Origin of the sequence: Bacillus cereus group sp. BfR-BA-01379 (genome assembly GCF_022663605.1) — a bacterium.
Taxonomy (GTDB): domain Bacteria; phylum Bacillota; class Bacilli; order Bacillales; family Bacillaceae_G; genus Bacillus_A; species Bacillus_A mobilis.
The window spans coordinates 1-57,671 of sequence record NZ_JAKUFT010000012.1 but is presented as its reverse complement, the minus strand read 5'-3'; the positions used below and the strand labels follow the sequence as shown (position 1 = coordinate 57,671).

Sequence of the window (57,671 nt, the reverse complement as noted above, 5' to 3'; positions counted from 1 at the left end):
CGTAAGTAGAGTGAGGAAAAATGAAAGAGAAAGGAATAAAAAAGATGGCGATACAACATATCATTAATAAACGTTTAACAATCATTTATACGCCTCCCTATTATATCGTTAACTAATATGATATCCGAGTTGAGGTTGTTCTTACAATTGAGAAAAATACATATTGAAACATTAATTTAATAGGAAAAATATTTTTAGTGAAATTTACTTTCATCATAACTAAATTCTTTCACTTCTTCATATGCTTGTTAGTAAAGTGAAACTTCCTTTCATTCGAAGGGGCTAATTTATAAGTATAGGAGGATTAATAAATGAAGGTTTTATTCGTTTGTTCTGGAGGAATGTCCAGTGCAATTGTTGTAAACGCTTTAAAAAAAGAAGCGGAGAAAAAAGGGGTAAACATGGAAGTGCATGCGATTGGAACAAATGAGGTGGAAGAAGAAGTGAAGAATGGCTGGGATGTTGTAATGGTTGCACCTCAAGTAAGACATCGATTCGATTCAGTTAAAAAATTTGCAGAAGAGGAATCTATTCCGTGTGGTATCATTCCGCCACAAGCATATACACCGCTTGGTGGACCGGCTTTGTTAAAAACTGTAAATGAATTAATTAGTTAGGGGGAAGCGTTATGAATAAGTTTGTCACGTTTCTTGATAAAAACTTATCTGGACCGATGGCAAGGCTTTCTGAACAGAGGCATTTACAAGCAATCCGTGATGGAGTTATTTCAGCGTTACCATTTATTATAGTAGGAAGTTTCTTTTTAATCGTAGCATTTCCACCATTACCGAAAGATAGTTTCATATCCGTTTGGGCATTAAAAAATCAAACAAGTATATTAATACCATATCGTTTAACGATGTTTATTATGTCGTTATATATAGCATTTGGAATAGGATATAATTTAGCGAAAAGTTATAAGCTAGATGCTTTATCAGGAGCACAGCTTGCAGTATGTTCCTTGCTATTAACGTTAACACCTGAATTAATTGATAAAAAAGGGTTTATGCTTCCGATGACAAATCTCGGAGGTCATGGATTATTCGTGACGATGATTGTTTCTATTTTATCAGTTGAGATTTTAAGATTTTGTAAGAAGAAAAACGTAACGATCAAAATGCCAGAACAAGTACCACCGTCAGTAGCGCGTTCGTTTGAAGCACTTATACCTGCGGCTTTCGTTATTATTATTATGAGCATTATTACTGTCGTTTTTAAAGTAGATGTACATTACGTTGTGGATAAATTAGCAGCACCATTAGTTAAAGCTGGTGATAGTTACTTTGGCGTTATTATACCAGTATTTTTAATTACATTTTTCTGGTCTTTCGGGATACACGGTGTATCCGTTGTAGGCACTGTTGCGAGACCACTTTGGGATGTGTATTTAGGGAAGAACGGTGAAGCTGTAGCAAGTGGCGCGAGCCATTTTCCATTCATTGCACCAGAGCCGTTTTATCAATGGTTTATTTGGATTGGTGGTTCGGGCGCAACGCTAGGACTTGTATTAGCCATGATAGTTTTTGGTAGATCAAAATATTCGAAAGCATTATCGAGAAGTTGTATTGTGCCTGGAATTTTTAACATTAATGAACCAGTTATATTTGGTTTACCAATTGTCCTAAATCCAATCTTAATTATTCCTTTCGTTATTACACCACTAGTAACAGCTACTATAGCATATTCTGCAACTGCAATGGGATTTGTAACACCAACACACATTATGCCACCGTGGACACTACCAGCTCCAATTGGTGCATATTTAGCTACAGGAGGTGATTGGCGTGCAGTTGTATTAGTTTTAATAAATATAGCAATATCATTCCTTATTTATCTACCATTCTTTAAAATGTACGACAAAAATATGCTTGAAATTGAAAAGAGTGGAGACGGAGAATCTGTTAATCCGTGATTTTTAAACTGTCTTTATGAGTGATAGGTATTCTGCCTATCACTTCTTTCACATGTAGTCCAGAGAGGGTGAAATGGAATGAATATAAAATTTAGTTATAAAGGTGTATTTTTATTACTATTTGGAGTGATATGTGCGAATTTACTATTTGTACCTTTATTAAGAATGCTGAATTTATCACAAATGCATAGTATATGGCTTGTTACAAGCATTGCGGCAAGTATTTTGCTTACAGTAGTTGTTTCTTTTATTGATGGATCATTTGCATCAAAGCCTCAGTTGTTTTTTAGATTTATAATATTTTCAATTGGTTGTACGTTTGTAACTTACATGATTGTTTTTTAGTAAGGGGAGGTTATGCATGTTATGTATATTGCAGGGGTAATGTCCGGTACTTCGTTAGACGGAATAGATGTAGCACTCGTTCATATAGAAGGAAGAGGTGTAGGTTCTAAAGTTGAACTAATACATTTTACTACTGTGCCGTTTTGTAATGATATGAAAAATGAGATCCAGCAGGCATTATCAATAGAAAATTCAAATGTACAACTTATATGCAGTTTAAATTTCAAACTTGGTTTATGCTTCGCAGGTGCTGTAAAGGAAGTTTGTAAAGAGGCCAATTTTCCTTTGGGACAATTAGATGTAATTGGTTCTCACGGACAAACGATTTATCATCAGCCAAAGCAAGATGGTACTATGATTCCTTCCACATTACAAATTGGAGAACCAGCAGTAATTGCGTATGAAACGAAAACGACAGTTATTTCTAATTTTCGAACGATGGATATGGCAGCAGGGGGACAAGGTGCACCACTTGTACCATATTCAGAGATTATTTTGTATCGTCACCAAACTAAAAATAGACTACTACAAAATATTGGCGGGATCAGTAATGTTACCGTAATACCAAGTCAACTAAGTGAGAAGAGCGTAATAGCATTTGATACAGGTCCAGGTAATATGGTAATGGATGAAGTATGTCAAAGGTTATTTCAGTTGCCATATGATCAAAATGGTAAGGTTGCAAAACAAGGAGTAGTTGTGGAAGAAATTTTGACATATTGTATGAGTCATCCATTTTTGAAAATGAATCCACCGAAATCAACTGGTAGAGAACAGTTTGGAGAAGAATTTGTAAGTGAATTATTGAAGCGGTTTGAAAAGCATAGTAAAGAAAATATATTGACGACTCTCACGATGTTTACTGCAAGTTCAATTGTTTATCATTATAAGGAGTTTATTTTGCCGTATTATGAAATTGATGAGGTAATTCTAGGTGGTGGCGGAAGTTATAATGATACACTTGTAGAAATGATACGGCATGGATTGAAAGAAGAAAAATGTACATTATTCCTTCAGGAGGATATAGGCTATTCTTCAGAAGCGAAAGAAGCAATCGCATTTGCTATTTTAGCAAATGAAACATATCATCGTAATCCGAGTAATGTGCCGAGCGCAACAGGTGCAACGCAATCTGTAGTTTTAGGGAATATAACATTCCCTCCAATAAGATGATGAAAATGAGGCGAACATATGAAGTACATGATTGGAATAGACGGCGGGGGAACGAAGACAGAAGCGATTGCATTTGATAAAGACGGAAATGAACTTGTAAGAGCTACAAGTGGTTTTGGGAATATATTAATAGATTTTGAAGAAGCTTTTGTGCATATTACGGAAGTGATTGATCAATGCCAGAAAGGATTATTAAATGGGCATTGCGTTTGTATTTGTTTAGGGTTAGCGGGGATAAGTGGAATAAATACGGATGAATTAACAGTACGTTTAAAAAAGAAGTACGGAACAAAAATTGAAGTTTTAAATGATGCAATGATTGCACATGCAGCTGCTTTAAAAGGGAAGGATGGAATTTTAACGATTGGCGGTACAGGTGCAATTTGTATTGGAAAGAAAGGAGAAGTGTACGAGTATAGTGGTGGATGGGGACATATTTTAGGAGATGAAGGAAGCGGATATTGGATTGCGTTACAAGGTTTAAAGAGAATGGCAAATCAATTTGATCAAGGAGTTACACTTTGTCCATTAAGCTTAAGGATTCAAGACGAGTTTCAACTATTAACATCGTCTCATATAAAACAACTAGTATATAGTTTTTCAAAAGATAAAGTTGCAGCAATTGCACCGCTAATTATTGAGGAAGCGAGAAATGGGAATGATGATGCACATAAAATTATTCTACAAGCGGCTAAGGAATTAACAAGAATGACGGTGAATATTTACAATAAGATGCAGTTTAATTTATCCGCTTCAATTGCAGTAAGTGGCAGCATACTGCGTTTCGTTCCTGAAATATATGCTGAGTTTAAGAAATGCTGTGAGAAAAGTATAGGAGATGTTACGTTTGTATCACAATCAGAACCAGCAGTGAAAGGAAGCTATTATTTAATGAAGAATATATATTTTAAAAAATAGCTTCATGAGAATTTTTGTATGATTTGTAAATATATGATGTTAAAATGTATAAAGGGATGTGGATAAAAAAGTACAATATACATAGTTCTTGAATATTGTATATGTATTCCCATGTAGAAAGTGAATGATTATATGATTAATAGTATGCAATTTTTGTATTTGGTGGTTTCTTATTTATTTGGAAACATATTGACCGCTTATATAGTAACGAAATGGAGACATAACGTCGATATACGGGATGAAGGAAGCGGTAATCCTGGTGCAAGAAATATGGGGCGTGTATATGGAAAAGGATATTTCATCGCTACATTTTTAGGTGATGCAATCAAAGGGGCAATCGTAGTTTCTATTGCAAAATACCTTTTTGGAGATTCAACATTTGTAATGGTAGCTTTAATGGCTGTTTTACTTGGACATATTTATCCAATTGTATTTAAAGGCAAGGGCGGAAAAGGCATATCAACATTTATCGGAGGATTAATCGCATTTGATTATTTGATAGCGCTTACTCTTGTTGCTGTTTTCATTATATTTTATTTAATCTTTAAAGGATTTACTAAGCCAGGGTTAATTACAATCGCTTGTTTACCAGTTTGCATGATTTTATATTCTTACTCAATTGTTACGACTATTTTAAGTGCTCTTATCATTGTACTTATTTTATATGTAAATCGAGAATGAAACGAACTTTTCATAAGTGGAGTAAATCTCCACTTATAATTTTTATTCAATACATAAAGGAGAGAAGGCATGGGGTTAATATATAAAGTTGCTGATCAAGCTTGGGAATTTGAATGTATACATAAATTGAATTATAAAACATTTGTAGAAGAAATTCCGCAACACGAAGAAACGAAAGAGCGTGTTCGTATTGATCGTTTTCATGATGAAAATACATATTTAATTTGTTTAGATGACGATAAGTTAGTAGGTATGGTTGCATTGCGAGGAAAACGACCATTCTCATTAGACTATAAAATTACAAATTTAGATTTGTATTTGCAAGAACATGGAGAACATGTATATGAAATTCGTTTACTTTCAGTAGAACGTGAATACCGAAATGGAAGAGCATTATTAGGTTTAATTCGCTTTTTACATCGTTATTTGCTTCTAAATGGATATGAATTAGCACTCATTTCTGCTACAACACGTGAACTACCTTTATACGAACAAATGGGATTCAAATCTTTCCATACGTTAGTTGGAACAGAAGAAGCAGCCTTTCAGCCAATGTATGTTACCCCTGCTATGTTTGAAGAGTCGAGTGTAGGAGGAATAATGACGAAAGAATACACATTTTTACCAGGTCCAGTAGATATTGAAGAAAATGTTCGAAAGGCATTTTCTACTAAGTCTATTTCGCATCGTTCTAAGTCATTTCAAGTGACAATGGAAAATGTGAAAAAACGTTTACTGCAAATGACAAAAGCACAAAGTGTGCAAATATTGTTAGGAACAGGGACGTTAGCAAATGATGCCATTGCTTTACAGTTACGTTCTTTAAAAGGGAAAGGACTAGTATTAACAAATGGGGAATTCGGTAATAGATTAGTTGGACATGCAGAACGCGCGCAATTACATTTTGATACGTATAAAATAGAAATGGGAGAACCATTTATTTATACCGAATTAGAAAAAATAATGGAAACTGGCAATTATGAATGGCTTTGGTTTGTTCACCATGAAACATCAACTGGAATGTTAAATGATTTAGACGAACTAAATATTTTATGTGAAAAGTATAAAGTGAAACTATGTGTAGATTGCATTAGCTCAATTGGAGCAATACCGATAGATTTGAAAGATGTATATTTTGCAAGCGGTGTTAGTGGAAAGGCAATTAAATCGTTTACTGGATTATCTTTCGTTTTTTATAATCACAATGTGAAAGTAAATGAGGCATTACCGGCCTATATGGACATTGGTATGTACGAAGAAAATGACAGTATTCCATATTCTCATTCATGGAATTTAATGTATGCATTGCAAGAAGCCTTAAAACGATTTGATGATGAAATGGCATTTGAAAAAATAAAAGAGACGTATGCATATATTGAACAAGCTATAACTACTATGGGTTTAAAACTTGTTTCACCTAAAGAACATGCTGCACCAATCATACTTACCATTCAATTAAAAGAAGGTCAGTCTTCTAAAGATGTAGGTGATGCGTTGGCGTTACAAGGATATATCGTCCATTATGAATCAGCGTATTTACAAAAGAATAAATGGATCCAAATTGCATGCCTGAATCATTACAAAGAACGTGATATGAAGAGGATGTTGAATTGTTTACAACTGTGTGTATTACAGAGTGAGGTACATATATAAAGACTTTTTCTTAATATAGATGGTTTCGTATAAAGGAGTTGCTATATACGAAAACTGAGGAATAGATCATTGGATGAGGTGTTAATATGATAACTAAAAAACTACCGTTACATATAGATGATATTAAAAAAGCTCAAAACATTTTAGACAGAAATGCTCGTAAAACGCCATTAGTAAAATCATTTTATTTGACTAGTAAAACAGGCGGAGAAATTCACTTGAAATTAGAAAATATGCAATTAACGGGTTCTTTTAAATTCCGTGGTGCATTTAATAAAATGTCACAGCTAACAAATCAGGAAAAAGAGAGAGGAGTAATTGCTTGTTCCGCTGGTAATCATGCACAAGGAATTGCTTTATCAGCACATTTACTTAGTATTAAGAGTAAAATTGTTATGCCAATTTCTGCACCTCAGGCGAAAGTTGAAGCAACTAGAGGATATGGATCAGAAGTGATTTTATATGGTGAAACTTTTGATGATGCGAAGGCAAAATGTGAGGAGATTATTAAGGAAACAGGTGAAACATACTTACATCCATATGACGATATAGAAGTAATGGCTGGTCAAGGTACAATAGGATTAGATATTCTTGATGATATGTGGGATGTAGATACTGTCATTGTACCAATTGGCGGAGGTGGAATTATTTCTGGTATTGCTGTAGCATTAAAATCTTTTAATCCATCCATTAATATTATTGGTGTCCAAGCAGATAATGTTCATGGGATGAAGGCATCTTATGACAAAGGTACGATTGTAGAACATTATGAGGCACCTACTATAGCAGATGGTTGCGCAGTTAAAATACCAGGCGATTTAACTTTTGAAATAGTAAAAGAATTAGTAGATGATATTGTAACTGTATCAGAAGGTGAATTAGAAGTAGCGATGAAAGACTTATTACAACGCGGTAAAGCTGTTGTAGAAGGGGCTGGCGCATTAGCTACTGCTGCTCTACTTGCAGGGAAAGTGGATCCATATATTAAAGGGAAAAAGGTAGTCGCGGTTATATCTGGTGGGAACGTAGATTTGCAGCGCATTTCCAGTGTTTGTGAGCAATTTTTTGTAGCTAATGAAGTGAAATAGTATTTAAAAAACATGAATTTTATGGAAGAAGAGCTAAGACAACTAATCTTAGCTCTTACTTTTTGTTTACCGTATAGGGCATATTATAATATACATGCTTTATTTTTCGTATTGTGAATTATTATATTTTATCGTCTACTTTCATAGATAACTCAAATAATTATATCAATATTGTCGAAACGGAAACAGAAATTTAATATAATGGTTTTAAAGTATGAATGAGCTGTTAGGAGGATAGACCATGAACAAGGAAGAACAGGTCATGAACGGTTTCAGGGAATTATATAATAAGATGGTTTGGCTTAATAAGGATAAAATGGAAGAAGGTCTTAAAGGTTTTAAGTCTTCTGAAGTACATTGTATTGAATACATTGAAAACAATGCCGATTCTAACGTGACACAACTTGCAGAGGCTTTTTATGTGACTCGCGGTGCAATAAGTAGAATGACTAAGAAGCTCATAAACAAAGGCCTTATCGAAAGTTACCAGAAATCAGAGAATAAAAAAGAAATCTATTTTAAGCTTACTGAACAAGGGAAAGAAATATATAAAATTCACGAAGAGTTGCACAATGAGTTTCAACAACGGGATAAAGCTGTATTTGAGCAAGTAACCGAGGCGGAATTCGACAGCATTATTAACTTCGTGGAAAAGTATAGTAGGCATTTGGATGCAGAAATAAAGAAACAAGGTATACATATTAAGTCGTAAATTTTTCTGTTAATGCCAGATGTATTTAAATAATAAAAAGGTAGCCTGTTCACGGGAAGGCTACCTTTTTATTATTTATTTTTTGTTGACTAATCAACAAAGTGGAGTTATTATTTTGTTGACAAAACAACAAAAAACGAGAGGAGAAATTAAATGTCTATATTTAGATCACAAAATGAAAGTGAAACTGAAAAAAACATAGATAAACATGCTTTAATATTTGGCCTTATTTCTGTATTTCTTTGTGGTATAGGTTTCAGTATCATCATGCCAGTAGTGCCATTCTTAGTGCAGCCTTATATAAGTAGTCCGGAAGAACAGGCTCTAGTTGTTACGCTACTGACCTCTGTTTATGCGGTCTGCGTGTTTTTCGCTGCTCCTGCACTCGGAGCTTTGAGCGATAAATACGGCCGTCGTCCATTACTATTAATATGTCTTTTCGGTTCTGCAATCGGGTACTTAGTTTTTGGTATAGGAGGGGCTTTATGGGTACTATTTGCTGGACGTATAGTAGAAGGAATAACAGGCGGGAGCATCAGTACAATTTTTGCATATTTTGCAGATATCATTCCCTCAGAACAGAGAACGAAGTATTTTGGGTGGGTGAGTGCAGTGGTAGGTGCAGGAACCATTATCGGACCAACTCTGGGGGGATTACTTGCAAAGTTTGGTCATTCTGTGCCATTGTATTTTGGAGCGCTTATAACTTTATTAAATGTTTTATATGGGATGAAATATATGCCTGAGAGTCTTGACAAAAATAATAGGTTAAAAGAAATTACTTTTGTAAGGTTAAATCCTTTTGCACAGCTGGCAAACATACTTTCTATGAAAAATTTAAAATGGTTACTTGTCTCAGCGTTTTTACTTTGGATACCTAACGGATCTTTACAAGCAATTTTTACACAATTTACGATGGATACTTTTAGCTGGAAGCCTGCACGAATCGGGCTTATGTTCTCAATTATGGGCTTTCAAGATATCATTTCACAAGCTTTTATAATGCCAAAGCTTGTGATCAAGCTTAGTGATAAACAAATAGCTATGCTTGGAATGGTTTCGGAGGTTATTGGCTACAGTTTTATTGCAGCATCTGCTTTATTTTCCTTATATCCTCTTCTAATCATTGGGATGTTACTGTTTGGTTTTGGTGACTCAATTTTCGGGCCTTCATTCAATGGGATGCTTTCAAAGTCTGTCGATTCTAGTGAACAAGGAAGGATTCAAGGCGGTAGCCAATCTATTCAAGCTTTGGCAAGAATGATTGGTCCAATTATTGGAGGGCAAATCTATGTATCACTTGGTCATGCTGCACCTGCTTTTATGGGGATGATTCTTATAGTAGTTGCAATAGCTGTTTTGTATAGGGGGACGCATGTAACTGTATAAACTATATGCACTAATATTGTCTATATTCCTTTATTGAAATCAAATGAATAAGAACGAATAATAGGGTGTCGGAACTTAAGAATAAGTGCTGGCACCCTAATTTTCTAAGGCTAGAGAGTTAAGAGAATTTCTGTTGTTTCTGACACGATTTCCTCTGTAAAAGCACAATTGATGCAGGATAATATTCAATGGGGTACATAGAGTTTTCCTTAATTAAAAATTGGCTTTAGTTGAAAGTAAAAAAGTAGGGAAATGACTAACTATTTTAAGTCACGCTTGAGCTGAAGTAAATAATGATTCCATTTTCATTCTACTCTTCTCGCGAATTTCAGCGTCGGCATGGCGCATTACATATTTATGCGCTATAGCGATTGCTAAAACATCATCTAATAAGCCAATCCCAATAATAGCAGCTATATCTGGAATGAAGTCGATTGTTAGCACGTAATAGGATAAAGCGGCTAATATGATGAATTTCGCTTTAGTAGGTAGCTCTTTTTTTCTCATTGTGTAGTATAAAATAATACTTTCATATACGCTTGATTTCCCGAGGTTCGCTGAGCTTTTTTTGAATTTTTTCCAAAGTGTCTGTTTCTCCATATAAACACTCCTTTTACAAAAACATAGATTTTTAAAAGGATAGACAAAGAAGTGAGGAAATAATCAATTGTATTGGTTTTCTTATTGTATATTTCCATAAAAATAAGGAATTACCTGTTCAAAAATAATAGAATGTTGGTTATGTAATGACTTACAGAGTTTCGTTACATAAGTATGTACAGTAAAATGTATGTGGATGATTTATATATTATTAAACATTTAATAACAGGTATGGGGGAAGAAAAATGAAGATAATAGAACTACCAATTGAATTTGAATTTAACGGGGCAAAACAATGTATTTATCCGAGCTTAGTTCTAATAAATAATGAATTAACTTTAGTAGATACGGGTTATATCAACTTTTTACCTTTAATTGAAGATGTAATTTTAAAACAAGGGTATGAGATGAAAAACTTAAAAAATATAATTATTACTCATTATGATGACGATCATATAGGATCTTTATATGATTTCAAAGTGAAATATCCTCACGTGAATATTATTGCTAGTGAAATTGAATCCCACTACATTAATGGTGAAATAAAATCGGAGAGACTAGTTCAAGCAGAAGACATGTTACAACGTATGCCAATTGAAGAGAAAGAATTTGGTGAATGGTTTATACAACAATTAAAAAATATAAGACATGTTTCCGTCGATGAAAAAGTATATGATGGTCAAATGATTTTGAAGGACACATGTCAAATTGTAGCGACACCAGGACATACTTTGGGGCATATTTCATTATATTTTCCGAATTCAAACTGTGTAATTACAGGGGATGCGGCCGTTCAAGAAAATTGTGAATTAGTAATAGCTAATCCGAATTTTTGTTTAGATATAGAAAAAGCGGAAGAATCTTTAAAGAGAATTAAGAACCTTAAAGCAGCAACGTATTATTGTTATCATGGAGGAAAACTCATTATATAAAATATTTAAAAACCGATCTTTCCCATATCGAAAAGATCGGTTTTTTTAATTCATAGATTCTGCAATTTTAATTAAATCTTTTACGTTATATTCTCCTTGTATATGGCGTTTGTTACCAATTGCAATTGTATATTGAAAACCATTCTGCTGAAAGATAAGCTCATATGCTGAATCAAAATGAGGATTATATAATGCTTTTATATTATTTTTTAAGGTGTAGAACTTAGCTCCCCTAAGTACATAGAAGCCTAATTTGTTTTGAACTGGAGAAACAGTGATTTTAAAAATCCCATTAATATCGTCATTGTAGTATTGGAGGTTTAAGTAATTGTTATAGATATACCCTTGAAATTCGTGAATTTCGAACGGGAATTTTGTAGGAGTAAGTATATGTTCCTTACACTTCATTTCATATTTTTTTACAATAGTAGCTTCTTTCATAAGAGGATTCGTTCCATCATAAATTTGATTAATTCGAGATATTTTATTATTTTTTGTTACTATTTCTAAAATGTAACCAAGAGTAAATCTATCATCAGTGTCTTTGAAATAAGAAATAAGAATTGTAGTATCTTCTTTAGGAGACGGTACTATTTTAATTTCATGAATTTGTTTATTTGTTTGGAAAGTAGGTAGTTCAACTCCATCTGTTACATATGACCTCATTAATTTTTCATCATTTTTGAGTAAAGCATGTTTGAATTCACTTATTACATCTGTTTGAGATTTCGCCATTATAATTGTATTGGATTGAAAATATAGTAAGAAAAATACGCAAAAAATCTTTATGAATGTATTGGTCAATTTTATCACCCTGTAACTATGTTTCCTTAACATTGAAATATATATGTATAGGAGGGGAGAAGATGAGTTTACTGCTTGATGTAATAATGGCTATAATTACATTCTATCCTCGAAATGATATGAAATTAAAACATCATATTGCAAAGTTAAGTGAATTCGAGTGGTTTCGAAGGCTACACTAAGATACAAAGTATACAAGTTTAATTTGGAGTAATAGAAAAATTAAAAAGTTAATTTTGTCTACGACTAATATGGAAGCGTTAAGAAATTCGGAGAAAAAACAAAAAGAATTTGTCCAACTAGTACACGATGAATATAAAAAAAGAAGATAAGAATTTTTTTATTTTTCATATTTGGCGAAACAAATGGTACAATGAAAGCTAATGTGAAAAATAAGGAAAAGAAGTGGTCTATTTGAAAAACTTTTTAGAATTAGGAATTAGTGAAACTTTTAATCATACATTACGTGAAAATGGAATTACAGAAGCAACACCAATTCAAGAGCAGGCAATTCCTGTTATTATGTCAGGTAAAGATATTATTGGGCAGGCGAAAACTGGAACGGGTAAAACGTTAGCATTCGTGTTACCGATTTTAGAAAAAATCGATCCAGCGTCTAGTGATGTTCAGGCTTTAATTGTTGCACCAACAAGGGAACTAGCACTGCAAATTACAACTGAAATTAAAAAAATGCTTGTTCAAAGAGAAGATATTAATGTACTAGCGATTTATGGCGGGCAAGATGTAGCACAACAATTGAGAAAATTAAAAGGCAATACACATATTGTTGTTGCGACACCAGGACGATTATTAGATCATATACGTCGTGAAACAATTGATTTAAGTAATCTTTCAACGATTGTATTAGATGAAGCGGATCAAATGCTTTATTTCGGTTTCTTATATGATATTGAAGATATTTTAGATGAGACACCTGGTAGTAAACAAACGATGTTATTCTCAGCAACGATGCCAAAAGATATTAAAAAATTGGCGAAACGTTATATGGATGAGCCGCAAATGATTCGAGTAGAAAGTGAAGAAGTAACGGTAAATACAATTGAGCAGCGTGTCATTGAGACGACAGATCGTGCAAAGCCAGATGCACTTCGTTTTGTTATGGATCGTGATCAGCCATTTTTAGCAGTTATTTTCTGTCGTACAAAGGTTAGAGCAAGTAAGCTTTATGATAATTTAAAAGGACTAGGTTATAATTGTGCTGAACTTCATGGTGATATACCTCAAGCGAAACGTGAAAGAGTCATGAAGAGTTTCCGCGAAGCTAAAATTCAGTACTTAATTGCGACTGATGTAGCAGCTCGTGGACTTGATGTAGATGGTGTAACGCATGTATTTAACTTTGATATTCCTGAAGATGTAGAAAGTTATATTCACCGCATTGGCCGAACAGGACGTGCAGGTGGATCAGGTATAGCAATTACGTTCGTTGCAGCGAAAGATGAAAAACATTTAGAAGAAATTGAAAAAACGCTCGGTGCACCATTGCAAAGAGAAATAATTGAACAACCGAAGATAAAACGTGTAGATGAAAATGGAAAACCGGTACCAAAGCCGGCTCCAAAGAAATCAGATCAATATCGTCAAAGAGATAGCCGCGAAGGTTCAAGAAGTGGTTCAAAAAGTGGCTCAAGAAATAGTTCGAGAAATGATAACAATCGATCATTTAATAAGCCAAGTAATAAGAAAAGTAGTACAAAACAAGGTCAGCAAAGACGTGGCCGTTAAATAGTTATTTTTGAGAAGAGTCGCAGATCGCTGCGGCTCTTTTTTTGTTTGTATACAACAAGGGTGATGCCGAGAAAAAACTAAAATTTCATTCACCGTATTTAAAACTTATAAAGGAAATTTTATAGTCCAAAACCAGTAGAGAAAGGGTATTACAACCATGTTGCAATTCAAGAATAATTGCAAATTACGTATGAACAATATTTAATCGAAAAAAATTGAGAGAAAGTAATTCATACTAGCTCCTCTGATGATGATACGAATTATGAAAAAATCAATTGGTATAACGATACGAAAATATCTTTTGCAAACAAAGAATTGGACGATTTGGTGAAAGAAATTCGTAACACATACAAACGGTACGGGGATGTTATGCTGCAGCAAAAAGAGAAAGGAACTTATTATGTCTACTATTTCGGTAGACCACTTTGGTTGAAAAAAAGGGATTAAAGTGAGCGAGTATTTTCATTACACATTCCGCAATTATTGAAATGGAACAAGAGAAGTTTATGAGGATTAAACTCGTATTCGGGTACGATTGTTGGAAACTTATTTTGTTAGTTTTGTTCGATGGGGAACTCGAGAAACACAACCGCCATCCTAATTGGGAAATTGCTTACTACGAGGGTGAAGGTAATGCAGTGTGAAGTTAACAGAAGGGATAGTATACGAAATAAGAAAAAAGGACTAGCAGTCGTACCTGCCGTCCTTTAATAGGAGAAAAAGTAATCTTATTTAGAACTACGCATAAACAGAAAATCTGCTTGTAATTAGTTTTGCCATAAATATACGTGTCTATACACAAAAAGGGATAAGTAAAAAATACTTATCCCCGGAAGGGAAATCCCAAGCATCAAAATGGCTCGTATTGGTCTGCAGGTTCAAAAGTAGTATATGTAAAACAAAAAATCTCATACAAAAAGCAGACAACGACTTTGGTTGTCTGCCAGTGAGTTCAATGAGTTAGCTAATTGTGATAATTTGCATCCCCATTACGAGAAGAGTGAAGCTACTAGTTCAAACAGCTTGTTGGTATTATTTTCGATTTCTTAAAAAATATACAGAGAAAGCAGATAAGTGAAGAACCTACCTGCTTCTGCTGTAACAAAAGAAAGAAGTATTGGCCGTGGACACGGCGGCTTGAAAATAGTATGTATTTTTATTTGAAAAATATTCGAGGGGTGAAAAAACATGGAATGTTTAATAAATGGTGTTTGCGAAATTAATCAGCTAATTAGTAAAACAAAGAGAAAAACAATGAGAAAATATAACAATAAAAAGGTAAATGTCCAAAAGAGCGATGAGTATAAAGTGATACAAAATAGTTATATTAAAGTTTGATTTTTATAAAAAATAAAGCACACATATAAGTGTGCTTTTATGAACGCTTTAGATTTGTATGGCTAGATAGTCACCATACAATAAAATATGCTTGTTTGATATAAATGTGAGTCAAATCTATAACATATATTTTGGTGTGTAGAAAGAAGAATAAATGTTAATTAGCCAAGCATATTTTTTTATTAACGAATCTGCGTAACTGTTAACGCTGCAGAACGAATATCTACTGTACCAATTACTTCAACGGGTACAATTTGAATTAAATCATCAGGGTTTAAGTTAATTAGAATGACACCACTGGATACATCGACTTCACCAGTTCCGAAAATATTGGAACGGACTGCAGTTCCAGATCCTGCAATAATATTAGTTGATGTGTTTAGCGTCAAGAAAAAGCGTGCTGCTTCTGGGGCTACTGGAACGTTATCGAGGCTGATTGTTAATGTATAACTGATTTGATAGATACCAGCTACTTGAATTCTAATACCAGTTCCAGTACTAATTGTATCATTGATTACAGGGACGGTAATATTAGGATTTGGGCCCGTACTAGGTAGTAGTAGTGGTGTGAATAGTGTTGCGAATTGAGGTGAAGTAGCATTAAAAGCAAAACCGAGAGCTGGTAGTGTGCTAGGGGCTTGTGCTCCGCAATTAAAGCTTGTGTGCTTACGACTAGATGAACGCATATTTTCACTCCTTTCTTTCATTTAGATTGCGTGAGTAATAACCTTATGTTTTGGACAAGCGTAATACAATATATGAAAATTTATAGTTAATAGTGCAGAGTTGTACTGTTATGGATAAAACTAACTGCCTGTTTTACAAAAGGAAACATAATAAAAAGAGCACACATATAAGCATGCTCTTTAACAAGAAAGGTAGATTTCTATAAGTGGATTGCCTCTATACAATAACATATGCTTGTCCAATTTAAACGTAAAAGGTTTTAACAAAAATCGCTATTTGGTATCTAATTTGTTTATTTAAAAAGAGCACCAAACTATGATAACTAGGTACGTCATAAATAACAATCTATAGGGATTTTGTTTAATGTGGCTGTATTGTCCAACAAGAACAATACCATAAGAATTGGTAACTTAGAAGGCTAGAGACTGTACTAAATGAGTTATGGTTAGTACCTAATCGATATTATTGACGGAATATTGGGTTTTATTAAGGGGAACCTAAAAAGAGCATCTTTGAAAAGTGTTCTTTAAGGGAAATGTGAGATGTTAAAAAGAAAATTAAGTTTTTTGCTTAGAGATAATATATTATTATTTCCTCATAATGTGATGACGAATCAAAAAAGAACAGTTAACAAATGTTAACTGCTCGTTCTAATGGTGACTATCTAGATGCATAAATGTAGTTTGTCCAAGAATAGGGATAACCATTCAAGTAAGTAAATCTAACGGAGGGGACCCGTATCGTATGAATCAATTGTCATGTTTTGAAGACATTGATGTAAAGAAAATGCGAAGACTTGTGGTGAAGGAGCTGAAAGACTACAAGGCATTTTGCATCCGGATGAAAAATCTAGAAGAACAGGCTCGAGCGGGGGTATCGTTCTTTTTCCTATCTACGCTACTTTAAAAGCGAGAGAAACAAAGACCACTCATTAAAAATGTAGCAGATACTATGGAGAAGGGATTAAATAAATAGTAATTATCATAGGCGCTGCCATGTAAATGATTAGTGTTTTTTGTTGGTAAGGAAAGATAGCGAGTAAATAAAAAAGAGAGCATATGCCCTCTTTTTTATTGGTACGGTAATTAATCGCAGATTGGTATTCCAAGCACTCTTAAAGCTAATGCTACTTGAAGAGAAATCTCTAATCTAGCAATTTCGATACCAGCTACTGAAAGAACTAAAAAAGGTTGTCCGTTTACAAACACAACGCAACTATCCATGGTTACGCCTCCTTTCTAACAATCTACTATAGTATATGAAGGAAACGTTAATATGTAATAGTTGAACTGATGGATTTAATAGAATTAATAGATTAACCTATTTAAACAAAACAAATGAACACAATGAAGGAAAAAACAGCGATGTATGAGATTTGTATTTTATTGCATTTAATTTTAAGTAAAATGCGAAACTTTTCAAAAGTAGCTATTTTTATTTTGTATAATAAATCTAAGTTGATTTGAAAATGGGATGTTGATGTGAGAAGAATAGATGAGTCAAAATGACCTTTTTTTGAAACGCATGGAGAAAAGGGAATGACTTACTTTGTACATGGTTATGGGAAAGGGATAGAACAAAAGATATACTTTGGAGAATTTAACTCATTAAAAGAAGCAAGACATTTTATTTACCGTTACGTTCATAGGAATCCTGAATGGTTCAATGGAAATGGTGATGTGAATGAATACAATAACAAGCAATCAAGGCTGGACGCAGATGATGCATGGCATGAAAATGTGTTTGAAAACGAATATCCAAAGCAATATAAAGATCTTGAAGATTGGAAAAAATAAAAGTAGCGAATCCGCTGCTTCTATTTTATAAAAAAGCATTTTAAACATTTCTTATAGCATCGAATACTTATAAAAAAGGGGAAACAGAATTGATTTTTGGAATGAGGGTATCGATGTGGATATAACATATATTATGGCGAGAATAGTGGTGAATGGGAAAGATCTCCCGTTTACTTCAGTTAGAACCTCTGCGTGGATTAATGGACCTGCGAATGATTTAATTGTTACGACTAAGCAAAGAGTGAATGAACTTTATCGGTTTATGTGGTCACGGGTGCCAGTTATGCTAACAATGTATTTCCTTCAAGGTGCTGATGTGATGAGATTTGCTAGGGTTGCTGGGGTTGATGAAAGTGTGACGGGAGAATATATATATCATTTTATTTGGTGATAAGACAAACTTTAAGTAGCCTAACAGCTGCTTTTTTATTTTGAACAGAAAAAACCTGTAGTGGCTCCTTTTCACAATACTACCTTATACTTATTGATTTTCCGCTTAACATCTATAAAAACTAATAGTGTTGTAATACCGCAAAGACCTTTAAACCAAAGAAATTCAGAAGAAAATAGTCCGCCAAAGAAAGCGACGGAGTATACAAAATAAGTAATACCAAATAACCTAAGCATGAACTTTAATTCTTTTGATGAATATGTATAGTTTTTAAATCTTTCCCACATATGTATCAACTCCTATTCTTAAGATGTTCTGTAGTTTTACTTGATGATATCTCGCATGCTTCAGACAAAGAAAAGTAGGGATTTTTTCTTTGTCTGAAAGTTCTAAAAGATATATATAATTTTCTGACTATTGAAATTTGGAGGGGTACAAATGACAAATGAAACGTTGCACACGCAAGAAGATATTATTCAAATGCTTGATTCATTATTAAGACCGGCAGAACCATTTTGGAATGAATTTTATACCAATAGAGAAAAAGATGTTCCGTTTTTTGAAAATGTTCCAGATGAAAATCTAGTTTCATATTTAGAAACAGAATGGGTTTCCAAAGGGAAAGTGCTGGAGCTTGGATGTGGTCCAGGAAGAAATGCAATTTATTTAGCAGCTGAAGGGTTTGATGTAACCGCAGTGGATTTATCTATAGAGGGCATTAATTGGGCGAAAGAGAGGGCGTTAGCAAAAGGAATAGAAATTGATTTTATTTGTGATTCGATTTTTAATTTAGAGTGTCAAAATGATTTTGATTTTGTATATGATTCGGGCTGTTTACATCATATTCCACCACATAGAAGGATACATTATGTGGATTTAATTAAAAAATCATTGAAATCGGGTGGATATTTTGGCGTAACATGTTTTGCAGCAGGTGATTTAGATGAACGAAATGGATCAGAAATAACAGATTGGGACGTATATAGAGGGTGGAGTCTACAAGGTGGTCTTGCATATTCTGAAGAAAAACTGAGAGAGATATTTAAAGAATTTGAAGTAATTGAAATTCGAAAGATGAGGCAAATCAAACAACCAAATACTATGTTTGGGGAATCATTTCTTTGGACAGCGTTATTTAAGAAGAAATAAAAAGGTATTTAATTGACAAACTCATCTTTTTTATAGACAATATATTCATAAGAATATATGTTCGGTTTTTACTTGCCGATGTATGTTTTACATAAATACATAACAAGGGGATGTCTCTATATGAATAAAACAAACCAAAAAATCACTACGTTTTTAATGTTTGAAGGTAAAGCTGAGGAGGCGATGAATTTTTACACGTCGCTATTCGATCAATCAGAAATTGTAAATATCTCTCGTTACGATGAAAATGGACCTGGTAAAGAGGGTTCTGTCATTCATGCAACTTTTACGTTACACGGGCAAGAGTTCATGTGTATCGATAGTTATGTAAATCATAATTTTACATTTACACCAGCTATGTCTCTTTATGTAACTTGTGATAAGGAAGAAGAAATTGAAACTGCTTTTAATAAACTAGCGCAGGATGGATCTGTACTAATGCCTTTAGGTTCTTATCCATTTAGTAAAAAATTTGGTTGGTTAAATGATAAGTATGGTGTGTCTTGGCAGTTAACGCTTGCGGAATAAATTGTAATTTATTTGTTTAATGGATGTAGTTCAGAGGTTGAAAATTTAAATAACTTTTAAAAAGGTGTTTCAACCGTCAACAGGTTTGGAATGCCTTTTTATTTGTAATCGATTAGTTTAAATGAATTTATATTTTTGTTTCTATTCAGAATATTTTATTTTTCTTACTGTTTTTTATCTGTTAATATAAATATAGAAAAATATGTATTAATTATTGGTTAGGTTAATAAAAAAGAAAGCATACATAGTAAATGATCTTACACTTAAAATGTAACAAGATAGCTAGGGGGAATAGTTATAATGGATACAATTCAACAAAACAGTAATGCATGGGATAAAAAGGTTGAAGAAGGTTCTAGATATACGCAACATGTAAATAGCGAGGTTATTGAAAGAAGTAAATCAGGTGAATGGGAAATCACAGTTACCACAGAAAAATCAGTTCCTAGAGATTGGTTTCCAAAGTCATTAGAGGGATTAAAAATACTGTGCTTAGCATCAGGTGGAGGGGCAACAAGCACCAGTACTAGCTGCTGCTGGAGCAGATGTAACGGTTACGGATATATCAAAAAAGCAGTTGGAACAAGATAAAAAGGTAGCAGAACGGGACGGGTTAACTTTAAAAACAGTTCAAGGAGATATGTCAGACCTTAGTGATTTTGAAGATGAATATTTTGATATTGTCGTAAATCCCGTTTCTAATTTGTTTGTAAAAGATGTTCATCTTGTATGGAATGAGGTATCAAGGGTACTAAAGAATAGAGGAATTCTTATTTCAGGATTTACAAATCCGTTACTATGGATTTTTGATGACAATCAAGAACAAAAAGGTATACTTGATGTTAAACATTCTATACCTTCATCAACACTAGACTACTTACGAGAGGATGAAGTTCAAGATTATGTAAATTCCAATCAGACAATAGAATATGCCCATACTCTTGAAGATCAAATTCAAGGTCAAATTGAAGCTGGTTTAGTCATAACCGGTTTTTATGAGGATGATTTTGGTGGAACTAGAATATTAGATAAGCATATTAAAACTTTTATTGCTACAAAAGCTATAAAGTTAAAGATGGATTAAAAAAGTTTGCTTGTTATACTGGGCGTTAGTTGAAGAGTGCTCTTGAAAAATAAGGGAAAGTTCAATATATGTCAAAAAGGATGGCACTTGCCATCCTTTTCCTTGTGTATTTGGAGTATCAAAACAAGTTTTACAACTCTCAGCTGAACCTGATATTATTTATAGCTACGCTTTTCTTATTAAGAATTTTGTTTGCCGAATCTTTCACCGAGTTTAGCTAACAATTCAGGCTGATCCCCTTGATTCATTACAACTTCAATAAAGATAAGTTGATTCTTATTTAAAGTTATATCCATTAAGACTTCTGCTAACTCTATTTCATTTTTCACTTTAAATGTTTGGCATTTTTCTTCTGATCCGAATGCGTTTGCGAGTTTTGTGTAATCCCACATTTGTATGTCATTATACGGTTGATTTTGACCATGAATTGCACGTTCAACAGTGTATCCATTGTTATTAATTAAAAATATAATCGGTTTTAAATTTTGACGGAGTATAGTCGATAACTCTTGAACAGTTAATTGGAAAGAACCATCACCAATAATTAAAATGTTACGCCGCGATAAATCAGCGAGCTGTGTACCGAGTAGAGCAGGTAATGTATAACCGATCGATCCCCATAATGGTTGTGCTACATAGGCAGTGTTATTTGGTAAAGGGATAGTAGCACTACCAAAGAATGGCGTTCCTTGCTCTGCAATTAAAACATCGTTTTCTTGTAAGAAATGGTATATTTGTTGCCAAAAACGTTTTTGTGTAACCATTTGTGCTTTTGGATTAAACTCTTCAGTAATCGATAGTGATTCTGAAATAAATGACTTAATTTCAAGTTTTTCCTCTCTGCGATGTTTAATTAAATTGCTTAACTGTTCTAAAACATCTTTCATTACAACGGGCCCATATGTTTTATCTATAATTTTCACAGTATAGGGATGGATTTCTATTACTTGCTCTTTCGTAAAACCTTGTGTAAAGCCGCCAGTAATAGTATCAGTTAATTTCACACCAATACTAATAATACAGTCAGATTCATCAATTCTTTTTCGTAAGTAGGGGGAACTAACATCACCAGTATAAATTCCTATAAATTGAGGGTGTTTTTCAGGGAATATTCCTTTCCCCATACTTAGCGTTGCGATAGGAAACCCTGTTTTTTCTACGAATTGATGCAAATATACTTCTGCATGAAAACGATTCACTTCAAAATCAGCTAAAATTACAGGATTTTTGGCACTGTTTATTTTTGAAGTTGCATGTAGCAGCATTTTATCTAGTGCTTCTTTATTGCTTAAAATCGGTTTATGTAAAATTGGTTCCGTAGGTTTATTAATTGGTTTATTATACACATCAATCGGCAAATTAATATGAACAGGGCGTTTCTCACTCCAACATGCACGTAACACACGGTCTATTTCCTCGGCGGCATGCTCAGCTGTTAAATCTGTTTGTGCCACCGTGATTTCTCGATACATATTGGAAAAATGATCGAACTTTCCATCACCTAACGTATGATGAACGAGTGCTCCATTTTCCATTACTTTAGTTGTTGGCGTACCAGTTATTTTTATAACTGGTACGTTTTCTGCGTATGACCCAGCAACGCCGTTAAGTGCGCTTAATTCTCCCACACCGAAAGTGGTAATAAGAGCGGCGATTCCTTTTATACGAGCGTATCCATCTGCAGCATATGCCGCATTCAATTCATTACAATTGCCAACCCACTCTAACTTTTCATGTGCCACTACATCATCTAAAAAAGCCAAATTATAATCACCAGGGACACCAAAAATATGTTCAATTCCTAATTCGTTTAGTCGGTCTAGTAAATATGTACTTACAGTATATTGCGTTTTCAAGTGAATCATCTCCTAATTTTGCAATGAATATTTCAATAGACTAAGTTTCAATGCGTTCATTAAAATATTGATTACTGGATTGTGGTATAATTTACATACAGGGGGAAAGTAGATGACACAACATAAAGAAGAACAGATGAATGAAGCATTAGCATTATTTTACTTTGCATATAAAACATTTACTGAAAAGCCAGATGAAATTATAAAAGAGTATGGCATACAACGAGTACATCACCGAATTTTATTTTTTATCGCACGCTTTCCAGGGATAAGTGTAAATGAGTTATTATCACTGCTAGAAATAAGTAAACAAGCTCTTCACGGACCATTACGACAACTTGTGGAAAAGGGCTTAATTGAGAGTAATGAAGCTACACATGACCGTCGTGTGAAACAGTTATCTTTAACAGAAATAGGTGTAGATTTAGAGAAAAAACTGAGCGATGTTCAAAGACAACAAATGAGTGCTATTTTTTCAAAATTTGGTGAATCGTGTGAAGAAAATTGGCATCAAGTTATGAATGAAATGGCAAATAGTCGATCAGGTTTTGATGCTTGGATATCAAAACGAGAAGTTATAATCGATTAAAAATAATAAGAAATATATCTGTTTTTATAGTTTGAAAAAGAACAAATTTTATCCATACATTTGGCAACTATGGATTGGTCATAGAGTGAATGGATAAAAAGATACATTACTAGATACTTTATACGTGTACGCAATGGCACAATAAAATTCACATTTCCGAGAGGGGAATTATTATGATAAAACTTGTACTTATTCGTCACGGACAAAGTTTATGGAATCTTGAAAACCGCTTTACTGGTTGGACAGATGTAGATTTATCAGAGAATGGACTAAGTGAAGCGAGAGAAGCAGGAGCAATATTAAAGAAAAACGGATATACTTTTGATGTTGCTTATACATCGGTATTAAAACGAGCAATTCGGACTTTATGGATAGTTCTACATGAAATGGATCTTGCCTGGGTACCAGTACATAAATGTTGGAAGTTAAATGAAAGGCATTATGGTGCATTGCAAGGGTTGAATAAAGATGAAACTGCGAAAAAATACGGTGAGGAGCAAGTTCATATTTGGAGGAGAAGTATTGATGTAAGACCACCTGCTCTTACTGAGGATGATCCTAGATATGAAATGAATGATCCAAAATATAATGCACTTAAAAAAGGTGAGTTTCCATTGACTGAATGTTTAGTGGATACGGAGAAAAGAGTACTTGAATATTGGCATTCAGAAATTGCGCCGTCATTAAAAAATGGTGAAAAAGTAATTATTTCATCGCACGGTAATACGATTCGTTCGCTAGTGAAATTCTTAGATAACCTTTCAAGCGATGGTGTTGTTTCATTAAATATTCCAACGAGTATACCACTCGTGTATGAATTAGACGATGATTTACGTCCAATTCGTCATTATTACTTAAGTATGGACGGAGAAGTACCAGAAGGGGAAATTCCGAAACATATTTCTTTTTAACATGAAAATTTGAAACGAATGCTTGTCTACATATACAATGTAGATTCAAGATAAAAGACGTGGTACCTTCTAATGTATATGCGATATTGCTAAATTTAGAAGCTTGTCCACGTCTTTTGTCATAAAGAGAGCTGCTTGTGCATGTAATGATATCGTGAGTAGTTTTTGAATGGAGGGTGATGTCATTGGTGATCTCTAACATTCGAATCGGCTTATTTATTTTAGCAATCGTTTTTCTAGTACTTATTTTCTTTTACTGGAGAAATGAAGAGTTGTACGAGGAGAAGAAGCAACGAATTAGAAAGACTTGGTATGGGTTGTTTATAGTATCAGTCACCGTGTATTTCATGATAAAAGGAATTGATTTAACCCTCTGGAAAAATCTTTTAATGTTCACTGCAATGGTTATTTTCGTTGATATTGCCTTTATTTTAACACCTAATATTTCAGAAATATGGGGAGCGAAATTTAGCGATATCGGCAAGACTGTTCAATCGATAAAACGGTCATTAATTGCTTCTAAAGCAAGAGGAGAAATATACACAACAATTATTCAAAATGTCAATCCGGCAGTATTTGGTACGATGGAATGGCATACGGAAGAAGAATATACAAAAAGTTTAAACGCATTTTTAGATTCATATGGGGAAAAGATTGGGGCGAAGATTGTTGTATTTGAAGCGGCAAAGGAATTAAATACAAACTTTCGCGGTATCCGCTCGCAATTTAGTATTATCGTTCCGTTTGAACACATTGAGCAATTGAATGAGCAGAAAGCGGTGCAAGTAGAAAATGTCGGAATTATACCAGCAAAAATAGTGAGTGATGTTTTCATTGTTATTGATGGGAAGAAAAATAACCTGCAAGATCGGGATTTTGAAAATGTATATAATTTAACAATACATCATAGTTATTTTAGTAAATAAGGACAGGATTTTCTTCTGTCCTTTTCACTTATACATAAAGGTAATGCGAATTTAGACAAACTTGTATAAAATCGGACAATCATTCCTACACTAGCACGTAGAGGTGATTGTAATGATAAAAGATTATGACAATGATTTTTTTAAAGAAGATAATGAAGATACAACAGATTTCTCGTTAATAAAAGGAGATACATTACAACAAGTAGAAGAGTTAGAAGAAGAATTAAAAAGAAAATGATACTTGTACACGCTGTCTACATTTACGATATAATATAAATAGAAGATTGTATCTTTTTGAAAAGGGGGAGAGGAGATGACTGAAGTAAATGTACAAAAGTCTTCGTTTTTTAAAGAAAAAAAAGAAGAACCAAATACAGATTTCTCTCTTGTGAAAGGTGCATTAACGGAAAATATAAATCGTTTAGAAAAGCTTATGAATAGTAATAGTTCGAAATATATACGAGTGAAAAAAACAAAAGAAAATGCATAGAGCATTTTCTTTTGTTTTTTATTTAGCATTTAACTTTTCTTTTACTTGTGCAGGTAACTGAGCTTCCTGAATTTCTTCATATGACTTTACTTCAATTGATGATATTTCATTTTTGCTCTTATCATCTTGATCTACATAAAGACATAAAAATGCATTTTCATTTAATTTATGTTCGTTTGATGCTTTCTTACTTCTAAATGTAATTTGTTTTTTTGCTCCGTCTTCGTCATATGCGGGCAACGTGTAGTTTCCTAAGTTTCTACCTTCTACTTTTTCGATAGTCCCTTCGCCTTTTATCTGCACATAATATACAGCTTTACCAATTCGATTTAGTGATGCTCTCTCACAGCCAATAGTAAAACTAGAAAATAATAAACATAGTGTAATAATTGATGAAAACTTTTTCATTTTCTTTATCTCCTTCAATTTGTTTCTTTACACAGTATGCGCCTATTATGAAATGAGAAAAATCGATATAGATTACAATACCCTTATAATGTTGTAAGAGTGTTGTCCATAAAATGAACAATATATATTGTTAAAAAAGTTAAAGGAAAGGTAAAATAATGAATCATGGTATAATGATAAAAGACTTACATATTATTTTGTCATTTTGAGAGGAGCTTAAAAATGTATTCTACTTTAGAACAATTAACAAAGCACCCTGTATTTTATCATTTTGCAGAAATTTCAAAGATTCCTAGAGGATCGGGTAATGAAAAGGAAATTAGTGATTATTTAGTTGGTTTTGCAAAAGAGCGTAACTTAAAAGTGATTCAAGATGAAGCGTTAAATGTCATTATTAAAAAAGAAGCAACTACTGGTTATGAAAATGTACCAGCTATTATTATTCAAGGTCATATGGATATGGTATGTGAAAAAAATCAAGCAACTGTACATGATTTTGAAAAAGATCCAATTGAATTACGAATCATTGGGGACATGTTATATGCAAATCAAACGACTTTAGGTGCTGATAATGGTATTGCAGTTGCGTATGCGATGGCTTTATTAGATTCAAACGACATTCCGCATCCAGCACTTGAAGTAGTTATTACTACTGAAGAAGAAACAACAATGGGCGGGGCTTTCGCTGTTGATGCGAATCACTTTGAAGGTAAGATTTTTATTAATATTGATTCTGAGGAAGATCATAAATTACTTGTAAGTAGCGCAGGTGGTGCGAAAGCTGTTGAAACAATTCCAGTAATTTGGGATGAAGCGCCTGCGAATACAGATGCATACCGTCTATATGTTGGTGGCTTAAAAGGCGGACACTCTGGTATGGAAATTGATAAACAACGTGGTAACGCGAACAAAGTATTAGGACGAGTATTACGAGATTTATCAGCAAATGTTCAATTTGAGATTAGTGAAGTTCACGGCGGATTAAAAACGAACGCAATTCCGCGTGAAAGTGTAGCTACAATTATATTAAGTACAGAAGATGTAGAGAAAGTAGAAGAAAAACTAGTATCTTGGACAAGAGTATTACAAGAAGAAATGCGTGCTGTTGATCCAGATGTTCACGTGACACTTACAAAATTGGATGAGAAAGTAGAAAAAGTATTTGCTAAAGAGACACAAAAGCAACTTATTTCATCATTATTCTTAATTCCAAACGGTATTCAAAGTATGAGCTTGGATATTAAAGGTCTAGTAGAAAGTTCAACAAATTTAGGTGTTATTGAAACGTTCCAAGATGAAATTAAATTACGTAACGAAGTGAGAAGTTCTGTGAGTAGTTTAAAACAACATGTTGCAGATGAAATTAAGTGTATTGCCGAGTTAGTTGGTGCAACATTTGAAATAGAATCAGAGTATCCAGAATGGCCATACAATCCGAATTCACAAATTCGTAATTTGTTTGAAAAAGTGCATAAAGAAAAATACAATAAAGAGATTGAAATCTTTGCAGTGCATGCAGGTATTGAATGTAGTGCATTCGTTCAAAAGATGCCTGAATTAGATGCAATTTCATTCGGTCCAGATATATTCAATGTTCACACTCCAGATGAGCATATTAGTATTTCTTCTGTTGTGAATAACTGGGGATTCTTCGTTGATGTAATGAAGGATACGAAAGAATTAGCTAAATAATATTCATAAAATGAAGAGTAGCCTATAAAATTATATAGGCTACTTTTTTGTATAGCGTCTTATTAGAAATTTATTTTTGCGTTAGTATTTAATTTGGGGTTTTATTTCTAGAGGAGATTTTACCAAAGACTGCACCAGATATTGCTCCGATTAAAGTCATAAAAATTGCACTCCATGCTGCAAATGACATTATTACACCTCCAAATAATAAATTATTGTTTCTTAGCCTTTTGAATAGAAATGATAATTGCAACAACTATTAAGAAAATAAGAGGAGACCAAGAATAGTAAGACATTTAATATTCTCCTTTCAATATTATTTTTAAATATTTTTATAAACAAATTATCGCATTTTTAAAGAGTGAACATATAAAATATGCAATATTGCATATTGAATTGTGGTACTAAAAGAGGTAGAAACAATTGTTGAATAAAAATTATAATTTATAAAGAAAGTAAGGATTTTTTCAATCTTAAAAAGGGCGAAAAATTTAAAAACTTCTCTATCTTATATAAGATAGAGAAGTTTTTAAAATAGTTTTTGTTAGCTGGTGAGATAAATATATATTATTTTGAGATTTTAAAGCTGCCCCCATAATAATAATTTTCTCCAAGTTTCATAACAGCTACATATGTTCCTGGAGTATAAACCTTAGTAATAGGTGTTACAAATCTACCATAATTATGTTTTAAACCTGAGTCATAAATAGTTTTATATCTATGCAAGTTTATTTTGTCATTTTCATTTCCACTCAATTGATATATTTTTACAATACCAGTATCTTTACCACCAGTATATATAGTAACATCGAATGTATCTCCATGCTTTAAGTCACCAACTGCTAACTCTTCTAAAAAATCTGCATTATGATGTAATAAAAAATAGTTTTGCCAACGCCAATTATCTAAAAATAGTGATTCTTTTTGTGTAAGTTGTGATTCAGCAGACACGGGTGGGAGTGTACCAATTGTATTCGAAAATAAAAATCCTCCAACAGTTAATGCACCAATAATTGTTGATTGCTTTAAAAGTTTCATGTTCTAAACCTCCTATTTACTTAAAGACTCAGAAATCGCTTTTGTGAAAAACTAGCTGTGAAATCTAATGAATGATAATATATTCTATAATCATATTAACATTTATTGATTTATCAGACAAATCAATAAATAATAAAACGATATCGAGGGAGTTAAGGCTAATATAAGAAAGAAGTTAGCTGTATAGCTAAGAAATCTGTATTATATATAATTGGGATTTGTTATTTGAAAACTCGATTGTTTTAATGTTGAAATTTCAATTCATACTTTAAGTTTCAGAACATAATTTTACAATTTGACTTATGTAATTTATCACGTTATGATTTTTTTATTATAAAAGAAAGGCTTGAATATAATGATTCGTCGTTTGAGAAAGCTAAAAAATGTAGCAGTTGTATTAAGCTTCTAAGTGAATTACAAAGATCTATAATACTTAGAAGCGAGGAATAAAGTTATGAAATATCCATTATATAATCATTGGTCAGAAACGAAGTATTTAAAAGATATAGTAACAAACCCACTCATTGAGGTAGGAGAGTACTCCTATTATTCAGGTTACTATGGTCATCAAAATTTTGAAGATGGCTGTGTAAGGTATTTGTGGGGGGATGCTAAGTCCCGAGCACTTTTCAATCCAATTGAACAGATGGGATGGCATCTTGATAAACTCATTATTGGGAATTATGTTTGTATTGCCAGTGGGGTAGTCATTTTAATGGGTGGTAATCATAATCATCACTCAGAATGGATTACAGTATATCCATTCGCTGAGCAAATTGAACATTCATATGAACCGAAGGGTGATACAGTCATTAAAAGTGATGCTTGGATTGGAATGAATGCTATAATAATGCCTGGCGTTACAATCGGTGAAGGTGCAATCGTTGCAGCAGGATCTGTCGTAAGTAAAGATGTTCCGCCGTATACAATAGTTGGTGGAAATCCTGCTAAGGAAATAAAGAAGCGGTTCACTGATACAGAAATGAATATGCTAATGGAGATGCGTTGGTTTGATTGGGATAGAGAATTGATTGAGAAGGCAATTCCTCTGTTATCTAGTCCATCCATTGAACCATTATTTTCTTTTTATAAAAATGAAGTGAAAAATAAATAAATCAGTTAGAAAAACTACATCCTATAAAGGGTGTAGTTTTTTATTATTTGTACTAGAAATAATCTCCCCGTTATGGTCTAGTTTTTATAAATTATCTTAAGAAAAATTAAGAAATATAACCAGTGGTTCTTAATATGTTTGATTTATAATTCAAATGATTGAACAAAAGCGAAAAGGGATTTTTTTATGCAATTCATTTTGTTTTCTTAACAAAATACCTAGTGCTTTCTTACCTAAATAGGAACAAATTTATTACTTAGATTGTCTATTACGTGTATTCCTAAAAATAGATGTCCAAATTGAATACAATTTATTCGATTTGATATCTATTTTTATGTATTGCAAAAATATGAAAGGACTTATTATTTTTAAAAATAAAAAGATATATATTGGTGGGGTACAAGTTTAATACTTTTACAGCAGAAGCATTGCAAGTGGAAACGAAAAAGAAACAACTCAAACAGTAGATTATCAATCATAGAAACGTAGGAGGATATATATGATAAAACCAGTCGTAGACGTAAAAAACATTCGAAAAGTGTACGGTGAAAAAGGTGAGAATGAATCACACGCATTAAAAGGTGTTTCATATTCGATTCAAGAGGGGGAGTTTGTAGGGATTATGGGGCCATCTGGTTCTGGCAAAACAACATTATTAAATGTAATTTCGACTCTTGATAAAGCGACAGATGGCGTTATTGAAATTGCAGGAACGGATATTACGAAAATGAAGCAAGGTGAGGTTTCTGATTTCCGTTCGCAAAAATTAGGATTCATTTTCCAAGACTTTAACTTATTAGAGAATTTATCTATTTACGAAAACATTGCACTTCCATTATCTCTTCAAGGTGTCCCATCACGCAAAATTGGGCCGAAAGTAGAGAAGGTAGCTGATATGTTAGGAATCTCAGCAATACTTCAAAAGTATCCGTCTGAAGTATCTGGTGGACAAAAGCAACGTTCCGCAGCAGCACGTGCTTTAGTGCATGAGCCTGCAATTATTTTAGGGGACGAGCCAACAGGAGCTCTTGATTCTAAAAATGCAACGAGTTTACTTAATGCGATGACAAACTTAAATAAAGAACAAGGCGTATCGATTATGATGGTTACGCATGATCCATACAGTGCAAGTTACTGTCAGCGTATTTTATTCATTCAAGATGGTGAGTTATATAAAGAAATTCATCGTGGTGGTAAACGTGAAGAGTTTTATAAAGAAATTTTAGACGTGCTTGCAGATTTAGGCGCACAAAAAGCGTAAGAAAGGAGGTTTGGACATGTTATTTAAACTTTCCATGTCAGGGTTAAAAAGTAAGTTGCAAGATTATATTGTATTACTTATTGGTCTTATTGTATCTATTTCAACTTTTTATATGTTTCAAACGCTATCACTAAATAAAGCGTTCCTTGAATCCAATGCAAACGTTGGTCCTATTGTATTAATATTTCAAATAGGTTCCTCTTTATTAGCGATTGTAACATTTTTTTACATTATGTATGCAAACTATTTCTTATTATCTCTTCGCCAAAAAGAGTTCGGTATGTATATGATGTTAGGAGCAAAAAAGTATAAAGTTACATTACTAATGTTCCTTGAAACAATTATATTAGGTGCGGCGTCACTTGTGATTGGGATTACAATTGGTGTAGCACTTGCTGAAGGTATCGGACAGTTATTAATGAAACAATTGGAGTTAACTGGAGAAGGTTACCAAGCTTTCTATATTCCATCTATGGTCGTTACTTGCATCTTCTTCTTTGCATTATTTGTACTATCAGCAAGTATGAATAGTATTAAATTGTCACGTATTTCTGTATTACAACTTGTACATGCAGATGCACAAACAGAGCGTGTCGCGGTAAAAGGAAAAATGACAGTTGTAGTTGCCTTACTTGGTCTGATTTTGTTAAGTATTGGTTATGCTTCACTGCTTTATATCCCACAGGCAAAAAATCTAGGAACCGTTCCTACATTAATGGCCCTTGGATTAATCTCAGCAACTGTTAGTACTTACATGTTGTTTGGAGCGCTTCTCCCAGTTATGATAAAAAAAATAAAAAGTAATAAAAAGCGTAGTGAAAAAGGACTTAATGCTTTTACCTTTGCTCAATTAAACTTCCGCATTAATGGCCTAACAAATGTGCTTGCGACGGTAGCGATCTTAGTGGCTCTTGGAGCAGGTGGGATTGCGTGTGGTATGGCTTTTAAAAACAACGTTTTAAAGCAGACTGATAAAGTAGAAATTTATGATTCAGTAGTTCATAATACAACAACTGAAGAAAAGAAAATTTTGAGTAGTATCGTATTTCAAGATAAGCTTGAATATCGCTACAAAGTAGATGATAAGTATGTTTATTATATAAAAGAAGAGCTAGAGAATAATCGACCTTTAGTAAAAGATAGAAAAAATGAGAAGATAATAACAGTTTCAGAGGATATCCCCCTGGATGCATTTGCATTGTCAAGACAATGGGTTAAAAATGATGGGAAACCAAAACAATGGAGCGACGCTTTTGAAACAATCCAGCCCAATTATATATATCCTGATCATAAAATAAAAATTGTAGATCAAAACATATACGATAGTATGAAAGGTAAAGAAAATACTGTTTTTATTGGTAAAACAGATGTTTTTGGAGCATACGTAAAAGAGTGGAAAAAAATTGATGAATTACAGGTAGTTAAATATAAAAATGTGAAAGTGGAAGAACTGGATAGTAAGTATCAAACATATAAGGCGAATCAAAATTTTTCCAGCGGATTAATGTTTATGGGGTTCTTCGTTGCAATCGCGTTTTTAGCAATGATGGCCAGTTGCTTAATGTTTAAAATACTATCTGGTGCATCTAAAGATAGTATACGTTATCAAATGCTTCGTAAAATTGGTGTTCGCCGGGAATTATTAACACGATCGATTTATAAGGAGTTATTCTTCATATTTCTAGTCCCAGCAATTATCGGTATTGCTCACATATTAGTTGGTATGAACATGTTTGGGCCTCTATTAATTGATCCGTATTTTCGAATTTGGTTACCAATTGTTATTTTCATAGTCATTTACTCGATTTACTACTGGATTACAGTTCAATTATATAAAAGAATTGTACTTCCGAAAGAAGGTTAATGTAATCATGTTATGTATACTAACTATCAACATAGTTCGCCCTCGTTATGATCTAATGAAAAAATACGATGTAAGCAAAATAGTAAGTGAATTTGAGATACAAATATGCAGCAATGAGCGGCAGAAAGCGTAAGGAAGAAGTAAATACAAGTAGGGGGGATTTCATTTATAACTTACAAGAAGATATGTATAAGCAATTAAAAGAGAAAAATACTATTCTTTCTATATCTTAATAATGAAGGGGCCAGATAGCATCGTTCCTATATTGAGTACTACTTTAACCTCATTTGTAGGAACGATTGCACTATCCCTTACAATAACTACCTTGTATTCATGGTATCTATTGTAGTTATTATTTCAAATTAGGCCTGCACCAAAAAAGTGTTAATAAACATAAAACTTGTACACCTTATTCATCATAAGGATTATCGTTTTAGAAAAGGAGTGTATCTTGAAAAGATTTTTAAAGTTAATTTTAATTTTATTAGTAATATTTATAGGAATTATGTTGGGAAGCATAATTTTAAATAAAACATATCATACTGAGTTTAAGTCTTTGGATAACACAGATCAAAACATGTTAAAAGAATTATCTACTATTTATAAGAGCTTCGAAGAATCGAGTGATAAACTTTGGAATGAAGATTATCGCTTCGAAAAAATGCCATTGGTTCTGATACGTAGTAATAAAGACGGGGGATTCTTTAGACAAGAAGCTTATGCAGTTAATGTAACGGGACTAGAAAATAGTATTTTTGCAAAAGAGATAAAGGTCTCGAATTCTCTGCATCTACCTAAAGTCTATCGATTAACTCGTTTGGATTTTAGAACAATTTCTACCTGGATTCCTTGGAACTTTGGGACAATAAAAATGAACGATATGGATGTGTTTTATTTAAAGTATTATCCTAAAATGTTTAGTAATCCAGATTTATATTTTGATTTTTCTTCTTTCTTATTGCATGAAGCTTTTCATGCATATAAACAAAAAGATTGGAAATTTGATGCAAATGGTGGAGAGTTTATTCATGAATATCCGATTAATAAAGAAAATTACGCGCTAATGGGATTAGAATTTAAGCTATTAGATAAAGCGATGATTGATACGAACCCAGAAAGTATTAATAAGGTATTATATGATTGGACAATTGTACGTAACTATCGCGTGAAAAAATGGCCTCAATTAATTGGAGAAACAAAAACGGAAGCGATAGAAGGTTCAGCACGATACTTAGAGTATCGTTATAGTAAGTTAACTGGTGGAAATCTTATGGTACTTGCAAAGAAACAGAAGCCATATCATGTTACTTTTATGGAGGCGTTCAACTTTATTGCTAATGGACAGGCAGAATCTCCAAAGTTTTTAGAACGGAATATGAAATATGAGACTGGTTCAGCGCTTGAATTAAGCATGGATAAAGCAAATATACCATGGAAAGAAGCTATTGAAGATAGTGCAATCAAACAAGGAAAGACACCATATGAAGTATTAAATATGTACTTTAATATAAATAATACAAACACAATTGAAAATAAAATTAAAGAAATTAAAGAGAATAATGACTATGAAACACTTTTAGAAAAAGGAGAAAAACTGGTGAAAATAAGTAACAAGTAAAAAATGAGATTTGAAAAATAATGGTGTAATAAAAATTAATTAAAATAAGGATTCATAAAGCAATTATTTGTTATTAAAAGTTAAACTTTATGAAGAAAAAATATTAATTGTAAATGGATCTTAAGAAAATTGTAAGACGTTATCTTTTATACTGATTATATTATTTTTGTTCTTTCAATTACAGGTTTACAAAAGGGCGTATAAAAATGTACCACTTGCTTATGCTTTTAGTTGTTCAATATGAGAAAATTGTGGAGGAATTAAATGGAGTCAAAAATTCTTATTGTTGATGATGATAAAGAGATTAGAAATCTTATCTCTGTATATTTGGAAAATGAAGGTCTGAAAACTCAAAAGGCTGAAGATGCTATTGAAGCGTTAGAACTGTTAGAAGAAAAGCGATTCGATCTTATTATTTTGGATGTTATGATGCCAGATATGGATGGTATTGAAGCGTGTATGAAGATTAGGGAAGAAAGAAATATGCCTATTATCATGCTTTCTGCAAAATCAGAGGATATAGACAAAATTCAGGGTTTAGCCTCTGGTGCCGATGATTATTTATCAAAACCGTTTAATCCGTTGGAGTTAATCGCTAGAGTAAAATCCCAATTAAGGAGGTTTAAAAAGTATAATACAAATACAGATAATGATAAAAGTATACTAGAAATTGGTGATTTGACCATAAATACAGATACACGTCAAGTATGGATAAGAGGTACGGAAGTAAGGCTAACTCCAAAAGAGTTTGATATACTCGAACTACTTGCTCGTAACAAAGGGATTGTTCTGAGTGTTGCAAAAATATATGAAGCAGTTTGGAAAGAGGTTTTTTATAAATCGGATAATACCGTCATGGTACATATTACAAAAATAAGAGACAAAATTGAAGAAGATTCTAAACATCCAATTTATATTAAAACTGTTTGGGGGATTGGGTACAAAATATGAAGAAGGTTAGGTTTAGAAATAAGATAATTATAAAACTTCTTGGTGCTGTTGCAGTTAGTTTTTTTGTTTCGTTTGGTTTAACAATCCTCACTTTTATATATATCATAATTCCATTAACTCTAAATCACTATCTTGATAATCTTAGTGCATTTGAAAATAATATGCTTACATTTCTTATATTCGCGTTAGCAATCTTTACTTTTATAATCATTTTTTTAATATTGGTTCGAAAGAAAATAGTATATTTGAAGCTCATTTCTGATAATGTGAATGATATTGCCAATGGAAAACTGGGTTTGACAATTGAGATCGAGGGAAAAGACGAATTGACTCAACTTGCTCAAAATATTAATTACATGTCCAAGGAATTGGAGAATACATTTGAGCAGGAAAGACGATTGGAACGTACAAAAAATGAACTCATAACCAACGTATCTCATGACTTACGCACACCATTGACATCTATTATCGGTTATGTAGATTTATTAAAAAGAGGGCAATACGACAGTAAAGCACAATTACAGGAATATCTCGAAACCACTTATTTAAAATCACAGAGATTGAAATATCTAATTGATGAACTATTTGAGTACACCCGTTTATCAGACAACGATGCCAAGTTAAACTTTAATGAAGTTGATTTATCGGGTTTGTTGGAGCAAATAGTTGGGGAATACACTCCTATATTCGAAAAGGAAAGTTTAATTGTTCAAAAATCAATAACGGAAGAAACAATACCTATTTTTATGGATGTAGAAAAAATGGTACGTGTTTATGAAAATCTGTTTATGAATGCGATAAAGTACAGCATGAAGCCATCCAAATTATTAATATGTCTTGAAGTAATTGATAATAAGGCAATTTTGAAAGTATCAAATAAAGCTGAGAAACCACCTGTTAGCGATCCAAATAAATTATTTGAGAGATTTTTCAGAGGCGATAAGGCAAGAAAAGATAATCAAGGAAATGGACTGGGACTCGCTATCTCAAAAAGAATTGTTGAACTTCATAATGGTAATATACATGCAGAATATAAAGAAGGTTGGATATCTTTTATTGTTGAACATCCGATCATATAGAATGGCTTATGGAATGAAAAGTTCCATAAGCCTTTTTTAAAACTTAAGAAACTATTTAAGTTAATAATTCAAATAGGTCATTCATAGTAGACATGATACTAACAAGTTAATTTATTATTTTTATAAAGTAATTAATAGAATGAGAGGGGAAGTTCAATGATATGAATAATGGAAGAGACGATAGTAAGTTTAGCAACCAGTGTGCTTCGAAATTTAATCGGGACACACTGGTTTTATTTTTTATAAATGTGGAACAAATGTATTACTTATATTGTCTATTAAGTGTAATCCTAATAAATATGAAAGTACGAATCATTTTGAAAAATACAAAGGTATTAAAAAGAGGGATATGTGTGGGAATACTAAGTGTCAGTGTGCCTAATAGGGTGGGATGAGATGTTTTATATGAAAGTCGTCCTAATGTCATATATGTATATAGAATTTGATAACACTGTCTATTTTTGAAGGATTATGTTAGAATAACGCTTTTTTGAGTACAAAGATATTGGAGGTAAGAGAATTGAAAGGTATGTTTTACAAAAAAATCATTGTAATAGTAACAGTGCTTACAATATTTTGTAGCATAGTTGTTACATCTGGAAGAGCAACAGCAGAAACAGTTTCTGCTATAGATGTAGAAGCAGGATCGGCAATTTTAGTAGAAGCAAATTCCGGGAAAATTTTATATGAAAAAAATGCAGATGAATCATTAGCAATTGCTAGTATGACAAAAATGATGAGTGAATATTTAGTCCATGAAGCGGTGGATAAAGGAAAACTTAAATGGGATCAAAAAGTTAAAATCTCTGAATATGCATATAAGATTTCGCAAGATCGCTCATTATCAAACGTTCCATTAGAAAATGGTGGCTCTTATACAGTAAAAGAGTTATATGAGGCAATGGCAATTTACTCTGCGAACGGTGCGACAATTGCTTTAGTTGAAGAAATTGCTGGAAAAGAAGCCGATTTCGTGAAAATGATGAATGATAAGTCAAAAGAGTTTGGAATGAAAAATTATAAATTTGTAAACTCTACAGGCTTAACGAACTATGATTTAAAAGGACATCACCCAGAAGGGACAACTCCAGACGAGAAAAATAAAATGTCCGCAAGAGATTGTGCGATTTTAGCACAACGTCTGATTCAAGATTTTCCGAAAATGTTAGATACTGCAAAAATCCCTAAAAAAACATTCCAACAGGGTGGTAAGTATCCAATTGATATGACGAACTTTAACTGGATGTTAAAAGGTTTAATTAAGCAATACGAAGGTGTAGATGGGTTAAAAACAGGAACTACCCCAGAAGCTGGTGATTGTTTCACTGGTACAGTAGAAAGAAACGGTATGCGTCTAATATCTGTAGTGATAAAAGCAAACTCTCATGCAGCACGTTTTGATGAAACGAAGAAATTATATGATTACGGATTTGCAAATTTCGAAGTGAAGAAGGCCTATGGAAAAGACTCAGTAGTAAAAGGGCATGAAACAGTGAGAGTAGCAAATGCAAAAGACAAAGATGTAGTAGTTCAAACGAAGCAAGTTGTTTCACTTCCGATACCAAAGAACAACAAAGACGTATATAAAAAAGAATTTAAAGTATTGAATGAAGAACAAGAAGCACCTATTAAAAAAGGTGTAACAATTAGTAAAATGATTATCTCGCCTAAAGATAGTACAGATCCTGGGTTCTTATTAGGTAAATCATTACAAGTAGACCTTGTAACAAAATCTGATATAGAACAAGCAAATTGGTTTACACGTTTTATGCGTAACATCGGATCTTTTTTTAGCGGTATGTGGGATAGTGCGGTTGATATAGTAAAAAGCTAAGTTTATAGGGTGAAACTAAATATTAATCTAAAAAAAAGAGTTTCGAAGTTTTATCCCGCTTTAATGGGCAGTAAGACCCCCACCTCAAAATTTAGCGAAAGCAAAGAATTTAGGTAGGGGATCAACTGCCCATGAAAGTCCGATTGGTTCAACTAATAATCAGTGGGGGATGAAGAAACCCCCCTGATTAAAGTTTCACTTTATAAATTTTTATGTAGATAGTTTGGAATGGAAGATGGTATTAATTTTCAAATTGGATCCTTCGGAATTTTTCTTATTGTAATCAAGTTAAGATAAATTTATATCTATAAAAACAAAAAACGCTATTCTTTTTGTAGAAATATACAGAAAGGATGGCGTTTATTATGTGTTTTTTGATTCAAAGCATTCTAGTACAAAGTTAGTTTAATAAAGTTACATGAAGAAAAAACATTCATTTTTTCATCAAATGACAATAAAAAATGAATATCCGGTACTTATTTCTGTAATTAGATTTTATAAAAATTTAATAAAATCTTTTCTTTGTATTAAATATTTTGTTTTAAATTATTTATATAAGGAAATGGAGACCAGAAAACAGATGCATAGATTGACTTTGAACTGTTTATATCTGGGATCTAGATAGACATTATGTACAATTCTCCCACTACACTAGTATAGTGGCCTTTATGAACAGCAAAATCTACAATTTACAAGGAGAACATTTTATGAGTAAGAGAATAAAAGAATTAGATTCTATACGAGGGTTAGCGGCACTTACTGTGGTATTTGGACATTTTTGTTTAATGCTACCATCGTTGCCTAATTCTATTAAATTTTCCCCGCTTAGGTTTTTATGGGCGGGTGGGGAAGCTGTTATCGTTTTTTATGTACTAAGTGGTTTTGTGTTATCTATGGCACTTTATCATTCAAAAACAAATTATTGGGGATATTTAATTAAGAGATTTGTAAGAATCTATATTCCTTATTATTTTTGGATAATCGTTACCTTTGTTTTATTTATTTTATTTTCGTCGTATGAAGTGGTAGGACTACGGGATTGGTTCTATGATAGGTGGCAAGGGTCTATAACAAAATTAGATATTCTAAACCACTTTGTGCTTGTTAATAATTTTTTTACGGAAAATTATAATCCAGTTATTTGGTCATTAGCTCAAGAAATGCGTATATCTATTGTGTTTCCTTTATTATTCCTTCTTTTTTATAAACTGAATTGGAAGAAAACGATACTATTTGCTTTGAGCTTTTCTTTCATTAGTGTTTTTCTTAATATGTTGCATATTGGGAAAGCTGAAGGATTTTATAATGGTTATGCTGATACACTGCATTTTACATCTATGTTTATGGTTGGAATGTTACTTTTTAAGTATCAGGAAAAACTTATCTACTCATATAGGAATATGAAAAAATTTAAAAAAGGATTTCTTATTGCATTAGGGATTATTTTATATTTATATTCCATTTTAATTTATGGTATTTCCCGTAATGATACTACTTTCTTATTAAAAGATTGGGGTGTCGTAATGGGGGTTAGTATATTTATTATAATGGCTATGAGTAACCTAAAAGTAAAAGCATTTTTAAATAAGAGTGTATTTGTATATTTAGGAGAAATTTCATACAGTATCTATTTGTGTCATTTTCCAATCATGATGGTACTATTTAAACTTTTGTATACAAAGATACCTATCTTTTTCCTTCTTACTTTGTGCATTGCAATGACACTACTTTTTTCTATAATTTCGTATCATTTAATCGAAAAGAAATGTATAAACTGGGCAAAACAAAAAACAACCAATTTTTTGAAAAAAGTATGATTCATAGAGAGACTTTATTTCTTTAGTAAATATACGAATATGACCGATTCTTAAGTATACTTAGGAATCGGCCAATTTTGGATTCTAAATGTAAATATAATAAAGTGGAATATAATTGAAATCGAAAACCACTTAGAAATAACAATTACGGTGTGAGCTATTGTATAGTATAGATATGGTTAATAATAAAGGGGGACTACATATGTGGAAGCGATTTGTATCGATTGGTGATAGTTTTACAGAGGGCATAGGGGATGAAGTTGAGGGAATAGAGTTAAAAAGCTGGGTAGATCATTTTGTTCAACTTTGTGTAAATGATATAGAATATGCTAATTTTGCAAAGCGTGGGTTAGTAACGAAAGAAATTCGCTCACAGCAATTGGAAAAGGCATTAACGTTTAATCCAGATTTGGTTAGTATAATTGCAGGTGCAAACGATGTTTTAAAAGGACGTTGGGATCATCAAGAATATAAGAACGATATGGAATTTATGATAGATACATTAAGTAAAACAGATGCTGATATCATTATAGCGAACCTTCCAGATTTTACAGTTCGGCTTCCATTTTCTTCTGAAAAAAAACAAATGTTAAAAGGACAATTATTAGAGGCAAACGAAGTTATACTTTCACTGAGTAAAGAGTATAAGCTTCATCATGTTGACTTTTGGAATCATCAATTAGTTAATGATAATTCGCTTTGGTCTACGGATTTAATTCATCCAAACTCAAAAGGATATGTAAAAGTTGCTGAATTAATTCATAGTAGTTTACCTGTACATGACTCTTCTAAATAAGCTTATAGAGTGAACGAATCCCCAGTCGCATACAGCACAGGGGTTTTGATCCGAAATAGAAGGATATACAGCGTCTATAAATTAAACTTTAATTAATTCTTTTTTATTGTATACACTTTGTTATTTTTTGTTGAAGGACCCTTAGAATAAGGGTCCTTTTTTGTATTAAATATCTACAAAAGGGAGAAGAGCGGGGAACCTCAACAAAAGGATAGTTTAAATAATAGTGTTAAATTGATCCGCTACTTTTGTATGTAGGAATTTTAAAATCTTCTCTTTCGAATGTAACTTGATCATAAATTAAATTTTTTTGTAAATGTGGAACAATTTCATTACTTACACTGTCTATTAAGCGTTACAACATTTTTTATTTAATAAATCAAGAAAGGAATAAACATTTTTAACTAAGGGAGAAGATTGAATTGAAAAAATTATGGATGCTGCTTTTCTTTTGTTTTGCAGTTATATTAGTAGGATGTAATAAAAACGAACCGCCAAAACAAGCATTTGAAGAATATATCAATTTATGGAATGATAGAAAATTTGCAAATATGTATGATCATTTATCAGAACATGCCAAAAAAACAATTTCTAAAAAGGAATTCACAGAGAAATATCAAAAAATTTATGAAGGTATTGGCGTTAAGAATTTAAAGGTTAAAACGAAAGCAGAGAATGCTAAAGATAAAGAAGTTTTTCTTTTTGAAGTTAAGATGGATACGGATGGAGGAAAAGCTTCATTTATCCATGAAGCAAAACTTGTGAAAGAAAAAGAATCTTGGAAAATAGAATGGACACCAGATTTCATTTTTCCAGGTATGAAAAAAGATTACAAAGTACGTATGCAAATAGAACAAGGAAAACGTGGAGAAATATATGATCGAAATGGGAAAGGTCTTGCAACGAATGGTAAAGCGAGTGAGGTTGGAATTATTCCGGAGAAGCTAGGTGAAACGGCAGCGCAAACAAAAGAAACAGTAGCACAATTACTTGATATGTCTACAGAAGAAGTCGATCAGAAACTTACAGCGAAATGGATAAAACCAGACTCCTTTGTACCAATTGGTATTTTAAAAGAGGGAACTAGACAGAATGATTATATTGAATTAGAAGGAGTTTCATCTCGCCCAGTAAATATTCGGACGTATTCATTAGGAGAAGCGGCGGCACACTTAACTGGTTATATAGGAAAGGTGAATGCAGAGGAGTTAAAATCGCTTCAAAAAAAAGGTTATCAAGCTGATGATTTAATAGGTAAGACAGGTTTAGAGAAAGTATTAGAGAATAAATTGCGTGGCGAAAAAGGTGGACGCGTATTTATAGAAGATGAGAGTGGGAAAGAGATTAAAAACGTAGCAAAAAAAGAAGCGAAAGCAGGGGAAAATGTTACGTTAACAATTGATGCTGCAATTCAAGAAAAAATCTTTAATGAGATGAAAAATGAAGCAGGATCTAGTGCAGCGGTCAATCCTAAAACGGGTGAAACTATTGCACTTGTAAGTAGCCCTGCTTATAATCCAAATACAATAGTTAGAGGAGCATCAAAAGCCCAACGAGAAGCATGGAATAACGACTCGAAACTACCAATGATGAATCGTTTCACACAAGCATTTGTACCAGGTTCCGTATTTAAAACGATTACTGGTGCAATTGGTTTGGAAACAAACACTATAAACCCTAAGGAAGAATTTAAAATTCAAGGATTAAAGTGGACAAAAGATTCATCTTGGGGAAATTATTATGTAACACGTGTGAAGGAAGCTAGTCCAATTGATTTTGATAAGGCAATGAAATACTCTGATAATATTTATTTTGCTCAGCAAGCTTTAAAGATGGGAAAAGATCAGTATGTAAATGAATTTAAGAAATACGGATTTCATGAAAAATTACCAATCGAATACGCATTTCCTATTTCAATCATTGCAAGAGATGGGATAAAAAATGATATTCAACTAGCAGACACAGGTTACGGACAAGGACAAGTATTAATGACACCACTTCATTTAGCATTAACATATGCACCGATTGTGAATGAAGGGAATATTCCGTCGCCTCATCTTTTAAAAGAAGCAAAAGTAGCGGGGAATTGGAAAGAAAATGTGGTTTCTAAAAAGAATCAAGAGATATTAAAGAGCGCATTAATAAAAGTCATTAATGACCCTGATGGCGCGGGGAGAATTGCTAAGGTTGATGGTATAACTCTTGCTGGTAAAACCGGTACAGCAGAACTGAAGGAGTCGAAAGAAGCAGACGGAAAAGAGCTTGGATGGTTTGCAGCTTTTGATGCAAATGCGCCCGATATGATTGTTACCATGATGATCGAAGATGTAAAAGGAAGAGGGGGGAGTAACGTTCCAGGTGAAAAAATAAAACATGTTTTTCAGAAATAATAAGTAACTATAAGGTGAAATTTTTTACTACATTCATTGTTTGCTTAACACGGAGGTGTAAAGTGAGCAATACAAAGAACAATTAAGTTTCGAAAAAGCATTCTCCTTAATCGAGAATGCTTTTTTGTTGTGGCTGAATAAAGATGATAACCCATCTTTGTTTTCATTTTTGAAAGGTTGGTATTGCTAATAGTAAATAGAGGAGTAAAACAAATTGAAAGGGACAAGGGAGGAGAATTTTAAACTGTAACAAAACAGTTATTTAGTAAAACATAAATAGAGCACACAAATAAGTATGCTCTAAGAAAAAAGGTGATACAAGTGGAGTGTTGCGTGAAATGAAAAAATAATAATCAGATTTTTTTTTTGAGTGTATTTTTAACATTGTATGCTTTACTTGTTGTTAGGAGCCTGTCATGTAAAAGAATGTATAGATGATTATTTTATGAAAGTAATTGCACACCTTTACATTTTAAGGAGGTTTTTTTTATCAAAAAAGATAAAGAACGGAACAAATGAAACTTGTATCTTGTCTATATATTGAAACCATAATAAAAGTGAGGGCAGTTTTATGTTTATTCAAATAAGTTCGAGGTGTGGAAATGGAAGAGACGTTTATTGAAAAGTGTATTCATGATGAGCTTGACTATGTTATAAAAGACTATTGGCAAGATGTATGGAATTATTCATTTATTATTACGAAAGATCCACACTTATCAGATGATATCACGCAAGATGTGTTTATAAAGGTATTTAAAAATTGGAATTCATTTCGAAAGGAGTCATCTATTAAAACGTGGATATTAAAAATTACAAGAAATACAGCAATAAACTATTTGAAATCCTCCTATTTTAAAAGGATATCATTAGTAGGTTTTTTTAATGATGATAAGCAATCTCCATCGGCAGAACGAGAGTTTTTTAAGAAAGAGGAAATGAATGAAGTGTGGGATGTTGTTTTAAATCTACCTAAAAAACACCGTGAAATAATTATTTTAGACGCAAAATATGAATTATCTTATGAAGAAATGGCTGAAACACTAGGGGTATCCATTGGAACTGTTAAATCTAGATTAAGCCGAGCGAGAAGTAAGGTTTCAAAATTAATAGGGGAGGGTAGTAGTGATGAACAATAAAAAAAATCCTGACTGGTATAGTAAATTAAAAAAAGGTCCAATGGAGAATCGTAAAGATGAAGAAGAATTTATTTTTAAAATAAAGCAGTCTATATATGAAAATAATGAAGTGAATCTTGTAAAACATAAAAGACCGTTTCGTAAAAAAGCTCTGCCTATTATAGTTGTTTTTGTTTGTACAATGTTATTTGTTATCGTTCAACAACCATGGCTTGATGATAATAAATCACCGGTCCAAAGTAGTACACAAATTAAGCCTAAAACTAAAGATGAGTCTGCTCAAGATCCAACATTAAAACAATTTATGAATGAATTATATCAAAGTACAAATTCAAAAAATGAAAATGACTTGTATAGAGCGTTAAATGATGAAGTTCTATTTAAAGGGGAGAGTTATAAGAAGGATGAATTGAAATTTGATGAAGATATTTTTCATGAGTTGCAAGTTGCTCTTACAATGGGGGGAGAATTTACAAATGACACAAAGCAAGCATACAAAGTACCAAGTGGATTGACAGAAAGTAACGAACCAAAGCAAGCGCATTATATATATGCAACTGTTACTGGAAATAAAACGAAAATTTTAGCTGAACCAAAGCGAGAATCACAAGTTTTATATGAAGTATCTAATGAAATGGTAAAAGCTTGGATTCCAGAAAAAGTGCAGAATAATGGATATATAAAAGTATCGACAATTAGCGGTAATACTGGATATGTACAAAAAGAGTATGTTTTAACTGATATTAAATATTCTTTCATGTTCGAAAAGGATCATGAAGGTAAATGGAAAATAACGAATATAGATTCTATATGGTAAAGAGGAAGGTTCACTTTAATGAACCTTCCTCTTTGTTTTTATTTTCTTATTGAAGAGTATTCCAGTACTCTAAAATTTCTGAGGTAACGAGAGCAGCAATGTTTTTTTCTGAATTACTACCAGGAATAACGACAGAAACGGCAATTTGTGGATCTTCGGTAGGAGCATATGCAATGAAAAGAGAATGGTTTATCATTCTTTCTTGCTCATTCGGAGCACCTGTTATGCCTGTTTTACCTGCGACGTGAAAGGGTAAGTTTTTAATTTCTTCTATATTTTGGCTCATCCCACCTTGCACGACACTCCAAAATTTCACCGGGTAACGATTTGAACTTTCTAAAATTGGTTTAAACTTTTTTGTTTCTTTCCCATTTTGATCAATAATAGCACTTACGATTTGAGGTTTATATTTATCACCTTTACTTGCTAAAGTTGCTGCATATTGAGCAAGTTGAAGAGGCGTGTGTACTTCATTTCCTCCCCAAGAGGCATTTAATAAGGCGGAGATACCATTTTCAAACTTGTTTGTTGGATGAAATTCATATTGTCCGTCTTCTTCAAAAGGTAAATCAACCCCGGTTTTAGAACGAAGGCCGAATTGTTTTAAATACTCTGTCCATATATGTGCAACTTTTTCTATATTCCCATTATTTTGGTTGAATAAGGGTAGAGCTACTTTTGCTGTCATAAATGTGTTAGATGAATTAATGATAGCCTGCCTCGGTGTAATCTCACCTGTTGGCGTTCCAGGTGCATTCGTAATGTTATTTTGATTATCATATTGAAAAGTACCTTTATCTAAATAAGTATCTTCAGGTTGAAAAAGCTTTTCGTTTAATCCAATTAAAATAGTAAGTGGCTTTATAGTTGAGGCCATATTTACATAAGATTCACCATACTTTAATTTTTGAATTGCTTTATTTTGCGAAAGTGATTTGATATTTTCTTTTTTAGATGATACTTGTTCATATAATGTATTTGGATCAAACACTGCTGAGTTGGCCATAGTTAAAATTGCGCCAGTTTTCACATCGGTTACCACAACATAACCAGCATTAACATCAGTTATTTTCTTGATTTGAGATCTTAATGCTTCCTCTGTTTTTTGCTGCAACTTAGAGTCTAAAGCTAGCCGGATATCTTTTCCTTTTTGTACTTTTTGAATGTTCCATAAGAACTTTTTATTATTCATTTTAAAAATAAGAGTTTTTCCGGGTTTTCCTTTTAAATCATTTTCATATTGCAGCTCAATCCCGCTTTTTCCAACGGGTACATTAAGGGCATTTTCTGCATATCCAATTACCTGTGAACCAATTTCATGTTTAGGATAATATCGAATCACTTCATCTTTGATTATTACATTATTGGGTTTGTTTTTGTTTATGAATGTAAGTTCATTCTCAGTTATGTCAGAGTATAACGGTATATCATTCATAGTCTGCTTTTTACAAGATTGTTGTAATTGAGATTTTATGTCTTCTGTAGAAATGTCATGTTGAAACTCGCTTGAAAATTGATTGAAAAAAGCCAATGTTCTTGATGTATCTTGATTCGATAGCTTTTCATCATTATAAGTGCAATATAAAGACTTAACTTTCTTATTTGTAGCTAGTATTACACCATTTTGATCAAGAATTTTTCCTCTTTCAGCTGAAGACGTCTCGGTAGTAATTGAAATGAAATTACTTTTTAATAAAATTATTAAAATTAAACCTACAATAGAAAGAATCGCTATAAATCTCCATCTTTTTATTTTTGTATGTAACATAAAACCCTCCCTTTTTAGCTTATTTCATCTTATAGTTAATTATTTTTTTTGTAAATGTGGAACAACTTTATTATTTAGGTTGTCTATTAAGTATTACAGCATGAAGAAAGGAATAATCAGTATGAAAAGTTTTTAGCAAATCTATGTGTAAGTATTATATGGGCCAGTATATAGTTTAGCATTTCTAATGCTAGCGACAAAAAATAGAGAGAAAACAGGAAAGGAGAGTTATGAATTATGTAGCTAAACGAAAAGGGATGGGTGCTAACAAGGATTTAGCAAAAAAGTCGAAACGATATTTATAATCGGTCATCGGTATGTAACATATAAGGAATTAAATGGAGGATTTATGGAAAAACAAAAAGGAAAGAGCAAGACGTATATATCTATACGATTAAATATAATGTTCCTTTGCATATTTTTACTATTCTCAGCTATTATTGTTCAGCTAGGAAAGGTGCAAATCGTAGAGGGAGAGGCTTATAAGAATCAAGTAGAAAGCAGTCAAAACGCAACAACTAGCATTCCAGTTCCACGTGGACAAATACTAGATCGAGAAGGGAAAACAGTTGTTAATAATAAATCTCTTCGTACGATTACGTATACAAGGGTAAAGGGAATTACTAGCGAAGCTATTTTAAAAACAGCAACAGACTTAGCGAAAGTGCTTGAAATGTCTGAACAAGATATAAATAAATTAACAGACATCGATAAAAAAGATTTTTGGATGCAGTTGAATAAGCAACGTGCGGAGACTATGATTACTAAAAAAGATATAGAAAAGTTAAAAGATAAGGGAATAGAAGGAAAAGAGTTAGATAAAAAAATAGAAGACTTAAGACGAAGTCGTGTTACAGAATTAGAACTGGCAGAATTAACAGCACAAGATTTAAAGGTGTTAGCTATTAAAAGTAAAATGAGTTCAGGTTATCAACTAACACCACAAATTATAAAAAAAGATGTTACAGATCAAGAGTATGCGCGAATAAGTGAAAACCTTGCCGAGTTTCCAGGAGTAGATGCAACAGTTGATTGGGAACGTAATTATGTAAATGGTAATTTATTTCGTTCTGTGTTAGGTAATATTACGAGTAGTGAAGAAGGGCTACCGAAAGAAAACTTAGATTCTTATTTAGTACGTGGATATAACCGTAATGATCGTGTAGGAAAAAGTTATATTGAACAACGATATGAAGATGTGTTACACGGTACAAAAGAAGAAATGAAAAACATTACTGATAAATCAGGAAACATTATAAACACAGAGATAATCTCTAAAGGAAAAAGTGGTAATAGTTTAACATTAACGATTGATATGGAATTACAAAAGAAAGTGGAAGAAAGTATAGAGAAAAATTTGAGAGCGTTTAAGAGTTCAGAGCCACTGTTGGACCGAGCTTTTGTCGTCATGACGAATCCAAATAACGGACAGATTTTATCTATGGCAGGCAAAAAGATTGTAGAAAAAGAAGGGAAATTAGAGATTGAGGATTTGGCATTAGGAAACATGACGACTTCGTATGAGCTAGGGTCAGCTGTAAAAGGTGCAACTGTATTAACTGGATATGAGACAGGGGCAATACAGCCGGGAGATCAATTTTATGATGCACCTATGAAATTTAAAGGTACACAAGCTAAGAAATCGTGGAATGTATCCGGATTTGGTAATATTAATGATTTACGAGCGCTACAAGTATCTTCGAATGTATACATGTTCCAGACAGCTTTAAAAATTGCGGGAGTTAATTACGTACCAAATGGTTCGCTGGATATAAAACAAGGAGCATTTGATACGATGCGTTATTATTTTAAACAATTTGGATTAGGAGTTCCAACAGGTATTGATTTACCGAATGAAATAGTTGGACAAACTAGAAAAGTAGATAGTCAGCCTGGGTTTTTACTAGATTTTTCTATCGGGCAGTATGATACGTATACACCGTTGCAATTGGCGCAATATATTTCAACGATTGCTAATGGAGGTTATAGAATGCAACCTCAAATTGTACAAGAAATACGAGAGCAATCAATAAAAGAAGAAGAGGTTGGCAAAGTTATACGCTCTATAGAGCCTGTCGTATTAAATCGAATTGATATGAAGACAGAACATATTGATCGAATAAAAGAAGGGTTTAGATGGGTATTCCAAGAAGGTGATGGAACTGGCGTGAAATATTTCAAAAATGCTCCATATAAACCAGCAGGAAAGACAGGGACAGCTCAAACTGTATATGGTGGAGATGATCCAATTGGTAGAAATGCGAAAGGGGAACGTATGGAATGTTACAACTTAACGTTAGTTGGATACGCCCCATATGATAATCCAGAAGTAGCATTCTCAGTAGTAGTCCCATGGCTTCATGATGATAAAAATGGTATTAATTCTATAATTGGAAAAGAAGTTTTAGATGTATACTTTGATTTGAAAAAGCAGCGTATACAGGGGGGAGCTCCTAGTACAGGTATTTCTAAGCAAAATTAGTAAAATTTTAGTACTTTTCTCAGGGAAGAGACCCTGTTTATATAAAGGTATTTATAAGTGAAAAAATGAGATGTGAAATAAGAGATAACGGCACTCGTAGCTGCTATCTCTTATTTTGTTAATATCTTGGCTATTAGTTAAAAAGTTTTAAATTTATGGAACAAACTTGTGTCTTAGATGGTCTATTATGTGTACGTATAAAAACAGATGTTGAAAATTTGAAAGGAATGATGATTTTGAAAAATAAGAGAATGCTAAAAATAGGAATATGCATTGGTATATTAGGTATAAGTCTTACAACCCTAGAAACTTTTGCAGGAGGGGCATTGCAAGTTGAAGCGAAGGAAAAGACAGGGCAAGTTAAACATAAAAAGCATGCGACGTATAAAGAATTTTCTCAACTTGAGAAAAAATTCGATGCTCGATTAGGTGTGTATGCCATAGATACTGGCACAAATCAAACAATTGCTTATCGACCTGACGAAAGGTTTGCCTTTGCATCAACCTACAAGGCGTTAGCGGCAGGGGTATTACTACAGCAAAACTCAACTAATAAATTAAATGAAGTTATCACTTATACGAAAGACGACTTAGTGGAATATTCACCTGTTACAGAGAAACATGTAGATACCGGAATGACACTAGGAGAAATTGCTGAGGCCGCCGTTCGTTCCAGTGATAATACTGCAGGGAACATTTTATTTAATAAAATAGGTGGACCTAAAGGATATGAAAAAGCGCTTAGACAGATGGGTGATCGGATTACTATGGCTGATCGCTTTGAGACAGAGTTAAACGAGGCTATTCCAGGAGATATTCGTGACACTAGTACAGCGAAAGCAATTGCTACGAATCTGAAAGCTTTAACGGTCGGAAATGCGCTTCCAGCTCATAAACGTAACATTCTTACAGAGTGGATGAAAGGAAATGCTACAGGAGACAAACTTATTCGTGCAGGCGTACCAACTGACTGGATAGTTGGAGATAAATCAGGAGCTGGAAGTTATGGGACACGAAATGATATTGCTATCGTTTGGCCTCCGAATAGAGCGCCTATTATCATCGCAATTTTATCTAGTAAAGATGAGAAAGAGGCTACCTATGATAATCAACTCATTGCAGAGGCAACTGAAGTTATAGTTAATGCTCTTAGGTAATAGTATCTCAATCCTTTATGGAATGTAATTGAAAATAAGAATGTGGAAAGCGATTCTTTTTAATGTAAAAAGAATCGCTTTTTGTATTTATATAATGAATAGTAAGTATATAAGTAAAAAATTTTATTACATAGACATTCTATCCCCTAGAGTGCATGAGGGGAGTTTTCTCCTGTGGTGTTCGTAGTAACAATAATATTATTTATACGATAATAATATTATTGGCGTATGTATGCTAGTTACTCCTAGATGGATATGTAATTTTACATATTCATCTAAAAGACACATATGTGTCAATCACTATTAAATTATATTAAAATTATTTTTGGATGAGGGCTTGATATAGGTTTTGGTGAATAAAAGGATTTTTACGTTTAATTATCATAGTATAATTATTTCACTTTATGAAATGAAATTTGAATTTAACTTTTTTAAATATAATATTTTATAATTTGAATAATAAATATCTGAAAAATCAAATTTAATAAAAGCGATTTTCTGGTTTACTTATGAAAAACATAGTGTTTAAAATGAGGGGGAAGTAAGGTCCTTATATTCTATCAAAAATAAATAAAAAACGAGATACGATTACTCTATCGAAAAAATTTCTCTCCTCAAGTGTGTGTGATGAAATCCTAACGTTAGGTTGTACAACATTTACGATTAAAACTGTAAAAAAAATAGTGAAGAGGTGTGCGGAATGAAGAATAAAATTATGACAGGATTTTTAATAACATCAATCGTTACTGGAGCGACTATTCCTATCAATACTCTCGCAATGCCAATCGTTCAGGCAGAAACGAAACAAGATAACATAGATATTTCCTCAGCATTACGAAAAATAGGTGCACACTCCAAATTAACACAAACCTTTATAGATGGAGCCTTAGCAAGTCCGAATGTGCAACTTGAAGAAGTTCCATCTTTAAATACAACTCAATTTCTAATTAAACAAGATATAAAAGAGTGGTCATCAGAACTATATCCAAAATTAATTCTATTAAATTCAAAAAGCAAAGGATTTGCAACCAAATTTAATAGCTATTATCCAACATTAAAAGGATTTGTAGATAATAAGGAAGATAAAGAAGGATTTTTAGATAGACTGGAAGTTCTTCAAGATATGACTATAACAAACCAAGAAAACGTGCAACGTCAGATTAATGAGTTAACAGATCTTAAACTACAGGTAGATAAGAAACTGAAAAATCTTGATACAGATGTGGTAAAAGCACAGAGTGTACTTAGTTCAGAGGGAACAGGAAAAATAGACAAGTTAAAGAATGAAATGCTAAATACAAAAAAATCAATTCAAAATGATTTACAGCAAATAGCATTATTACCAGGAGCTTTAAATGAACAAGGGCTAAAGGTATTCCAAGAAATTTATAGTCTATCAAAAGATATCATTGAACCGGCTGCTCAAACAGCAGTAGTAGCGTATAACAAAGGAAAAGAAATAAACAATGCTATTGTAGAAGCAGAGAAGAAAGCAGAGCAAGAAGCAACAGAAAAAGGGAAATCAGCTATAGAAATTGAAGTTGCCAAAAAAGAAGCACGTGAAGCGATAGAGAAAAGTAAAAAAGGTGAAATTGCTGCAGCTGCAGTTACGAAAACGAAAGAGTATGATCTTATGAAAGTAATTGATCCTGAAAAAATTAAAAAAACATATAGTACTTTTGCGGAAATTAATAAACTAACAGCAGAGCAACGAGCGCATTTAGATGATCTAGAGAAACAAAATCAAAAATTATATGACTTAACAACTAAATTAACAGTAGCAGATTTACAAAAATCAATGATTCTTTTCATGCAAAATGATTTGCATACATTTGCTAATCAAGTAGATGGAGAAATTGAGCTATTGAAACGTTATAAAGAGGATTTGAATCTAATAAATAATAGTATTACAAAATTATCGAATGAAGTTGATACGAATAACACTCAGTCTCAAAAAGATACATTAAGACGACTAAAAAATGTAACAAATCAACTCGAAGAACAAGTTAATAAATTTTAATATTAAGAAATAATATTTAACGAAAAAATTATAACGCAACTGAAAATAAGGAGGAGAATCAAAAAATGAAATTTCCATTTAAGGTCATAACTTTGGCCGCTTTAGTAACGGTTTTAACTGCTACGAATGGCAGTACTATTCACGCACTTGCACAAGAACAGACAGCACAAGAACAGAAAATAGAAAATTATGCGTTAGGACCTGAAGGGTTAAAGAAAGTGTTGGCTGAAACAGGCTCTCATATTCTTGTAATGGATTTGTACGCAAAAACAATGATTAAGCAACCGAATGTAAATTTATCCAACATTAATTTAGGTTCAGGAGGTGGAGAATTAATCAAAAACATTCACCTGAATCAGGAACTGTCACGAATCAATGCAAATTACTGGCTAGATACAGCGAAGCCAAACATTCAAAAGACAGCACGTAATATTGTAAATTATGATGAACAATTTCAAAATTATTACGACACACTAGTAGATACTGTAAAAAAGAAAGATAAGGCGGGCCTCAAAGAAGGAATAGGGGATTTAATCGGTACAATTCATACAAATTCAAATGAAGTTACGGAAGTTATTAAGATGTTAGAAGCTTTTAAAACAAAGTTGTATACAAATACTGTAGATTTTAAAAATAATGTTGGAGGTCCAGATGGACAAGGGGGATTAACGGCTATATTAGCGGGAAAACAAGCACTAGTCCCACAACTTCAGGCCGAAATTGAGAATTTACGTTCTACGCAGAAAGCACATTTTGATAATGTATTAGCCTGGTCAATTGGTGGTGGATTAGGAGCAGCTATTTTAGTTATTGGGACGATTGCAGGAGCGGTAGTAATTGTTGTGACCGGTGGCACAGCGACACCAGCTGTTGTTGGTGGTCTAACAGCTCTAGGGGCAGCTGGTATCGGTTTAGGAACAGCAGCTGGTGTTGCGGCATCTAATCATATGAACTCTTATAATGAAATTTCTAATAAAATCGGAGAATTAAGTATGAAAGCCGATCTTGCTAACCAAGCAGTTATTTCACTTACTAATACAAAAGACACGTTGACATATTTGTATCAAACAGTGGATCAAGCAATCATGTCTCTAACGAATATTCAGCAACAATGGAATACGATGGGAGCGAATTATAAAGATCTATATGATAATATCGACCAAATGCAAGAACATAAACTTTCTTTAATACCTGATGATTTAAAGGCTGCAAAACAAAGTTGGAATGATATTCATAAGGATGCAGAATTCATTTCAAAAGACATTGCTTTTAAACAAGAAAAAACAAACTAAAAATCAATATATATGTATAGGAGGAATTAAAATGAATAAAAACTTTCCTTATAAACTACTTACTGTATCGACGTTTTTAACTCTGACAACAACTACTGTAGTTTCTCCAGTGGCAGCCTTCGCAAGTGAAAGTAAAATGGAACAAACTAGTACCGAAGATATATCTCTTTCTGTAAACAGCGAAAAGATGAAAAAAGCTTTGCAAGATGCTGGGGTATTTGCAAAATCCATGAATGATTACTCTTATTTGTTAATTAAAAACCCAGATGTTAACTTTGAAGGAATTGACATTAAAGGATATACAAATCTACCTAGTCAAATTCTACAAGATCAAAAGAATGCAAGAGAGCATGCTACGAAATGGGATTCACACATAAAAAAACAACTTTTAGATACACTGACGGGGATTGTAGAGTATGATACTAAATTCGACAATTATTATGACACATTAGTAGAAGCGATTAATGAAGGGGATGCAGAAACATTAAAAGAAGGCATTACAGATTTACAAGGTGAGATTAAACAAAATCAAGCGTATACACAGAATTTAATAAAAGAACTAGCTAAGTTAAGAGATAGTATTGGAGAAGATGTCCGGGCATTTGGAGGTCATAAAGATATTTTGCATTCGATTCTGAAAAACCAAGCATCTGGAATTGATGAAGATGAAAAGCGCCTAAATGAAGTTTTAGAGCAAGTAAGACATTTTAAACAAGTAGAATCAGATGGAATTATAACTGTATCAATTCCCTCAATTCCTACGTGGATTGCTGGTGGTGTAATGATAGGGGTAGCAAGAAATAATTTAGGTACGTTAGAGCCATTGTTAGCACAATTACGTCAGACTATAGATTATAAAGTAACATTAAATCGTGTAGTTGGTGTTGCGTATAATAATATTAATGAAATGCACAATGCGATTGGATCGGCTATTAATGCACTTACCTATATGTCTGCACAATGGCATGATTTAGATTCTCAATATTCGGGAGTGCTTAGTCATATTGAAAAAGCATCCCAAAAAGCGGATCAAAATAAATTCAAATTCCTAAAACCTAACCTGAATGCAGCGAAAGACAGTTGGAAAACGTTAAGAGCAGATGCGTTTACATTAAAAGAGGGAATAAAAACATTAAAAATGAATCCTGTTTCTTCAAAAAAATAGCGGAATACGGTATTTGTTGTAAGGGCATTTATACAGTTATAAAATGATTTTTTGTTCTTTATAAATTGAAAAGACGGAGGTATAATCAGGCCTCTGTCTTTTGTTTTATTGAAATGTTTTTATAATTCCATCCTATATGTAGAAAGTAGTTATACAAGTTTGAATTTTTAAGGTGAATAATTTTTATGAATTTTTCCGTAAAACCTAATCTATGATTAGTGAGCCTTATATTCTTATTTTCCTAATTGAATACTTTTATACAATTAGATGGAAGTTAAGAATACTAAATCAAAACATAATAGGTTGTTATTGATGAGTTTATCGTAAAGTTGTTATTTTATGTGTCATCAAATAACATTTATAAACAATTAGAAATAAAGAAAAGGAGACTATTATGAGAAAAAATAGAGTATTAGATACAACATAAATAGCGTAAATAGTTTTTGATGTAAAAACATGATAAATAAAATAATAGTCCTTACATGTACTAAGGGAAAATGAGGGAGATAATATGGGGAATAACTCAAAATATAAAACTAGAAAAATACTTGCAGCCACCGCTACAGTAACTATGCTTGCAACTGCAATGATTTCTACAACAGATATCATTGCAGAGGAAACAAAGCAGCAAAAAAAAATATCGACATCACTGCAAGAGGGAAAGTTAGTTAAATCAGAAAACAGAACATATACAGTCCCAGGAAAAGGGGATGTTGAGGTACTGAAACAACAGGAAAGAAAAAGTATGGCATTTAGTCCATATGAACCCACTGGTTTATATGCAAAGCCAAATGAACAAATAACGATTAATGTAGAAGGAAATCAAAATATTCAAGCATACATTGGAACGTATTCGTATGATGCTTCTTGGAGAGAAGATTCTAAAATAAAATCATTTACATTAAAACCTGGTATAAACACAATCCAATCGCCAAATGGAGGAATGATTTATTTTTACAATAAACAACAAGGTGGTACCATTCGAACAACGGTCACAACTGGTGGAACGACTACTCCTCTCTTTGAACTAGGCAAGCATACAAAACAAGATTTAATAAACATGCTGGACCAATATCCCAATGCACATGCAGTGGAGTTAAAAGGAGAACGTGTATTAATTACGGCCAGCCCTGCACGTGTTAAGAAATATTTGTTAGGTTCTAATACAGATCCTGTACAACTTTTAAAAAAGATGGATGAAGCTACTCGAATTCAAGACAAAGTAGCTGGTTTATCTGAGGAACAAGTAGATAAACATTATATTCATTACGTAGAAGAAAATCATTCTCCCGATTATTATATGTATGCAACTTCTTATCGAACCGCATATGTAGGGGATGCAATCCAATACGTGTTAGATATTAATAAATTTATAAAAGATGGCTGGGGTCCTTGGCATGAGGCAGGGCATTTGAGACAGCAATCACCTTGGAAGTTTTATAATATGACAGAAGTACAAAATAATATTTATAGCCTTTCTGTAGAAAAAGCATTTACATCTAACCAATCTTTTAGATTGCAACAGGAGGGCGCTTATACTAAGGCATTTCAATACTTAGAACAACCTAATAAAAATTATGATGAAGTTAGTGATGTTTTTGTTAAGCTTGTTATGCTTTGGCAACTACAGTTAGCATATGGAGAGGATTTCTACCCTAAATTGCATCAATTGTATAGAGACATGCCTTCAAATGAACTTCCACAAACTGATGAAAATAAAAAACAATTATTTATGATTTCGGCATCAAAAGTAGCCAAACAAAATTTGATACCTTTCTTTGAGAAGTGGGGAGTATGTCCAAATAACGATACCATTCAAAAAGTAGCTGCATTAGGGTATCCAACTTTAACAGCAGAGATTTGGAAGGGGACAGATTCTAATCCAATTAAACCAGATATACCTAATGTAAATAATATTTTAGAAGGAAACAAGTTTGCATGGTCATTAAAAGGGATTAGTGATTTCGAATTTGCTAAAATCAATTTCAATAAGTCGACAGAAGAAGTGCATATTGACTTAAAAGCAGGCGTACCGCATCATTATTTTAATGAAACATATGCGAGTATTAAAGTACAAAATACATCAGGCAAAGTAGTATACAATAAAGACATTTATGGAAACAAGCAACAAAACGCTGAATCGCAAAAAGTCCCAGTCAAAGTAGGAGATTATATTGAGTTAATACATTTAGAAGGTGTGCATAGAGCTACTTTCACAAATGTAGACAAAAGTAAACAAGAAAGCTTTGGAAAAAAAGCAATGTATGAAGT

At 32.8% G+C, this 57,671-nt stretch carries 51 protein-coding genes and 3 pseudogenes (1 of these 54 running past the window's edge); 43 read left to right on the top strand and 11 right to left on the bottom strand.

All coding sequences use genetic code 11. The annotated features are described in order from the left end of the window. On the bottom strand, positions 1 to 85 hold the 5' end (the start) of the coding sequence (locus tag MR113_RS07165; RefSeq protein ID WP_242252853.1) for a glycoside hydrolase family 10-like protein. Its footprint begins 1,475 nt before the window's first position; 85 of the gene's 1,560 nt are visible here — the first part of the coding sequence; it begins with the start codon at positions 83 to 85; its stop codon lies off the left edge, out of view. A 226-nt stretch (positions 86 to 311) separates the two neighbouring features. Here MR113_RS07165 and MR113_RS07160 point away from each other — a divergent pair, with 226 nt between their 5' ends. The 10 genes from MR113_RS07160 (at position 312) to MR113_RS07115 (ending at position 9,871) form a co-directional block, all read left to right on the top strand. Next, positions 312 to 617: a PTS sugar transporter subunit IIB gene (locus tag MR113_RS07160; RefSeq protein WP_242252851.1), complete on the top strand. Its 306-nt coding sequence runs from the start codon at positions 312 to 314 to the stop codon at positions 615 to 617. 11 nt (positions 618 to 628) lie between these two features. After that, on the top strand, positions 629 to 1,912 hold the full coding sequence (locus MR113_RS07155; protein WP_061679234.1) for a PTS sugar transporter subunit IIC: 1,284 nt from the start codon (positions 629 to 631) through the stop codon (positions 1,910 to 1,912). A gap of 78 nt (positions 1,913 to 1,990) precedes the next feature. Next, the gene (locus MR113_RS07150; RefSeq protein WP_088030060.1) at positions 1,991 to 2,257 is read left to right on the top strand and encodes a hypothetical protein; all 267 of its coding nucleotides are present in this window, start codon (positions 1,991 to 1,993) and stop codon (positions 2,255 to 2,257) included. A 21-nt stretch (positions 2,258 to 2,278) separates the two neighbouring features. Beyond that, positions 2,279 to 3,430: an anhydro-N-acetylmuramic acid kinase AnmK gene (gene anmK / locus MR113_RS07145; RefSeq protein ID WP_242252947.1), complete on the top strand. Its 1,152-nt coding sequence runs from the start codon at positions 2,279 to 2,281 to the stop codon at positions 3,428 to 3,430. 18 nt (positions 3,431 to 3,448) lie between these two features. Then, positions 3,449 to 4,348 (top strand): BadF/BadG/BcrA/BcrD ATPase family protein, encoded by a 900-nt coding sequence (locus MR113_RS07140; protein WP_242252842.1) that lies wholly within the window; start codon positions 3,449 to 3,451, stop codon positions 4,346 to 4,348. 132 nt (positions 4,349 to 4,480) lie between these two features. Continuing rightward, positions 4,481 to 5,029, top strand: a complete 549-nt coding sequence (gene plsY, locus MR113_RS07135) for a glycerol-3-phosphate 1-O-acyltransferase PlsY (RefSeq protein WP_242252840.1) — start codon at positions 4,481 to 4,483, stop codon at positions 5,027 to 5,029. Positions 5,030 to 5,098: 69 nt separating this feature from the next. Then, on the top strand, positions 5,099 to 6,682 hold the full coding sequence (locus tag MR113_RS07130; RefSeq protein ID WP_242252837.1) for an aminotransferase class V-fold PLP-dependent enzyme: 1,584 nt from the start codon (positions 5,099 to 5,101) through the stop codon (positions 6,680 to 6,682). A gap of 86 nt (positions 6,683 to 6,768) precedes the next feature. Then, positions 6,769 to 7,770, top strand: a complete 1,002-nt coding sequence (gene tdcB / locus MR113_RS07125) for a bifunctional threonine ammonia-lyase/L-serine ammonia-lyase TdcB (protein ID WP_242252836.1) — start codon at positions 6,769 to 6,771, stop codon at positions 7,768 to 7,770. A gap of 241 nt (positions 7,771 to 8,011) precedes the next feature. Next, a complete protein-coding gene (locus MR113_RS07120; RefSeq protein ID WP_001030911.1) occupies positions 8,012 to 8,482 on the top strand; it encodes a MarR family transcriptional regulator in 471 nt (156 codons plus the stop codon). Positions 8,483 to 8,635: 153 nt separating this feature from the next. Further along, positions 8,636 to 9,871, top strand: coding sequence for an MFS transporter (locus tag MR113_RS07115; protein WP_242252834.1), 1,236 nt, complete (start codon positions 8,636 to 8,638; stop codon positions 9,869 to 9,871). A gap of 270 nt (positions 9,872 to 10,141) precedes the next feature. Here the strand turns inward: MR113_RS07115 and MR113_RS07110 are convergent, their stop codons facing one another. Beyond that, positions 10,142 to 10,471 (bottom strand): YkvA family protein, encoded by a 330-nt coding sequence (locus tag MR113_RS07110; RefSeq protein WP_242252831.1) that lies wholly within the window; start codon positions 10,469 to 10,471, stop codon positions 10,142 to 10,144. Between the two features lie 245 nt (positions 10,472 to 10,716). Here MR113_RS07110 and MR113_RS07105 point away from each other — a divergent pair, with 245 nt between their 5' ends. Continuing rightward, complete coding sequence (locus MR113_RS07105) at positions 10,717 to 11,403, top strand: MBL fold metallo-hydrolase (protein WP_242252829.1); 687 nt, start codon at positions 10,717 to 10,719, stop codon at positions 11,401 to 11,403. 45 nt (positions 11,404 to 11,448) lie between these two features. Here MR113_RS07105 and MR113_RS07100 read toward each other — a convergent pair whose 3' ends face one another. Beyond that, entirely contained in the window at positions 11,449 to 12,240 is a 792-nt protein-coding gene (locus MR113_RS07100) for a hypothetical protein (protein WP_242252827.1), read from the bottom strand. 29 nt (positions 12,241 to 12,269) lie between these two features. Here MR113_RS07100 and MR113_RS07095 point away from each other — a divergent pair. The 3 genes and pseudogenes from MR113_RS07095 (at position 12,270) to MR113_RS07085 (ending at position 15,294) form a co-directional block, all read left to right on the top strand. Further along, positions 12,270 to 12,539 (top strand): annotated as a pseudogene (locus MR113_RS07095) (hypothetical protein). A gap of 73 nt (positions 12,540 to 12,612) precedes the next feature. Further along, a complete protein-coding gene (locus tag MR113_RS07090) occupies positions 12,613 to 13,953 on the top strand; it encodes a DEAD/DEAH box helicase (RefSeq protein WP_242252825.1) in 1,341 nt (446 codons plus the stop codon). A gap of 1,191 nt (positions 13,954 to 15,144) precedes the next feature. After that, on the top strand, positions 15,145 to 15,294 hold the full coding sequence (locus tag MR113_RS07085; protein ID WP_242252823.1) for a hypothetical protein: 150 nt from the start codon (positions 15,145 to 15,147) through the stop codon (positions 15,292 to 15,294). 182 nt (positions 15,295 to 15,476) lie between these two features. Here MR113_RS07085 and exsF read toward each other — a convergent pair whose 3' ends face one another. After that, positions 15,477 to 15,980 (bottom strand): exosporium protein ExsF, encoded by a 504-nt coding sequence (gene exsF / locus MR113_RS07080; RefSeq protein ID WP_242252821.1) that lies wholly within the window; start codon positions 15,978 to 15,980, stop codon positions 15,477 to 15,479. 1,086 nt (positions 15,981 to 17,066) lie between these two features. Continuing rightward, complete coding sequence (locus tag MR113_RS07075; protein WP_000376554.1) at positions 17,067 to 17,204, bottom strand: DUF3956 domain-containing protein; 138 nt, start codon at positions 17,202 to 17,204, stop codon at positions 17,067 to 17,069. A 315-nt stretch (positions 17,205 to 17,519) separates the two neighbouring features. On the opposite strand from MR113_RS07075, the gene MR113_RS07070 reads away from it, so the two are divergent. Both MR113_RS07070 and MR113_RS07065 read left to right on the top strand, forming a co-directional pair. After that, positions 17,520 to 17,777 carry a hypothetical protein gene (locus MR113_RS07070; RefSeq protein ID WP_242252811.1) on the top strand — a complete coding sequence of 86 codons (258 nt, stop codon included), beginning with the start codon at positions 17,520 to 17,522 and terminating at the stop codon, positions 17,775 to 17,777. A 133-nt stretch (positions 17,778 to 17,910) separates the two neighbouring features. Next, positions 17,911 to 18,168, top strand: a complete 258-nt coding sequence (locus MR113_RS07065) for a hypothetical protein (RefSeq protein WP_097816126.1) — start codon at positions 17,911 to 17,913, stop codon at positions 18,166 to 18,168. Positions 18,169 to 18,239: 71 nt separating this feature from the next. Here the strand turns inward: MR113_RS07065 and MR113_RS07060 are convergent, their stop codons facing one another. Then, positions 18,240 to 18,455 carry a hypothetical protein gene (locus tag MR113_RS07060; RefSeq protein WP_242252810.1) on the bottom strand — a complete coding sequence of 72 codons (216 nt, stop codon included), beginning with the start codon at positions 18,453 to 18,455 and terminating at the stop codon, positions 18,240 to 18,242. Between the two features lie 151 nt (positions 18,456 to 18,606). Between MR113_RS07060 and MR113_RS07055 the strand changes: the two genes are divergently transcribed. From MR113_RS07055 to MR113_RS07045, 3 genes and pseudogenes are all read left to right on the top strand, one after another. Then, positions 18,607 to 19,317 (top strand): class I SAM-dependent methyltransferase, encoded by a 711-nt coding sequence (locus MR113_RS07055; RefSeq protein WP_242252808.1) that lies wholly within the window; start codon positions 18,607 to 18,609, stop codon positions 19,315 to 19,317. Between the two features lie 120 nt (positions 19,318 to 19,437). Next, positions 19,438 to 19,845, top strand: a complete 408-nt coding sequence (locus MR113_RS07050) for a VOC family protein (RefSeq protein WP_242252806.1) — start codon at positions 19,438 to 19,440, stop codon at positions 19,843 to 19,845. A gap of 300 nt (positions 19,846 to 20,145) precedes the next feature. Continuing rightward, positions 20,146 to 20,929, top strand: a pseudogene (locus MR113_RS07045) (class I SAM-dependent methyltransferase). Positions 20,930 to 21,108: 179 nt separating this feature from the next. On the opposite strand, the gene MR113_RS07040 reads toward MR113_RS07045, so the two are convergent. Beyond that, on the bottom strand, positions 21,109 to 22,794 hold the full coding sequence (locus MR113_RS07040) for an alpha-keto acid decarboxylase family protein (RefSeq protein ID WP_242252803.1): 1,686 nt from the start codon (positions 22,792 to 22,794) through the stop codon (positions 21,109 to 21,111). A gap of 103 nt (positions 22,795 to 22,897) precedes the next feature. Here MR113_RS07040 and MR113_RS07035 point away from each other — a divergent pair, with 103 nt between their 5' ends. The 5 genes from MR113_RS07035 (at position 22,898) to spoIISB (ending at position 25,701) form a co-directional block, all read left to right on the top strand. Further along, positions 22,898 to 23,374, top strand: coding sequence for a MarR family winged helix-turn-helix transcriptional regulator (locus MR113_RS07035; protein ID WP_242252802.1), 477 nt, complete (start codon positions 22,898 to 22,900; stop codon positions 23,372 to 23,374). 173 nt (positions 23,375 to 23,547) lie between these two features. Then, positions 23,548 to 24,285 carry a 2,3-diphosphoglycerate-dependent phosphoglycerate mutase gene (gene gpmA / locus MR113_RS07030; protein WP_242252800.1) on the top strand — a complete coding sequence of 246 codons (738 nt, stop codon included), beginning with the start codon at positions 23,548 to 23,550 and terminating at the stop codon, positions 24,283 to 24,285. Positions 24,286 to 24,473: 188 nt separating this feature from the next. Next, on the top strand, positions 24,474 to 25,211 hold the full coding sequence (locus MR113_RS07025) for a type II toxin-antitoxin system SpoIISA family toxin (RefSeq protein WP_041184221.1): 738 nt from the start codon (positions 24,474 to 24,476) through the stop codon (positions 25,209 to 25,211). 112 nt (positions 25,212 to 25,323) lie between these two features. Beyond that, complete coding sequence (locus MR113_RS07020) at positions 25,324 to 25,449, top strand: hypothetical protein (protein WP_000588712.1); 126 nt, start codon at positions 25,324 to 25,326, stop codon at positions 25,447 to 25,449. Between the two features lie 75 nt (positions 25,450 to 25,524). Continuing rightward, positions 25,525 to 25,701, top strand: a complete 177-nt coding sequence (gene spoIISB, locus MR113_RS07015) for a stage II sporulation protein SB (RefSeq protein ID WP_242252798.1) — start codon at positions 25,525 to 25,527, stop codon at positions 25,699 to 25,701. Positions 25,702 to 25,719: 18 nt separating this feature from the next. On the opposite strand, the gene MR113_RS07010 is transcribed toward spoIISB, so the two are convergent. Continuing rightward, a complete protein-coding gene (locus MR113_RS07010; RefSeq protein ID WP_242252796.1) occupies positions 25,720 to 26,109 on the bottom strand; it encodes a YxeA family protein in 390 nt (129 codons plus the stop codon). Between the two features lie 222 nt (positions 26,110 to 26,331). On the opposite strand from MR113_RS07010, the gene pepD reads away from it, so the two are divergent. Then, a complete protein-coding gene (pepD, locus tag MR113_RS07005) occupies positions 26,332 to 27,801 on the top strand; it encodes a beta-Ala-His dipeptidase (RefSeq protein ID WP_242252793.1) in 1,470 nt (489 codons plus the stop codon). A gap of 567 nt (positions 27,802 to 28,368) precedes the next feature. Here pepD and MR113_RS07000 read toward each other — a convergent pair. Then, a complete protein-coding gene (locus tag MR113_RS07000; RefSeq protein WP_242252791.1) occupies positions 28,369 to 28,839 on the bottom strand; it encodes a DUF5065 family protein in 471 nt (156 codons plus the stop codon). Positions 28,840 to 29,293: 454 nt separating this feature from the next. Here MR113_RS07000 and MR113_RS06995 point away from each other — a divergent pair, with 454 nt between their 5' ends. From MR113_RS06995 to MR113_RS06940, 12 genes are all read left to right on the top strand, one after another. Next, positions 29,294 to 29,953: a CatB-related O-acetyltransferase gene (locus MR113_RS06995; protein ID WP_242252779.1), complete on the top strand. Its 660-nt coding sequence runs from the start codon at positions 29,294 to 29,296 to the stop codon at positions 29,951 to 29,953. A gap of 499 nt (positions 29,954 to 30,452) precedes the next feature. Beyond that, on the top strand, positions 30,453 to 31,214 hold the full coding sequence (locus MR113_RS06990; RefSeq protein ID WP_242252776.1) for an ABC transporter ATP-binding protein: 762 nt from the start codon (positions 30,453 to 30,455) through the stop codon (positions 31,212 to 31,214). A gap of 16 nt (positions 31,215 to 31,230) precedes the next feature. Continuing rightward, positions 31,231 to 33,078, top strand: a complete 1,848-nt coding sequence (locus tag MR113_RS06985) for an ABC transporter permease (protein WP_242252775.1) — start codon at positions 31,231 to 31,233, stop codon at positions 33,076 to 33,078. A 451-nt stretch (positions 33,079 to 33,529) separates the two neighbouring features. Continuing rightward, positions 33,530 to 34,696, top strand: coding sequence for a hypothetical protein (locus MR113_RS06980; RefSeq protein ID WP_242252772.1), 1,167 nt, complete (start codon positions 33,530 to 33,532; stop codon positions 34,694 to 34,696). A gap of 264 nt (positions 34,697 to 34,960) precedes the next feature. Then, positions 34,961 to 35,647: a response regulator transcription factor gene (locus MR113_RS06975; protein ID WP_242252771.1), complete on the top strand. Its 687-nt coding sequence runs from the start codon at positions 34,961 to 34,963 to the stop codon at positions 35,645 to 35,647. After that, on the top strand, positions 35,644 to 36,726 hold the full coding sequence (locus tag MR113_RS06970; RefSeq protein WP_242252768.1) for a HAMP domain-containing sensor histidine kinase: 1,083 nt from the start codon (positions 35,644 to 35,646) through the stop codon (positions 36,724 to 36,726). The genes MR113_RS06975 and MR113_RS06970 overlap by 4 nt, the downstream gene beginning before the upstream one ends. Positions 36,727 to 37,246: 520 nt before the next feature. Beyond that, positions 37,247 to 38,560, top strand: coding sequence for a D-alanyl-D-alanine carboxypeptidase family protein (locus MR113_RS06965; protein ID WP_270732807.1), 1,314 nt, complete (start codon positions 37,247 to 37,249; stop codon positions 38,558 to 38,560). Positions 38,561 to 39,228: 668 nt separating this feature from the next. Beyond that, the gene (locus MR113_RS06960) at positions 39,229 to 40,377 is read left to right on the top strand and encodes an acyltransferase family protein (RefSeq protein WP_098324318.1); all 1,149 of its coding nucleotides are present in this window, start codon (positions 39,229 to 39,231) and stop codon (positions 40,375 to 40,377) included. 202 nt (positions 40,378 to 40,579) lie between these two features. Further along, positions 40,580 to 41,173 (top strand): SGNH/GDSL hydrolase family protein, encoded by a 594-nt coding sequence (locus MR113_RS06955; RefSeq protein WP_242252766.1) that lies wholly within the window; start codon positions 40,580 to 40,582, stop codon positions 41,171 to 41,173. A 422-nt stretch (positions 41,174 to 41,595) separates the two neighbouring features. Continuing rightward, positions 41,596 to 43,563, top strand: a complete 1,968-nt coding sequence (locus MR113_RS06950; RefSeq protein WP_242252765.1) for a penicillin-binding transpeptidase domain-containing protein — start codon at positions 41,596 to 41,598, stop codon at positions 43,561 to 43,563. 602 nt (positions 43,564 to 44,165) lie between these two features. After that, the gene (locus MR113_RS06945) at positions 44,166 to 44,699 is read left to right on the top strand and encodes an RNA polymerase sigma factor (RefSeq protein WP_242252763.1); all 534 of its coding nucleotides are present in this window, start codon (positions 44,166 to 44,168) and stop codon (positions 44,697 to 44,699) included. Continuing rightward, positions 44,689 to 45,516, top strand: coding sequence for an SH3 domain-containing protein (locus MR113_RS06940; protein ID WP_242252760.1), 828 nt, complete (start codon positions 44,689 to 44,691; stop codon positions 45,514 to 45,516). The genes MR113_RS06945 and MR113_RS06940 overlap by 11 nt, the downstream gene beginning before the upstream one ends. Before the next feature lie 46 nt (positions 45,517 to 45,562). On the opposite strand, the gene MR113_RS06935 is transcribed toward MR113_RS06940, so the two are convergent. After that, entirely contained in the window at positions 45,563 to 47,284 is a 1,722-nt protein-coding gene (locus tag MR113_RS06935; RefSeq protein ID WP_242252758.1) for a peptidoglycan D,D-transpeptidase FtsI family protein, read from the bottom strand. Positions 47,285 to 47,633: 349 nt separating this feature from the next. On the opposite strand from MR113_RS06935, the gene MR113_RS06930 reads away from it, so the two are divergent. Both MR113_RS06930 and bla read left to right on the top strand, forming a co-directional pair. Continuing rightward, complete coding sequence (locus MR113_RS06930; RefSeq protein ID WP_242252756.1) at positions 47,634 to 49,766, top strand: peptidoglycan D,D-transpeptidase FtsI family protein; 2,133 nt, start codon at positions 47,634 to 47,636, stop codon at positions 49,764 to 49,766. 230 nt (positions 49,767 to 49,996) lie between these two features. Next, on the top strand, positions 49,997 to 50,923 hold the full coding sequence (gene bla, locus MR113_RS06925; RefSeq protein ID WP_472927132.1) for a class A beta-lactamase Bla1: 927 nt from the start codon (positions 49,997 to 49,999) through the stop codon (positions 50,921 to 50,923). A gap of 7 nt (positions 50,924 to 50,930) precedes the next feature. Here bla and MR113_RS06920 read toward each other — a convergent pair. Next, positions 50,931 to 51,005, bottom strand: a pseudogene (locus tag MR113_RS06920) (undecaprenyl-diphosphatase); the annotation flags it as partial. Between the two features lie 618 nt (positions 51,006 to 51,623). Here MR113_RS06920 and hblC point away from each other — a divergent pair. The 4 genes from hblC to MR113_RS06900 form a co-directional block, all read left to right on the top strand. Then, positions 51,624 to 52,943, top strand: a complete 1,320-nt coding sequence (gene hblC / locus MR113_RS06915) for a hemolysin BL lytic component L2 (protein WP_242252754.1) — start codon at positions 51,624 to 51,626, stop codon at positions 52,941 to 52,943. Between the two features lie 65 nt (positions 52,944 to 53,008). Beyond that, entirely contained in the window at positions 53,009 to 54,235 is a 1,227-nt protein-coding gene (gene hblD / locus MR113_RS06910) for a hemolysin BL lytic component L1 (RefSeq protein ID WP_242252752.1), read from the top strand. A 31-nt stretch (positions 54,236 to 54,266) separates the two neighbouring features. Continuing rightward, on the top strand, positions 54,267 to 55,400 hold the full coding sequence (gene hblA, locus MR113_RS06905) for a hemolysin BL binding component B (RefSeq protein ID WP_242252750.1): 1,134 nt from the start codon (positions 54,267 to 54,269) through the stop codon (positions 55,398 to 55,400). A gap of 511 nt (positions 55,401 to 55,911) precedes the next feature. Continuing rightward, the coding region (locus MR113_RS06900; RefSeq protein WP_242252748.1) for a M60 family metallopeptidase at positions 55,912 to 57,671 on the top strand (1,760 nt) is incomplete at its 3' end.

Bases quoted from the DNA above. Each gene is read 5' to 3' on its own strand.
- MR113_RS06970 (WP_242252768.1), top strand. From the start codon at position 35,644: ATGAAGAAGGTTAGGTTTAGAAATAAGATAATTATAAAACTTCTTGGT.
- MR113_RS06985 (WP_242252775.1), top strand. From the start codon at position 31,231: ATGTTATTTAAACTTTCCATGTCAGGGTTAAAAAGTAAGTTGCAAGAT.
- MR113_RS07085 (WP_242252823.1), top strand. From the start codon at position 15,145: ATGGAATGTTTAATAAATGGTGTTTGCGAAATTAATCAGCTAATTAGT.
- MR113_RS07150 (WP_088030060.1), top strand. From the start codon at position 1,991: ATGAATATAAAATTTAGTTATAAAGGTGTATTTTTATTACTATTTGGA.
- MR113_RS07115 (WP_242252834.1), top strand. From the start codon at position 8,636: ATGTCTATATTTAGATCACAAAATGAAAGTGAAACTGAAAAAAACATA.
- MR113_RS06930 (WP_242252756.1), top strand. From the start codon at position 47,634: ATGGAAAAACAAAAAGGAAAGAGCAAGACGTATATATCTATACGATTA.
- MR113_RS06955 (WP_242252766.1), top strand. From the start codon at position 40,580: ATGTGGAAGCGATTTGTATCGATTGGTGATAGTTTTACAGAGGGCATA.
- MR113_RS07120 (WP_001030911.1), top strand. From the start codon at position 8,012: ATGAACAAGGAAGAACAGGTCATGAACGGTTTCAGGGAATTATATAAT.
- bla (WP_472927132.1), top strand. From the start codon at position 49,997: ATGATTTTGAAAAATAAGAGAATGCTAAAAATAGGAATATGCATTGGT.
- MR113_RS07070 (WP_242252811.1), top strand. From the start codon at position 17,520: ATGACTTACTTTGTACATGGTTATGGGAAAGGGATAGAACAAAAGATA.
- MR113_RS06960 (WP_098324318.1), top strand. From the start codon at position 39,229: ATGAACAGCAAAATCTACAATTTACAAGGAGAACATTTTATGAGTAAG.
- MR113_RS06975 (WP_242252771.1), top strand. From the start codon at position 34,961: ATGGAGTCAAAAATTCTTATTGTTGATGATGATAAAGAGATTAGAAAT.
- MR113_RS07075 (WP_000376554.1), bottom strand. From the start codon at position 17,204: ATGGATAGTTGCGTTGTGTTTGTAAACGGACAACCTTTTTTAGTTCTT.
- MR113_RS06990 (WP_242252776.1), top strand. From the start codon at position 30,453: ATGATAAAACCAGTCGTAGACGTAAAAAACATTCGAAAAGTGTACGGT.
- MR113_RS06945 (WP_242252763.1), top strand. From the start codon at position 44,166: ATGGAAGAGACGTTTATTGAAAAGTGTATTCATGATGAGCTTGACTAT.
- spoIISB (WP_242252798.1), top strand. From the start codon at position 25,525: ATGACTGAAGTAAATGTACAAAAGTCTTCGTTTTTTAAAGAAAAAAAA.
- anmK (WP_242252947.1), top strand. From the start codon at position 2,279: ATGTATATTGCAGGGGTAATGTCCGGTACTTCGTTAGACGGAATAGAT.
- MR113_RS06940 (WP_242252760.1), top strand. From the start codon at position 44,689: ATGAACAATAAAAAAAATCCTGACTGGTATAGTAAATTAAAAAAAGGT.
- plsY (WP_242252840.1), top strand. From the start codon at position 4,481: ATGATTAATAGTATGCAATTTTTGTATTTGGTGGTTTCTTATTTATTT.
- MR113_RS06995 (WP_242252779.1), top strand. From the start codon at position 29,294: ATGAAATATCCATTATATAATCATTGGTCAGAAACGAAGTATTTAAAA.
- MR113_RS07035 (WP_242252802.1), top strand. From the start codon at position 22,898: ATGACACAACATAAAGAAGAACAGATGAATGAAGCATTAGCATTATTT.
- MR113_RS06935 (WP_242252758.1), bottom strand. From the start codon at position 47,284: ATGTTACATACAAAAATAAAAAGATGGAGATTTATAGCGATTCTTTCT.
- MR113_RS07020 (WP_000588712.1), top strand. From the start codon at position 25,324: ATGATAAAAGATTATGACAATGATTTTTTTAAAGAAGATAATGAAGAT.
- MR113_RS07050 (WP_242252806.1), top strand. From the start codon at position 19,438: ATGAATAAAACAAACCAAAAAATCACTACGTTTTTAATGTTTGAAGGT.
- MR113_RS07040 (WP_242252803.1), bottom strand. From the start codon at position 22,794: ATGATTCACTTGAAAACGCAATATACTGTAAGTACATATTTACTAGAC.
- hblD (WP_242252752.1), top strand. From the start codon at position 53,009: ATGAAATTTCCATTTAAGGTCATAACTTTGGCCGCTTTAGTAACGGTT.
- tdcB (WP_242252836.1), top strand. From the start codon at position 6,769: ATGATAACTAAAAAACTACCGTTACATATAGATGATATTAAAAAAGCT.
- hblC (WP_242252754.1), top strand. From the start codon at position 51,624: ATGAAGAATAAAATTATGACAGGATTTTTAATAACATCAATCGTTACT.
- MR113_RS07000 (WP_242252791.1), bottom strand. From the start codon at position 28,839: ATGAAACTTTTAAAGCAATCAACAATTATTGGTGCATTAACTGTTGGA.
- MR113_RS07055 (WP_242252808.1), top strand. From the start codon at position 18,607: ATGACAAATGAAACGTTGCACACGCAAGAAGATATTATTCAAATGCTT.
- hblA (WP_242252750.1), top strand. From the start codon at position 54,267: ATGAATAAAAACTTTCCTTATAAACTACTTACTGTATCGACGTTTTTA.
- MR113_RS07100 (WP_242252827.1), bottom strand. From the start codon at position 12,240: ATGTTAAGGAAACATAGTTACAGGGTGATAAAATTGACCAATACATTC.
- exsF (WP_242252821.1), bottom strand. From the start codon at position 15,980: ATGCGTTCATCTAGTCGTAAGCACACAAGCTTTAATTGCGGAGCACAA.
- MR113_RS07160 (WP_242252851.1), top strand. From the start codon at position 312: ATGAAGGTTTTATTCGTTTGTTCTGGAGGAATGTCCAGTGCAATTGTT.
- MR113_RS07110 (WP_242252831.1), bottom strand. From the start codon at position 10,471: ATGGAGAAACAGACACTTTGGAAAAAATTCAAAAAAAGCTCAGCGAAC.
- MR113_RS07155 (WP_061679234.1), top strand. From the start codon at position 629: ATGAATAAGTTTGTCACGTTTCTTGATAAAAACTTATCTGGACCGATG.
- MR113_RS07060 (WP_242252810.1), bottom strand. From the start codon at position 18,455: ATGTGGGAAAGATTTAAAAACTATACATATTCATCAAAAGAATTAAAG.
- MR113_RS07130 (WP_242252837.1), top strand. From the start codon at position 5,099: ATGGGGTTAATATATAAAGTTGCTGATCAAGCTTGGGAATTTGAATGT.
- MR113_RS07065 (WP_097816126.1), top strand. From the start codon at position 17,911: ATGGCGAGAATAGTGGTGAATGGGAAAGATCTCCCGTTTACTTCAGTT.
- MR113_RS07010 (WP_242252796.1), bottom strand. From the start codon at position 26,109: ATGAAAAAGTTTTCATCAATTATTACACTATGTTTATTATTTTCTAGT.
- MR113_RS07140 (WP_242252842.1), top strand. From the start codon at position 3,449: ATGAAGTACATGATTGGAATAGACGGCGGGGGAACGAAGACAGAAGCG.
- gpmA (WP_242252800.1), top strand. From the start codon at position 23,548: ATGATAAAACTTGTACTTATTCGTCACGGACAAAGTTTATGGAATCTT.
- MR113_RS07105 (WP_242252829.1), top strand. From the start codon at position 10,717: ATGAAGATAATAGAACTACCAATTGAATTTGAATTTAACGGGGCAAAA.
- pepD (WP_242252793.1), top strand. From the start codon at position 26,332: ATGTATTCTACTTTAGAACAATTAACAAAGCACCCTGTATTTTATCAT.